General features: G+C 39.4%; 43 protein-coding genes and 1 pseudogene (2 of these 44 cut by a window edge). 32 read left to right on the forward strand and 12 right to left on the reverse strand.

The window, feature by feature from the left end; translation table 11 throughout:
- Positions 1 to 2,501, forward strand: the 3' portion of a protein-coding gene (locus tag HQN83_RS16590; protein ID WP_173091445.1) for an AsmA-like C-terminal region-containing protein. It extends 82 nt beyond the left edge of the window; only the last 2,501 of its 2,583 coding nucleotides appear in the window; its start codon lies off the left edge, out of view; it ends in the stop codon at positions 2,499 to 2,501.
- Between the two features lie 302 nt (positions 2,502 to 2,803).
- On the opposite strand, the gene HQN83_RS16595 is transcribed toward HQN83_RS16590, so the two are convergent.
- Entirely contained in the window at positions 2,804 to 3,901 is a 1,098-nt protein-coding gene (locus HQN83_RS16595; protein ID WP_173091446.1) for a mandelate racemase/muconate lactonizing enzyme family protein, read from the reverse strand.
- A gap of 51 nt (positions 3,902 to 3,952) precedes the next feature.
- Between HQN83_RS16595 and HQN83_RS16600 the strand changes: the two genes are divergently transcribed.
- Together HQN83_RS16600 and HQN83_RS16605 are read left to right on the forward strand one after the other, a co-directional pair.
- A complete protein-coding gene (locus HQN83_RS16600; RefSeq protein WP_173091447.1) occupies positions 3,953 to 5,977 on the forward strand; it encodes a thioredoxin domain-containing protein in 2,025 nt (674 codons plus the stop codon).
- Complete coding sequence (locus HQN83_RS16605; protein WP_173091448.1) at positions 5,977 to 6,477, forward strand: FKBP-type peptidyl-prolyl cis-trans isomerase; 501 nt, start codon at positions 5,977 to 5,979, stop codon at positions 6,475 to 6,477. Before HQN83_RS16600 ends, HQN83_RS16605 begins: the two co-directional genes overlap by 1 nt.
- A gap of 89 nt (positions 6,478 to 6,566) precedes the next feature.
- On the opposite strand, the gene HQN83_RS16610 is transcribed toward HQN83_RS16605, so the two are convergent.
- The 5 genes from HQN83_RS16610 to HQN83_RS16630 all read right to left on the reverse strand — a co-directional run bounded on the left by HQN83_RS16610 (position 6,567) and on the right by HQN83_RS16630 (position 9,901).
- The gene (locus HQN83_RS16610; RefSeq protein WP_173091449.1) at positions 6,567 to 6,992 is read right to left on the reverse strand and encodes a Fur family transcriptional regulator; all 426 of its coding nucleotides are present in this window, start codon (positions 6,990 to 6,992) and stop codon (positions 6,567 to 6,569) included.
- 11 nt (positions 6,993 to 7,003) lie between these two features.
- Complete coding sequence (locus tag HQN83_RS16615; protein ID WP_173091450.1) at positions 7,004 to 7,444, reverse strand: hypothetical protein; 441 nt, start codon at positions 7,442 to 7,444, stop codon at positions 7,004 to 7,006.
- Positions 7,445 to 7,455: 11 nt separating this feature from the next.
- A complete protein-coding gene (locus HQN83_RS16620; RefSeq protein ID WP_173091451.1) occupies positions 7,456 to 8,667 on the reverse strand; it encodes an ABC transporter permease in 1,212 nt (403 codons plus the stop codon).
- On the reverse strand, positions 8,664 to 9,293 hold the full coding sequence (locus tag HQN83_RS16625) for an ABC transporter ATP-binding protein (RefSeq protein WP_173091452.1): 630 nt from the start codon (positions 9,291 to 9,293) through the stop codon (positions 8,664 to 8,666). The genes HQN83_RS16620 and HQN83_RS16625 overlap by 4 nt, the downstream gene beginning before the upstream one ends.
- 227 nt (positions 9,294 to 9,520) lie before the next feature.
- Positions 9,521 to 9,901, reverse strand: a complete 381-nt coding sequence (locus HQN83_RS16630; protein WP_173091453.1) for a MerC domain-containing protein — start codon at positions 9,899 to 9,901, stop codon at positions 9,521 to 9,523.
- Positions 9,902 to 9,982: 81 nt separating this feature from the next.
- Between HQN83_RS16630 and HQN83_RS16635 the strand changes: the two genes are divergently transcribed.
- From HQN83_RS16635 to HQN83_RS16660, 6 genes are all read left to right on the forward strand, one after another.
- On the forward strand, positions 9,983 to 11,215 hold the full coding sequence (locus HQN83_RS16635) for a GTP-binding protein (RefSeq protein ID WP_246254530.1): 1,233 nt from the start codon (positions 9,983 to 9,985) through the stop codon (positions 11,213 to 11,215).
- Positions 11,216 to 11,224: 9 nt separating this feature from the next.
- Positions 11,225 to 12,229, forward strand: a complete 1,005-nt coding sequence (locus HQN83_RS16640) for a TonB-dependent receptor plug domain-containing protein (RefSeq protein WP_173091454.1) — start codon at positions 11,225 to 11,227, stop codon at positions 12,227 to 12,229.
- On the forward strand, positions 12,180 to 13,340 hold the full coding sequence (locus HQN83_RS16645) for a TonB-dependent receptor domain-containing protein (RefSeq protein WP_173091455.1): 1,161 nt from the start codon (positions 12,180 to 12,182) through the stop codon (positions 13,338 to 13,340). The genes HQN83_RS16640 and HQN83_RS16645 overlap by 50 nt, the downstream gene beginning before the upstream one ends.
- Before the next feature lie 40 nt (positions 13,341 to 13,380).
- Positions 13,381 to 14,019, forward strand: coding sequence for a hypothetical protein (locus HQN83_RS16650; protein WP_173091456.1), 639 nt, complete (start codon positions 13,381 to 13,383; stop codon positions 14,017 to 14,019).
- Positions 14,020 to 14,141: 122 nt separating this feature from the next.
- On the forward strand, positions 14,142 to 14,681 hold the full coding sequence (locus HQN83_RS16655; protein WP_173091457.1) for a Crp/Fnr family transcriptional regulator: 540 nt from the start codon (positions 14,142 to 14,144) through the stop codon (positions 14,679 to 14,681).
- Positions 14,682 to 14,739: 58 nt separating this feature from the next.
- Positions 14,740 to 15,288: a DinB family protein gene (locus tag HQN83_RS16660; protein ID WP_173091458.1), complete on the forward strand. Its 549-nt coding sequence runs from the start codon at positions 14,740 to 14,742 to the stop codon at positions 15,286 to 15,288.
- On the opposite strand, the gene HQN83_RS16665 is transcribed toward HQN83_RS16660, so the two are convergent.
- Positions 15,285 to 16,628 (reverse strand): sedoheptulokinase, encoded by a 1,344-nt coding sequence (locus HQN83_RS16665; protein WP_217277409.1) that lies wholly within the window; start codon positions 16,626 to 16,628, stop codon positions 15,285 to 15,287. The genes HQN83_RS16660 and HQN83_RS16665 overlap by 4 nt on opposite strands.
- A 445-nt stretch (positions 16,629 to 17,073) precedes the next feature.
- Between HQN83_RS16665 and HQN83_RS16670 the strand changes: the two genes are divergently transcribed.
- From HQN83_RS16670 to HQN83_RS16705, 8 genes are all read left to right on the forward strand, one after another.
- Positions 17,074 to 18,165 carry a GntR family transcriptional regulator gene (locus HQN83_RS16670; RefSeq protein ID WP_173091459.1) on the forward strand — a complete coding sequence of 364 codons (1,092 nt, stop codon included), beginning with the start codon at positions 17,074 to 17,076 and terminating at the stop codon, positions 18,163 to 18,165.
- A 74-nt stretch (positions 18,166 to 18,239) separates the two neighbouring features.
- Positions 18,240 to 20,309, forward strand: a complete 2,070-nt coding sequence (locus tag HQN83_RS16675; RefSeq protein ID WP_173091460.1) for a glycoside hydrolase family protein — start codon at positions 18,240 to 18,242, stop codon at positions 20,307 to 20,309.
- Positions 20,310 to 20,357: 48 nt separating this feature from the next.
- Positions 20,358 to 21,371 carry a LacI family DNA-binding transcriptional regulator gene (locus HQN83_RS16680; protein ID WP_173091461.1) on the forward strand — a complete coding sequence of 338 codons (1,014 nt, stop codon included), beginning with the start codon at positions 20,358 to 20,360 and terminating at the stop codon, positions 21,369 to 21,371.
- A gap of 270 nt (positions 21,372 to 21,641) precedes the next feature.
- Positions 21,642 to 24,725 carry a SusC/RagA family TonB-linked outer membrane protein gene (locus HQN83_RS16685; RefSeq protein WP_173091462.1) on the forward strand — a complete coding sequence of 1,028 codons (3,084 nt, stop codon included), beginning with the start codon at positions 21,642 to 21,644 and terminating at the stop codon, positions 24,723 to 24,725.
- Positions 24,726 to 24,752: 27 nt separating this feature from the next.
- A complete protein-coding gene (locus HQN83_RS16690) occupies positions 24,753 to 26,468 on the forward strand; it encodes a RagB/SusD family nutrient uptake outer membrane protein (protein WP_173091463.1) in 1,716 nt (571 codons plus the stop codon).
- A gap of 52 nt (positions 26,469 to 26,520) precedes the next feature.
- Positions 26,521 to 27,894, forward strand: a complete 1,374-nt coding sequence (locus tag HQN83_RS16695; RefSeq protein WP_173091464.1) for a sugar porter family MFS transporter — start codon at positions 26,521 to 26,523, stop codon at positions 27,892 to 27,894.
- 28 nt (positions 27,895 to 27,922) lie between these two features.
- Positions 27,923 to 29,407 (forward strand): glycoside hydrolase family protein, encoded by a 1,485-nt coding sequence (locus HQN83_RS16700; protein WP_173091465.1) that lies wholly within the window; start codon positions 27,923 to 27,925, stop codon positions 29,405 to 29,407.
- A 4-nt stretch (positions 29,408 to 29,411) separates the two neighbouring features.
- The gene (locus tag HQN83_RS16705; protein WP_173091466.1) at positions 29,412 to 30,389 is read left to right on the forward strand and encodes an ROK family protein; all 978 of its coding nucleotides are present in this window, start codon (positions 29,412 to 29,414) and stop codon (positions 30,387 to 30,389) included.
- A 38-nt stretch (positions 30,390 to 30,427) separates the two neighbouring features.
- On the opposite strand, the gene HQN83_RS16710 is transcribed toward HQN83_RS16705, so the two are convergent.
- A complete protein-coding gene (locus HQN83_RS16710; RefSeq protein ID WP_173091467.1) occupies positions 30,428 to 32,821 on the reverse strand; it encodes a glycoside hydrolase family 95 protein in 2,394 nt (797 codons plus the stop codon).
- 496 nt (positions 32,822 to 33,317) lie between these two features.
- Here HQN83_RS16710 and HQN83_RS16715 point away from each other — a divergent pair, with 496 nt between their 5' ends.
- Together HQN83_RS16715 and HQN83_RS16720 are read left to right on the forward strand one after the other, a co-directional pair.
- Positions 33,318 to 34,949 carry a two-component regulator propeller domain-containing protein gene (locus tag HQN83_RS16715; RefSeq protein WP_173091468.1) on the forward strand — a complete coding sequence of 544 codons (1,632 nt, stop codon included), beginning with the start codon at positions 33,318 to 33,320 and terminating at the stop codon, positions 34,947 to 34,949.
- A 90-nt stretch (positions 34,950 to 35,039) separates the two neighbouring features.
- A complete protein-coding gene (locus HQN83_RS16720) occupies positions 35,040 to 36,410 on the forward strand; it encodes a glycoside hydrolase 5 family protein (protein ID WP_173091469.1) in 1,371 nt (456 codons plus the stop codon).
- Between the two features lie 93 nt (positions 36,411 to 36,503).
- Here HQN83_RS16720 and HQN83_RS16725 read toward each other — a convergent pair whose 3' ends face one another.
- Entirely contained in the window at positions 36,504 to 36,938 is a 435-nt protein-coding gene (locus tag HQN83_RS16725; protein ID WP_173091470.1) for a GNAT family N-acetyltransferase, read from the reverse strand.
- 213 nt (positions 36,939 to 37,151) lie between these two features.
- On the reverse strand, positions 37,152 to 38,612 hold the full coding sequence (pdxR, locus tag HQN83_RS16730) for a MocR-like pyridoxine biosynthesis transcription factor PdxR (protein ID WP_173091471.1): 1,461 nt from the start codon (positions 38,610 to 38,612) through the stop codon (positions 37,152 to 37,154).
- Positions 38,613 to 39,073: 461 nt separating this feature from the next.
- Between pdxR and HQN83_RS16735 the strand changes: the two genes are divergently transcribed.
- On the forward strand, positions 39,074 to 40,459 hold the full coding sequence (locus tag HQN83_RS16735) for a S41 family peptidase (protein WP_173091472.1): 1,386 nt from the start codon (positions 39,074 to 39,076) through the stop codon (positions 40,457 to 40,459).
- 85 nt (positions 40,460 to 40,544) lie between these two features.
- Here HQN83_RS16735 and HQN83_RS16740 read toward each other — a convergent pair.
- Positions 40,545 to 40,727 (reverse strand): annotated as a pseudogene (locus HQN83_RS16740) (helix-turn-helix domain-containing protein); the annotation flags it as partial.
- 428 nt (positions 40,728 to 41,155) lie between these two features.
- Positions 41,156 to 42,355: a PQQ-dependent sugar dehydrogenase gene (locus HQN83_RS16745; protein WP_173091473.1), complete on the reverse strand. Its 1,200-nt coding sequence runs from the start codon at positions 42,353 to 42,355 to the stop codon at positions 41,156 to 41,158.
- Positions 42,356 to 42,580: 225 nt separating this feature from the next.
- Between HQN83_RS16745 and HQN83_RS16750 the strand changes: the two genes are divergently transcribed.
- From HQN83_RS16750 to HQN83_RS16805, 12 genes are all read left to right on the forward strand, one after another.
- Positions 42,581 to 43,348, forward strand: coding sequence for a peptidase associated/transthyretin-like domain-containing protein (locus tag HQN83_RS16750; RefSeq protein WP_173091474.1), 768 nt, complete (start codon positions 42,581 to 42,583; stop codon positions 43,346 to 43,348).
- A gap of 237 nt (positions 43,349 to 43,585) precedes the next feature.
- Positions 43,586 to 44,020 (forward strand): NAD(+)--rifampin ADP-ribosyltransferase, encoded by a 435-nt coding sequence (gene arr, locus HQN83_RS16755; RefSeq protein WP_173091475.1) that lies wholly within the window; start codon positions 43,586 to 43,588, stop codon positions 44,018 to 44,020.
- 102 nt (positions 44,021 to 44,122) lie between these two features.
- Positions 44,123 to 44,983 (forward strand): nuclear transport factor 2 family protein, encoded by an 861-nt coding sequence (locus HQN83_RS16760; RefSeq protein ID WP_173091476.1) that lies wholly within the window; start codon positions 44,123 to 44,125, stop codon positions 44,981 to 44,983.
- 103 nt (positions 44,984 to 45,086) lie between these two features.
- Positions 45,087 to 46,010, forward strand: a complete 924-nt coding sequence (locus tag HQN83_RS16765) for a Dyp-type peroxidase (RefSeq protein ID WP_173091477.1) — start codon at positions 45,087 to 45,089, stop codon at positions 46,008 to 46,010.
- A gap of 89 nt (positions 46,011 to 46,099) precedes the next feature.
- Positions 46,100 to 47,506, forward strand: a complete 1,407-nt coding sequence (locus HQN83_RS16770) for a sialate O-acetylesterase (protein WP_173091478.1) — start codon at positions 46,100 to 46,102, stop codon at positions 47,504 to 47,506.
- Positions 47,507 to 47,579: 73 nt separating this feature from the next.
- Positions 47,580 to 50,288 carry a carboxypeptidase-like regulatory domain-containing protein gene (locus HQN83_RS16775; protein ID WP_173091479.1) on the forward strand — a complete coding sequence of 903 codons (2,709 nt, stop codon included), beginning with the start codon at positions 47,580 to 47,582 and terminating at the stop codon, positions 50,286 to 50,288.
- An 8-nt stretch (positions 50,289 to 50,296) separates the two neighbouring features.
- Positions 50,297 to 51,091 carry a hypothetical protein gene (locus HQN83_RS16780; protein ID WP_173091480.1) on the forward strand — a complete coding sequence of 265 codons (795 nt, stop codon included), beginning with the start codon at positions 50,297 to 50,299 and terminating at the stop codon, positions 51,089 to 51,091.
- Between the two features lie 74 nt (positions 51,092 to 51,165).
- Positions 51,166 to 51,903 carry a hypothetical protein gene (locus tag HQN83_RS16785; RefSeq protein ID WP_173091481.1) on the forward strand — a complete coding sequence of 246 codons (738 nt, stop codon included), beginning with the start codon at positions 51,166 to 51,168 and terminating at the stop codon, positions 51,901 to 51,903.
- Between the two features lie 114 nt (positions 51,904 to 52,017).
- A complete protein-coding gene (locus tag HQN83_RS16790; protein ID WP_173091482.1) occupies positions 52,018 to 52,614 on the forward strand; it encodes a sigma-70 family RNA polymerase sigma factor in 597 nt (198 codons plus the stop codon).
- 126 nt (positions 52,615 to 52,740) lie between these two features.
- Positions 52,741 to 53,754: a FecR family protein gene (locus HQN83_RS16795; protein ID WP_173091483.1), complete on the forward strand. Its 1,014-nt coding sequence runs from the start codon at positions 52,741 to 52,743 to the stop codon at positions 53,752 to 53,754.
- Between the two features lie 239 nt (positions 53,755 to 53,993).
- Positions 53,994 to 57,293, forward strand: coding sequence for a TonB-dependent receptor (locus HQN83_RS16800; RefSeq protein WP_173091484.1), 3,300 nt, complete (start codon positions 53,994 to 53,996; stop codon positions 57,291 to 57,293).
- A 12-nt stretch (positions 57,294 to 57,305) separates the two neighbouring features.
- Positions 57,306 to 57,671, forward strand: partial view of a hypothetical protein gene (locus tag HQN83_RS16805; protein ID WP_173091486.1) — the beginning only. Its footprint extends 459 nt past the window's final position; only the first 366 of its 825 coding nucleotides appear in the window; the start codon lies at positions 57,306 to 57,308; its stop codon lies off the right edge, out of view.

The raw sequence follows: 57,671 nt of genomic DNA on the forward strand, positions 1-57,671 counted from the left end.
AAAAGGAGATTGATGCAAAGATTAAATCGTCAATTAACGAGAGCGTAAACGCTAAAGTAGATTTTAAGGATCTGGACTTAACCTTGATCAGTTCGTTCCCTAACATGGGAATAAAGATCAACAACCTAACTGTTTTAGGTATTGATAGTTTTGCTAAGGACACATTGGCAAACATTAAACAACTTCAATTGAATGTGAATTTAATGAGTGTGATTAAGGGAGAAACCTATGAAATAAAGTCAATTAACCTTGAAGAACCAAGAATTTTGGCAAAGGTCCTGAAAAGTGGGCAGGCTAACTGGGATATTGCAAAGAAAGATAGCATTGTTGCCGGAACTGATACTGCTAAAACGGCTTTTAAAGTAGCCTTGCAGAAATATGCAATTGAAAAAGGTAAGATTATTTATGATGATGCTTCTTTAGGTTTCTTCATGGAAATGGATAATTTAAACCATACTGGTACAGGGGATTTTACACAAGATTTGTTTACCCTTAAAACCCAGTCTGATATAGAAAAGTTAACAGTTAAATATGGAGGTATCCCGTATTTGAATAAAGTAAAGCTTGATGCTGATCTTCCTCTTGATATTGACATGAAGAATATGAAGTTCACTTTTGCTGAGAATAAAATTAAACTGAATGAATTGTTGTTGTCAGCAGTAGGGTATCTGGCAATGCCAAACGACAAGGATATTGTTATGGACTTTAAGTTTGATGCAAAGCAATCGGAGCTTAAAAACTTCCTTTCTTTGATCCCTGCAATCTATGCAAGCAACTTTAAGGACATGGATGCAACTGGTAAATTTGCAATGGACGGAAATGCAAAGGGTACTTATAATGAGAAGTCGTTACCTGCATTTAATGTTAATCTTTCTATAGAAAATGGTAAGATAAAATATCCTTCATTGCCATCTGCAATTAACAACATACAAGTTAAATCTCAGATCAGTAATCCTGATGGAGTAATGGATCATACCGTTGTAAATGTACCTGCATTTCACATGGAGTTTGGTCAGGCGCCTATTGATGGAAGGTTGTTGTTGAAAAATCCGACTACTGATCCTTTTGTGGATTTAGCACTTAAAGGAAAGCTTGATTTAAAACAACTAACTGCTATTTTCCCGATGAAGGATATGACATTAAGCGGGATTTTGGATGCAGATGTACAGGCTGCAGGTCGTAAGTCATCAATTGATAAAGGACAGTATGAGGCTTTTAAAGCTTCAGGACAAATGGTAGCAAGCAATTTCAATTATGCGGGTAAAAATGTGCCAATGCCAGTTAGTGTGCCTTCTGCAAAAATGACCTTTAGCCCTAAGAATATTAACCTAAGTAATCTGACGGCTAAAGTTGGCAAGAGTGATTTTACAGCCAATGGTACCGTTAATAATTACTTAAGCTATTTCTTTAAAAAGAATCAGGCATTACAGGGAACATTTAATGTTTCATCAAATTTAATTGATGTAAACGAGTTGATGGGGCCAAAAAGTGCTGCTGAAACAGAGAAAAAGAGCGATTCGAAATTGTCTGTATTTGAAGTGCCTGGTAATATCGATTTTGACATGACTGCAAAAGCAGGTCGTGTTTTGTATGATAATTACGACATTACTAATGCAAAGGGTGCTTTGGAAGTTAAAAATAAGACCATATACTTTAAAGATATGGGCATGAACATGCTTGATGGTACAGTAAAAATGAACGGTTCATACGCAACAATAGACCCAAAAAAACCAAAGGTTGATGTGGATTTTGGGATAGAGAAAATGGACATCCAAAAGGCTTTCACAGCCTTTAATACTGTAAAATTATTGGCACCGGTTGCCAAATTTGCTAAGGGAGTATTCTCTACTAATTTAAAATTCAATTCGGATCTTGATCAGAATATGATGCCTGTTTATTCTTCTATAAATGCTGAAGGATTAACTAATATTATTCAAGCAGTGCTTGATGGATTTGAGCCATTAAATAAACTGGCTTCTGCTTTAAGTTCTGATAAATTTAAAAAACTGGAGTTAAACAATGTATTAACCAAGTTTAAAATTAAAGATGGCCGTTTAAATGTTGCGCCTTTTGATATTAAAAAGGAAGGTGTTTTAATGAATGTTCAGGGTTCAAATGGTTTGGATCAGAGTATGGATTATCAATTGGGCTTAAATGTGCCTAGAGCTATGTTGGGTGCAAAGGCAAATGAAACTGCAAATGCTTTCATTGCAAAATTGAATAGTAAAGCAGGAACTAATGTGGCTATGAGTGAAACGATTAAGGTGAATGCGGTGTTGGGTGGAACGATTTTAAAACCTACCATTAGCCTTAAATATGGTGCAGGAGATACAAAAGCAGGCGCAAAAGATGCCGTTAATCAGGTTGTTGCGGAGAAGAAAGAAGAAATTAAAGCGGTTGCACAAGCTAAGGTTGATACGATAAAGGCACAAGCAACTGAAAAAGCTAAAAACGCTATTGCTGATAAGATTAATGGTCTTTTCAAGAAGAAAAGCCAATAAGATATGATATGTTCGTTGTCATTCTGAGAGCCTAGCATTAGAAAAAATACAAAAAAGTAGTAATGACAATTTTGTATACTCGGTCGTCATCCTGAATTTATTTCAGGACCTCGCAAGAGAAAGAAAACCTTACTAGTGTGAGATACCGCCCTTCGGCGGCATGACGAACGCATTAGCAGAGTGTTTAAAAAACAATCTGTCATTCTGAATTTATTTCAGAATCCCTCAAGAGAAAGAAAGCCTTACTTGTGCGAGATTTTGAAATAAATTCAGAATGACGATTTTAATCCAATTAGTTGTTTTTACACTACCCATTTTTCGCAGGTTTTCAGGAATTTAGGATCAGCATCTGCTCCGATTCCTGGAGTGTCTGGGACATCTACATGAAATCCATTGTAAGTGATACCCCCAATTACGGGATCAATGAGGTGACCAAGCAAGCAGGAATCCAGATCAAAGAATACTACATTCGGGCTTGCCAAGGCAAAATGCATATTTGCACTAATTCCTATTCTACTTTCCAACATCCCACCAATCATACATTTTGTGCCGGTTTGCAATGCTATTTCGTGAATTTTTTGCGCCTCGAGTATTCCTCCTGATTTGGAGAACTTTATGTTCAAATAATCTGTTGAACCGCTGTTTATAAGTTTGCGGGCATCGTGATGGTTGTAGCAACTTTCATCAGCCATTATCTTAATGGGAGAGTTTGCTTTTAGCTCTGATAATTTATCGTCAAACCAGGTGCGCATAGGTTGTTCGCAAAATTGGATGTCTAAATCCCCCATTGCATCAAGTGCAAATAAAGCATCATCAAAACTCCATCCTTGGTTTGCATCTAGTCTGAGTATTGTCTCGGTACCCACGGCTTGCCTGATTAACCTTACCCGGTCTATGTCGCTGTGCACATCTTTGCCAAGTTTTATCTTGATGATATTACAGCCTCTGGCTTTAAAGCCTATTGCAGCTGCAGCCATGTTTTCTGGTGAATCGATACCTATCGTCATGTCTGTTTCTACAGTCCGTTTCTCGCCACCCAGGAATTTATAGAGTGGTTGTTTGTCATGTTTGGCGGCAATGTCAAATAAAGCCATGTCAAATGCACTTTTGATGGTGCTGTTGTGAGCAGCATATCCCAAAAGTTCATTCATTCTATCGGGGATTTCCAGCGGGTTTTTACCTCTAAGTATCGTCGCAAATTCCTTTGCCATTGCAAGGCAGGTATCCTGACTTTCGCCAACAATCATTGGAAAGGCAGAGCATTCTCCAATTCCGCAGATATTGTTGCTTGTATATATTTTAATAAGTACATTCTGAGCGAAATACATAGTGCCTGTAGCAATTGTAAATGGCTCTGTTGGTATGCTGAAACGATAAATTTCGGTGTGAGTAATCTTCATGTTGTCAGAGGTATACTATAAAAGTACAACTTATCTTTTTACCTTTATAGTATGAACTTGGAACCCAATAATTTAATTAAAGCCTCATCACCTTACTTATTGCAGCATGCCTACAACCCCGTAAATTGGTACGAGTGGGGAGAGGAAGCTTTGCAAAAGGCTAAAAATGAAAATAAATTAATATTGGTTAGTATAGGCTATTCAGCATGCCACTGGTGTCATGTTATGGAGCGCGAGAGTTTTGAAAAACACGAAGTTGCCGAGGTAATGAATCAGCATTTTGTGTGCATAAAAGTGGATAGGGAAGAGCGCCCTGATATTGATCAGATTTACATGATGGCCATACAATTAATGACAGGTAGTGGTGGTTGGCCGTTAAACTGTATTTGTTTGCCAGATCAAAGACCAATTTATGGTGGCACCTATTTTAAAAAGGACGATTGGATTAGTGTTTTATTGAGCGTTGCTAATTTGTGGGCTCATGAACCGGAGAAGGCGCATCAATATGCTGATCGACTTACCGATGGAATCCGTAATTCAGAGAAGGTTATTCCTAATGTTAGGGTTGATGGATATACCAAAGCTCATTTAGCTGAAATTATAGAGCCCTGGAAAAGGCATTTTGATATGGCCGACGGTGGTTATAACCGTGCTCCAAAGTTTCCATTGCCAAATAACTGGCAGTTTATGCTAAGGTATAGTCGACTGATGCAAGACGACGCTACTCATGTATCTACCATGCTGACACTTGAAAAAATGGCACTTGGCGGTATTTATGATCATATTGGAGGAGGCTTTGCCAGATACTCAGTTGATGGAAGATGGCATGTTCCTCATTTTGAAAAAATGCTTTATGATAACGGTCAGCTGATAAGTCTATATGCCGAAGCCTATCAATACTCTAAGCACTTATTATTTAGAGATGTGGTAGTGGAGACGATCGAGTGGCTGGAAAGAGAAATGACCTCGCCGGAAGGCTTGTTTTACTCTGCTCTGGATGCCGATAGTGAGGGTGTAGAAGGTAAGTTTTATATATGGGATAAAGAAGAATTTGATGCTGTGGTAGGAGAGGGTGCACACTTACTGGCAAATTATTATAACGTTACAGAATCTGGAAACTGGGAGGACGAAGAAACCAACATCCTGTTGAGGAAATTTACGGAAGAAGAATATGCTGATGTAAAAGGAATAACTGTAATGGAGCTTCAGCAAAAAATAAAGGACGCAAAAGCGAAGTTATTGGAAGTTCGTAGCAAAAGAGTGCGACCAGGATTAGATGATAAATGCCTTACCTCCTGGAATGCAATGGCTATAAAAGGCTTAGCTGAAAGCTCAGGTATATTAGCTGTTCCACATTATTATGAATTGGCAAAAAGAGCAGCCGATTTTATTCTAACTAATTTACGTACTCTGGATGGAGGCTTGTACCGTAATTTTAAGAACGGAAAGGTAACTATTCCGGGCTTTTTAGATGATTATGCTTTGTTTATTGACGCCTTAATTGCACTTTATCAATGCGATTCTGATGAGCGCTGGCTTAATAAGGCTAAACAATTAGCTGATTATGTGCTTGCAAATTTTGAAGATCCGGATAGTCCGATGTTGTTTTATACCTCTGCAAGTGGCGAAGTTTTAATTGCCCGTAAGCACGAAATAATGGATAATGTTGTTCCATCCTCAAATTCAGTTATGGCACAAAATTTACATCTTTTAGGGCTGTTGTTTGATGAAGAACGATATATAGAGAAGGCTTCCGCAATGCTTACGTCTGTGCATCCGCAAATAAAAACATATGGTTCGGCATATTCAAACTGGGCAATTCAATTGCTTAATGAAGTGCATGGAATTAATGAGATTGCGATAACAGGCAGTAATGCAGCTGAGGTAAAAAAGGAGTTGAATACACATTACATCCCTAATAAAATTACATTGGCAGGAACAAATTCAACCTTACCTTTGTTAAAAGATAAGCAAAGCATTGAAACAAAAATCTATATTTGCCGAAATAAAGCATGCCAGTTGCCGGTAACTACCGTTGATGAAGCATTACAATTGATAACTAAAATAACATCATAATGAGTATTAAACCCAATACAGTAGTATCATTAACGTACGAATTGCATACGACTAATGAAGAAGGACAACAAGTTTTTGTAGAGAAAGCAGATGAGCAAAATGCATTAGTATTTCTTTATGGTACAGGAATGATGTTGCCAAAATTTGAAGAGCATTTAGATGGTCTAAATGTTGGAGATGAATATAGCTTTGAGCTTAGTGCTGCTGATGGTTACGGTGAATTAGATCCGGGTGCTTTTGCTGACTTGCCAAAAGATATGTTTAAAGATGTTGACTTACCTGCTGTAGGTGATGTTATTCCATTACAAGATAATCAAGGTAACCACTTCAGAGCTGGTGTTACTGGTGTTCATGAAGATATTATCACCGTTAATTTGAACCACCCAATGGCTGGTAAAAACTTAATCTTTGCTGGTAAAATTTTAACTGTACGTGAGGCAACCGAAGAAGAATTGAGTCATGGTCATGCACATGGTGCTGATGGTCATTCAGGTCATTAATAGCTAATAGCTTAAAAGCCCCTTACCTTATTTTTCTCCCTGGATTCAGAAATCGGATCCGGATGTCGAAAAATAAGGTAAGGGGTTTTTTAATGTATAGCGCTGCTGTTGCACTTTTCGCAAATACCGTAGGCCGTTGAGGTCACAGTAGTTGCAGTAAAGCCATTAGGCATTTTAATCCTTGGCACATTAACCTCTAAACAATAAATTTTAAAGCAGGTTGTACAGTTAAAGTGGACGTGTTCATCATGGTGGTGATGTTCCGTACAGGAAGCCGAGCAGATTGCATAATTAGCAGTCCCGTTCATATCCATTATCCTGTGAAGAATCCCCTTGTCTTCGTAAGTATTCAGTATCCTGTATAAGGTAACGCGATCTATCTCTTTACCCAGTTTTTTTTCAAGCTCAGGTTGCGAAATAGCAGCAGTATCCAAAGCAATTTCCTCTAGTACACGCACCCTTTGTTTGGTGTGTTTTAAATCATGTGTTCTTAATATGTTGGCCGGATCTATCATCTTTTGTCGATTTATATAGGTTTGGCAGCAGTTAATACAATTGGAGGATTATCCATTGCATTACCGGTATTCAATTTTAAAGTTCCTTTAACCGTTATGGTTTGGTACGTGAATTTTATTGGTTCTGTCAGCTCTACCAATACCATAATTGGAACTCCATTTTTTCCACAGAAATAGCACTGATTAATGGGTAAAGTAGATAGCATGAACCTGGTTTGTTTCATCCCGTCTTTAATAGGAACGATGTATCCTTCCAACTCAAATGGCTTATTCGCAAATTTCTTGATGTTGTTATTATAAATCGCAAACATCTCTGTGTCCTTAACGATTTTAAAATCCACACTACCAATAACATCCCAATTGTCGGACATCACCTGATCATCAGGATTGTGTTGTGCCTTAACCGCGAGACCAGTAAAAAGCAATAAGGCAAGAACAATGTTTTTTATCATGATATTGTGTTTTAATTCTTTGATAATATTTTAGAAATGTTCGATCTGTAAGCCTGTACAGCAGGTATGATAGCAGCAAATATACCAATAGCAAGTCCGGCAACAAATAAATATGCTTCTTCACCCAGAAAAATGAGTCCGGATAATCGGGCCTGACTGCTTTCTTGATTACTGCCTATAAATTGTAATGCCAAATGACCCAATACTATTCCAATTATTGTGCCCGCTAAAGTCAGCATAATGCCTTCTGCAATTACAATTAGAAACAACTTGCCTCTGGATGCACCCAGCGTACGCATAATGGCCAGGTCATAACTTCTTTCCTTTAATGAATTGTATAGATTCACAAATACACTTATCGCTGCAATAAACATAATAAGTACAGCAAACCATTGTAAAGTATCTACTCCAACACCTATTAAAGAAAATAACCTTGTGCTTTCCTGAGCTGGTGAAGCAGCCTGCATATTTGTAGATTCATTTACCATCCGTGGAAACATCACCACCGACATTGGCGAACGGTACTGAATTAGTAAAGAGGTGATTTCTTTGTTTTCAATTTCTGGAGCTTCACTTTTTTCATCATGATTATGCGCTTTCTCTTCTTCATGATCGTGCATTTTCCAAACGCTTGATATATTGGTTAATATCAGATTGTCTGTTACATTTCCTTGCGGTGCTAAAATACCTGCGACTTTGTAGGCATGCGTTTTATGAACATCAGTGCTGCCCGTAAGGCCATGTGCACCATAAAAAGTATCACCTATTTTAAGTTTTAGGTTTTCAGCAACTGAGGTTCCAATAGTGGTTTCAAAATCATTTTGCCAGAACTTACCCTCTTTAACTTTAAGCTTATAGATGCCAACAAAATTTCTATCGGTACCCACAATGCGAACCCCGTTGTAATTATCTCCTAATGCCAAAGGTACCGCCTTTTTAACAAAAGGGCTCCTGGCAAGTTCTTGAGCTTCTTTCAATGGGATATTGCCAGTAGGGAAATCGATGTAATAGATGCTGCTCAATATAAGCTGTAGGGGACTGCCTTTGGCTCCAACTACCAAATCTATGTCCTTCGAATTGTTTTCCAGCTTATCGCTAATTTGTGTTGAGGCAAGTAGTAATATGGTTAATATACCCGTTCCAAAGGCAATCAGCATAATGTTTAGTGCTGATGACAATGGTTTAGACCATATGCTTTTCCAGCTTATTTTTAAAGGACTCATGATAGTTCGTAAGTATTTGTAAATGCATCCTTAACTCTTTTGTCGTGCGTAGCCACAATAAGTGTAGCCTGATTAATGCCTGATTGATCTATTAAAAGCTCCAGCACTGCTGCAGCATTTTTATCATCCAGACTTGATGTTGGTTCATCAGCAATCAGTAGGGTAGGTCTGTTAATTACCGCCCTTGCAATAGATACGCGTTGTAATTGTCCATGACTCAATTCGCTTGGATAAGCATTCTTTTTATCGGCTATGCCTAAAGAGGTTAATACTTCCTTTACCCGATTTAAGTCGGTAGGAAGATTGGCAAAGCTTTGTGCCATAACCAGGTTTTCCTTTATGCTAAGGCTTTTTATCAGGTGAGGACGTTGGAAAATAATACCAATATTCCTGCCTCTAAACTGATCCAGATCTTTTGATGATAAATCATAAATAGAAGTGCCATCAATTATAACACTACCTTGCTGAGGCTTCAAAATGCCCGTTAAAATATGAAGCAATGTAGTTTTGCCGCTTCCGGACGCACCGAGCAGCAGCCATTGAGATCCATCATCAACCTGCCAGTCTTTAAAGCCAATCTTGTGGCCGTTCTGATAGTTATGAGATACTGCATTTAATGCAATCATACTTATTTCCTTATTTTAATGTGGCTTTTTAAATAGTTCATGTAAAGTTGTTTGCCATTTACTTTATCATGTTTGCAACCTGGGTTTATCATGCTTATAAAAAGCAGAAACGCACCAAATATCAGCTTTTTGTTCATCATCCGCGTCGTTTGTAAAGTTAGTAAATGCAATTTCATTGCAAAAAAGTATTCATGTAAAGTAATTGCTACTGCCCGTTAACCTCAATTTTACTTGTGGCTGCAAGTGCGACTGTATTTCCAGTTTATGTAATGCGCTCCGGCAATGGTAAAACCACCCATTGGGATCAATATGGCTTCTATACTTTCTATTAAATGATGTCCGATTGCTATCAATCCAAACCCTGTTGCTAATACCATTATGGGCAATAGTTTTTTGTGTTTAGGGTAGGAGGTACTCAATGAGTACACACCTATGATGAGCGATAAGCCTATCATAACAAGCTCTACCCAGCTATGGGCTAAAAAGTTTAGGCCAAATAGGGGGAGTGCGGTAAGCACGAAAGGCAAAACTGCACAATGAACTGCGCAGGCTAAGGAGGCTGTCATTCCTAGTTGATCTAATTTTTCGGATTTAATAAAGTGCTTCATGTTGTTTAAATGTATTGTTCTCTCAGTGTTTAAATCGTGCTTGCAAATATAAACGCAATTTAGTTGCATTTGTGATAAATAATGAAATATATTTGCAACATGATTGCATTTGAGAAACAAAGAAAATTACCAGTAACCGTTCTAAGTGGCTTTCTTGGTAGCGGTAAAACCACTTTATTAAATCATATCCTTAATAATAAAGAGGATTTAAAAGTCGCACTGATCGTAAATGATATGAGTGAGATTAATATCGATGCCAGAACTGTTCAGAACGAGCACAAGTTGTCGAGAACTGAAGAGCGGCTTGTGGAAATGAGTAATGGATGCATTTGCTGCACCTTAAGGGAGGACCTGATTGCTGAAGTGGAAAAACTAGCCAAAGAGGATCGCTTTGATTACCTGATTATTGAAAGCACAGGGATATCTGAGCCAATTCCGGTAGCTCAGACTTTTAATTATGTTGATGAAAATCTCGGTATAGATCTTAGTCAATTCAGCAGACTAGACACCATGGTGACTGTAGTGGATTGTCATAATTTTAAAAAGGACTTCGGTACTAATGAAATGTTGACGGATAGGGACTGGGTTGATGATCAGGCTGATGGACGGACTATAGTAAATCTGTTAACAGACCAGATAGAGTTTGCTAATGTGATTATCCTCAACAAAACTGACCTGGTTAGCGAAGAAGATCTGAAGCTGCTAAGGGCCGTGATCAGAAGGCTTAACCCCTCTGCAAAACAGATAGAAAGTACATATAGTAAAATAGACCTTAAGGAAATCCTCAATACCGGGTTGTTTGATTTTGAAGCAGCCTCGCAAGGGGCAGGCTGGATTAAGGAATTAAATGAGGGACATGAGTCTGAAACCGAGGAGTATGGAATTAGTAGTACGGTATTTCGTTCAGTCAGACCATTTCATCCCGAGCGTTTGTGGAACTATTTAAATGAAGATTTTCCTAATAACATTCTAAGAACAAAAGGTCTGTTCTGGATTGCTGCTTTACCTGATTATGCACTCAACTTTTCACAGGCCGGTGGTTCTCTTAAAATAGAAAATGCAGGCAATTGGTGGGCAAGTATGTCATTGCAGGAACGACTTACTTATACAGATTACCAGGAAAACCGAAAAGAGATTGAAAGCAGGTGGGATATGGGGTTCGGAGATCGCTTAAACGAGCTTGTTCTTATTGGGCAGGATATGGATAAAGATCGTCTAAACCATGAGCTGACTTCTTGCTTGTTGAATCATAAAGAACTAATCTGCTACTGGCAGGGAGAGAAATTCGAAAATCCATTTGAAAGTGTTCTTTAGTCGGCCTTTATGAAGAGAAGCATACTTTTATTGATTGCCCTTACTTTTTTATTGATCTCAAATGTTTATGCTCAGGAGGATTCTGTGAGGTTGGATAGCACTGTTAAAACGCAGGCTAAAACTATTAAACTAAAGGAAGTAGGTATTGTAGAGAAAGGAAAACCTGTTAGCCGGACCAGTATTTCTGTAACGTTATCAGAAAAGCAACTTCAGCAAACCAAAGGTTCCGGATTGGCAGAAACCATTAAAGAAATCCCAGGTGTAAGCATATTAAAAACCGGGTCCACCATTTCCAAACCTGTCATAGAAGGGATGCATGGCAACAGAATACTGATTCTCAATAATGGGATCAGGCTCGAGGCCCAACAATGGGGATTAGAGCATGCTCCGGAGATAGATCCTTTTCTCGCCAAAAGAATTCATGTAATCAAAGGAGCCGAGTCTGTAAGGTATGGTGCGGAGGCAATTGGAGGTGTTATTATTGTTGAACCACCTACTTTACCGACTTCTGGAGGTATTTCCGGAGGACTTAACTTTATCGGTGGATCAAACGGAAGATCAGGAGCTTCATCTGCTATGCTAAATGGCGGATTAAAATCATTACCGGGTTTTGGCTGGCGAATGCAAGGGACTCTTAAAAGGTTCGGTAATGTACATTCTGCTGATTATTATCTTGGAAATACCGGAGTCAGGGAGTTAAATTATTCCGCAGCGGCGGGATACCGTACCGGTAAAGCTAATTATGAAGTTTACTGTAGTCGCTTTGGTACTGAACTGGGTATTTTATATAGTGCACACGTAGGTACGAAGGAAGATATCGACGCCCGAATTGCAATTGGCAGGCCGTTGGAGAATTATGGATTTTCCTATGACATTACTGCGCCACGCCAAAAGGTTGTTCATGATTTGTTTAAAGTAAAAGCTCATTATGATTTCAGTAATCAACAGTCTTTAGCTATTACTTATGGTTTTCAAAAGAATCAGCGAAAAGAATATGATTTCAGAAGGGGGTGATAGGGAAGCACTTCCTATTACAGACCTGGTTTTGAATACCCATACACTGGATCTGGTTTTTGAAAAGCAAGAAACAAGCAGATCAAAGCGTCTGTATGGATTTAATGGGATTGTACAGGTGAATAATAATATCCCCGGAACGTTAGCCAATACTTTCATACCAAACTATGATGGCTTTACGGGAGGTGTTTTTTTTATACAGCGCTGGGTAAAAGATAACTTCGAGTTTGAGGGAGGACTGCGCTATGACTTCAAATTATTTGATGCTGCGGGATATAGATATGGTAGTGATGGGGAGCAGTATTATGGAGGACAGAGTAAGTTTCATAATGTTACTGGATCATTTGGGACGTTTTGGAAAATTGATAAACAATGGCAACTGGGAAGTAATTTGGGGTTAGCCTGGAGAGCACCTACAGCAAATGAACTGTTTAGCAATGGTCTCCATCATGGGGCTGGATTGTACGAAATAGGAGACCCAAATATTAAAACAGAGCAGGGGTATAAATGGGTTAACTCTTTAAAGTACTATAAACAGAAACTAAATTTTACGCTCGATGCTTACGCTCAATATATTAACAATTACATCTATTCTGAGCCGGATAAAACCTTTAAACAAACAGTAAGTGGTATCTATCCTATATTCAGGTATAAACAAACTAATGCTTCGTTTTTTGGGGCAGATTTCTTTGGGACTTATCACTTTTCTGAGGTGCTTTCCTATAAAATTAATGCCGCATTAATCAGAGCGCGAGACTTGGACAATCGTAAATACCTGCCTTATATCCCATCCGATAGGGTAGATCAGGGTATTCGCCTCGATTTTCAATTAAAAAATTTTGACGACACCTGGTTACAAGCGGGTCATAGTTTCGTCCGTCGGCAAACGCGTTATGAGCCGGAAAGTGACTATGCGGCTCCTCCCGGAGCTTATCACCTTTTTCAGCTTTCAGGTGGAACAGCGATGAAAATTGGGGGGCAGGAGCTGGTTTTCAGTCTCAGTGTCGACAACTTATTTAATAGCCTTTACAAAGAATACATGAATCGCTATAGGTATTACACACACGATATGGGGAGGAACATTACCATACGTCTGGCCTATAAATTTTAATCGAATTAATCTTATCAATTAACATATAATACTTTACAACATGAACAAATTACGCAATTACTCTTTAGTCGTTTTAGTAGGGCTTATCGCTATCACATTTAACGCCTGTAAGAAAGATCCAAAGCCAGAAGTGCCGGAAGAAGAGATTGGCAAGGCAGAACTCACTTTTCTTGAAGTTGAGCGGGAAGCCCACGGGGATCATTATCATTACAACCCTATTGCTGAAGCAAAGCCAACCAGTATTACTTTTGATAGTAAAGGATTACCGCCGGTAGGTACGCATCTTCATCTGATTGAAGGTAAAACTTACAAACTAACACTTAGGTCATTTGATTTTGCAAATCGCGAAATGCAGCAGGAATTCCTTGAAAAACACAATATCCATCAGGCGTTTATCTTAGGAGCCCCTGATGGCATTTTAACTTATGCTTATGCCGATAGGGATAAAGAAAATAAGAAAATAAATGTTGGTGTTACCGGATATTTAACGGTTGATGAGCATACAGAAACCGGGTTTACTTTTCGCTATGTGCTTCGTCATCTTAACCCTGGAGTAAAAGCCAGCGTAACGGCAGCAAACTGGAATGATGTAAATTTTGCTGCTAAGTTTGCCGGAGCAAATGATCTGGACTTGAAATTTGAGTTACACCCAGTACATGAGGGTGAGCACGAGCATTAAGAAATAATCGGATATTGAGTTGTTCAGGCATTGCATGGGCAATTCAATATCCGATTATTGCTTGTAAATCATTGTAGATATTCACTAATTTGTATCTTGGATTAGCTATTTGAATTGCCCTCATGACAAGTGAACAAACCTTTACTCTAAACTTAATTAATTCGTTAAAAACTGTCGGAAGTAAACGAACCTATTCTAAAGGTGATTTTATACTTAAAGAAGGAGAGGTAGAGAAGAACCTGTATTATGTAGAATCCGGGGCTATCCGAGTATTTCTACTATCAGAATATGAGGAGCAATCCATTCGTTTTGGCTTTGAAGGTTCAATAATCAATTCTCTGTCTTCCTATTTTAAGGCAAGTCCCTCTGAATTTTATGTGGAGGCGATTAGAAAAACTACATTGTTGGTGATATCTAAAGAAAAGGTGCAGGAGATAGTGAATCAGGATATTGAAAGCCTAATTGGATACAACCATCTACTCGAAACAGTAATTAGCCAGCAAATGGAAAGGGAGGTCGATTTGCTTACCGTATCGCCAACTGAGCGGTTAAAGCGCGTACTGGAAAGAAGCCCAAATCTGTTTCAGCATATTCCCCTAAAGTATATCGCTTCTTATTTAAGGATGACTCCTGAAACGCTTAGCAGAATTCGAAATTCTTGATTTCAATCAATTGCCAGAAAATACTTTGTTTTCATCTTTGTGTAAATTAGTAACAACAATGAAGGTAAAGAATAACCTGCTTATAGAAGAGCTGTTGGCAACAACAGCATGGTCAACTCGTACGGTTGAAAAACTTAAGGAACTTGGTGTTGACCAGTTAAATGTAAAAAGCAGCCCGGCAGAGTGGAGTGTATTGGAATGTGTTGAGCACTTAAACCTTTATGGTAATTTCTACCTTCCAGTTATAGAACAAGCAATTCTATCTTACAAACCAAATAAAACTCCGGCATCATTTAAAAGTGGTTTCATTGGGGGGTATTTTGTCAACATGATTAGGGTAAAACCAGGTAAAATGAAGAAAATGTCGACTACAAAGGATAAAAATCCATTAGGTTATGTATTAACATTGACCACAGTCGATCGTTTTTTAAAGCAACAACAACTGTTAAAAACCTTGCTTGAGCAAGCGAGGTATGTTGATATGACAAAATTGAAAACTCCAATTTCCATTACAAAAATGGTCAGGTTGAGACTGGGTGATACCTTACGTTTCGTGGTATACCATATCGAACGTCATGTAATTCAGGCAGAGCGGGCAAACATCTAATCATTGATCGATAAATCATATCCCCCGCCTATAATCGCATTCAAGCAAGCACCAAACGCTGCTTCTTCCTGGTAATTTGAACAGATTAGTTGGGTTTTAAACTGCTCTTCGAATGCACTACATAGCAACGGATTTCTTTTAAGAGCATTGCCGGAACCTATAATAATATGCTTTTCATTTTTGATTTCCGCCGGTAAATGCTGATAAAAATTAAAAAGTTCAAGGCTAATGCCTTTTAGAAACCCAAGAATAAGGTTCTCTGGAGTGAAATTATCAAATGAAATATTTTCGATATGACCTCTCTTCTGCGAATTAAAACGAGCACCATTAAAAAGGGTTTCAACGATGGGAAGATCATTCGAATTATCTTTATACTCAATATCAGTCATGATTTGATAAATATCTAAACCTAAGGGGATCTTTGCTGTAAACTTCTTCAATGTTTTCTCGAAAAAAGTCTTCAGCATTGCAAAAGCTTGTCCGCCGGATAAAGCTGCGCCAACTAGAAGGTATCCGCCGCCAGGGAAAGGACGCGTATCCAATGTCTGAACATTTAGAAAATGTTCAGAATACACTGAAATCTGGCTACTTGTGCCCACTGTAATATGAATGGATTTATGGAGATCTTTTACCGAGCCTAAAAACGCAGCCTGATTATCTCCAATAGCAGAGTAAATAGAAGTACTGTCTTCAAAATAGCCGCAGCAGGTGGTTGATTGAGTTAATTCTGGCAATAATGTACAATCGATGCCTGCCTTTTCTATCGCGGCGTGGTCAAATTCCAACTTTTCTAAATCGAAGAATCCTAGGCCTGCTCCATTTGAATAGTCAGTAAGGGGAGTCTTTTTGTTGGCAAGTTTCATGACTACATAATCCATAATTGTACAGATTTTTTTAGCCTCCCTAGGCACCAAGCTATTAATGCTATTAAAGAAGTGAGTCGTAAGTCCGTATCCTGAGGCCAAATCGTATCCTGTTAATTCAGAAAGAAAAGAAGCATAGGTTTTATCTTCTAAATAGGATTGGTTCCCTCTTCCGTCCTGCCAGGTATAAAGAGGACTGATAGCCTCCCCCTCATGGTTTACATAAAGTATTCCGTGCATTTGTCCTGTAAGGCCAATCCCTTTAATATTCGGATAACGCGCCGAAAAGTCCGCCAATATTTCCCGTACCTGTTCCATAATGCGGTCAGGAGCTTGTATTTTCTCCCAGCTTTTTGCTGAAGGAAGGTTGGAATCGTTATCTCTTGTTATTGATTCTACTTCTTTGTTTTCATAATCATAAGCTACACCACTGATTGAACTGGTGCCAATATCTATTCCAACAAAGTGCATATTCATACTTTTTATTCTCTACCTAATTTACTCTAAATTTCCACCAATCTTGTTTATCGGTCTACTGGCGCAAATGTATAAACTTAGTTTACGTTAGCAAACTTAAATGTGCTTTTTTTGTAATCATAAGTTTACATTTTTGTGTTGTAAAACTTACATATTATTGGTTTTATGCTGGTTTGTATGTTGATGTATTGTTTTAATGTACTGATTTATAGTTTTTTAAATTATATCATTGGATGATTTAAAGTCTTTGTTTGTAGTTTTTAAATGTAAACAATTGTTGTTTTTAGTGCTTAATAATAATGTTTTACGTCACTTAATCAAATAGTTTTAATTGCATTAAATATAATGTAGAACAAATTTGTTACATTTTTGTAAGTTTAAATGTAATGTATAGTAAATATAAATATTACATTTGAAAACGAACCATTATAAATTGCCTATAGATATGAAAGGTAAAATTAGTAGCAAGACTATTTACGATACAATAAAAGATCAAATTCATAAGGAGAGGTTTCCTCAGGGCTCAATGTTACCAGCCGAACTAACTTTGGCTCAAAAATATTTAGTTTCCAGACCTACTATTGCGAAAGTTTACAATCAGTTGCAGGATGAAGGCTTAGTTCAGAAAACCAAAGGTCTTGGAACAATCGTTACCCATCAACATTCAAATACCACTTACACCTTTGGGTTGTTATTGCCAGGTGCCGGCGAATCGGAGATATTCTCGATTATTAACGATCAGCTGTTGAGCCAGTCAGAAGCTGGAAGCTTTAATTGCTTATGGGAGGGGGCAACAGCAGGTAGTGCTGAGATTCGAAAGATGTTGATCGAAAGCTATTGTGAAAGTTACATCAACAAAAAAGTAGATGGAATCTTCTTTTCTCCTTTAGAAAGGGTCCAGGATGCAGATGAGTTGAACTTAAAGATTTGCACCGCAATACAAGATGCCGGCATCCCGCTCGTTCTGATAGATCGGAATATCCGAATTTCTCCGGAACGCTGTGCGTTCGATGTAGTGTCAGTTGATAATTTCAATGCCGGTTCTGTCATGGCTAAACACCTCCTTGATCAGGGATGTGAGGAACTACATTTTTTCTATCGCCCGGATTCTGCAAGTTCTATCGATTTACGTATTTCGGGAATTCGAGACATGGTAGAAAAGCAGGGACGTTTATTTACGGCCAATAATCTGTTTTGTGGCAATCCTGAAGATTTGGAGTTCGTTAAGAAAATGAAAATAACTTCAGGAAAGACGGGCATCATATGTGCAAATGATTCTACTGCTGCCGTTTTAATGTCCTCTTTAGATGCTTTAGGAGTGGAAATTTGTTCGGATGTTTTGATTTGTGGCTATGATGATATGAAATATTCTAAACACCTCAAACATTCATTAACATCCTTTAGGCAACCTTGTGAAGAAATTGCCAACATCAGCATTGAATTATTGATGCGAAGATTAAAGGACAATAACCGTTTTCCAATAACAATAAACTTAGCAGGAGAAATTGTCATTCGTGAGTCGAGCCAATTTCTATAAGAGCATATGCATGGTCTTTGCAGTGATGCTTTCGCTGTCAGAAGGCCTTAATTGTAAACTTTAATAATAAATCAATGAAAAAAATTTTACTTAATTCCTCTTTGGTAATATTGATGATCATCGGCAGTCTGCTCTTCCATGGCTGCGCGCCAAAGCGAGAGGCTGTTAAGCTTGTGTTGCGTTCCACACCCTGGCATTTTGCGGAAGGTTCAGCACTAAGTGCGCTTTCGCCGAAAAATATGAAAGGAACTTTTGCAGTACCGTCAGACAGTAGCAGTTTTACCATCAAAATGTTGGTTAACCTAAAAACGGAAAACTCCATCAAGGATCTACTTCAAATTCCAAATGTATTGACTGTAAAGACTTTTAAACATGATGCGAAGGAACGGAAACTGCAAAACTATCCTGCTTTTCCAATGCCTGATGGGTCTGTTCCTGTACTGGAAGCGGCCCTTCGACTGCATTCTCCTACGGAAGCTAAGGGGCCACGCGATATGCCTATAGGGATTCCTCTGGCGATGTTGAAAAACCCACGGGGAGCACATGAAGTGGTGCTTCATTTTTCGGGGGTTCGATGGACTTTGTATGTAGACAACGAGCTTCTTGATAACGATTTTGCCCTAGGCTATCCAAAATGGGGAAAACAAAGCACCTGGGAAATAGATCCTTCAATTGTTTCGAAGGCAGAAATCTTCTTCCCGGGAATTGAGCCACAAAAAGTAGCATTGCAGACACCGCGCACTTCAGCTGACATTCAGTATTGGACACCTTCAGGGCATAATACCTGGGTGGGTGATGTTGCTACTTTCTATCATAAAGGACGTTATCACTTATTTTACTTATTTGATCGTAGGGGGCATGCCAGCAAATTTGGAAAAGGAGCGCATTATTTCGAGCACCTCTCCACAACTGACTTCAAAACCTGGACTGAACACGATGCCGCGACCCCAATAGAGGAACAGTGGGAAACATTCGGAACCGGCACGCCTTTTATCTTTGATAATAAACTATGTATTAGTTACGGCCTGCACACGACAAGAATCTATCCGAAGGAACAAACTACCTTGCCATTACAATGGGATTACTACAATAAACACGGTGTTACGGGCTCTTTCCGCTATGATACTATTTCAGGCTATCCAGCCGGATCAACTTATTCCATCAGTGAAGATGGCATCAGTAATTTCAAGAAAACAAAAATATTATTCCATCCTTGTGAAAACCCAAGTGTTTATACTGATCCTGAAGGACGCTTACGCATGTTAGCGAATTATGGAGCGAAAGGAACCTGGGGATCAAATTCCATCGATGGAGGTTGGCGATCTATCAATCCTGATTTCCCTCCAGGCGGCGATTGCACATTCTTTTTCCGTTGGGGAAATTATGATTATGTTATCGGTGGTTTTACCGGCTTTTGGTCAAAGCCGGCAAAAGCATCGGAAGATAAATTTGTCGATGGTGTTAAAGCCGGGTTAGACTTTTACAATGGGATGAACGTACCGGCTGTGACAGAAATAAACGACGGCCGTTTCTTATTGGCCGGCTGGATTCCTATGGCGGGATGGGGTGGATCATTGACTATCCATGAAATGGTACAATCCCCTGATGGTAGAATTGGAACAAAATGGATGGAGGAAATAATTCCTGCGACCCAAAAAGAAAAATCATTGGCGAAAGAAATTAAAGAGACTTCTTCCTTTGCCACAGGATCTTCCTCTTTCCTGCTAACATTTGATGTAGAGCCGGGCACAGATTTAAATGGAAAATTAGGAGCTCTTTTTCTAGGTGCAGACGGAGAAAATCATGCCTGTGAAGTCCAAATTAGCCCAAAAGCAAGAAAAGCACAATATGGAAAAGGACAACTTCAGCATTTCTCAGCTTCGGAGAAATCATTGCGTGAAGGAGGTTCTCCAACCGGTGTTCGTAATTATGCTATTGAAAATTTGGCCAATACAGATAAACTGTTCACTGTTCGGATGATTGTTAAATATGAAGATAAGTTTGGCGGTTCACAGATCGACACTGAAATTGCAGGCCAACGCACTATGATCGCTTTCCGTCCGGACTTAAAGGTTGAAAAACTCTTGTTCAGATCGGATGAAACCGGAATCAAAAATGTCAAAATAGCGGCACTTAAAAATTAAGAAAATCTAAATCCATATATTGACCTGCTTTTTATACTAACCAAATAGATGAAAAAGGTAAACCTTAAAGACATTGCAGAATATGTTGGCGTTTCGACCGCATTGGTATCTTATGTACTCAATGGTCAGGCAGTGGAAAAGCAGGTCAATAAATCTACAGCTGAACGCATCTTAAAAGCTGCACAAAAATTTAACTACCAGACAAATCAAATAGCCAAAAGTTTAAAGACTCAAAAGACGCATACGATTGGCCTTGTTGTTGCAGATATAAATTTTAGGTTCAGTACCGGAATAACCAAATCAATTGAAGAAGAGGCCGAGAAAAATAACTATACAGTAATTTATGGCAGTTCCAATGAAGATGCCGAAAAATTTGCCAAGCTGATTAATGTTTTTGTTAACCGTCGGGTAGATGGATTGATTTTAGTTCCTACTGAAGGTTCTGAAAACGAGATCGAAGTGCTTCAGCGTTCCGGTATTCCATTTGTACTTGTTGATCGTCACTTTCCCGAAATACAGTGCAATTATATTTCATTAGATAATTACAAAGCCGCATATAACGCAACTCAATACCTGATTGATAAAGGACATCGCAGGATTGCTTTTGTAAATTATCGCACAACGCTTTTTCATCTGTTAGAGCGTAACAAGGGGTATGCTGATGCATTAAAGGAGAATAATGTCAATTTTGAGGAATTTTGGCTTCAGGAGATTGATAGCGTCGGAGATAATGACGTTACCACTTGCATCGAACTGCTCATGAAAGCGCCTATGCCATGTGATGCAATCTTTTTTGCTACCGATATACTGGCAATCAATGGGCTTAAATACCTCAGTAATAAAAAAATAAATGTGCCTGAACAAATTTCTGTGCTAAGTTTTGATGAATCAGAGTCATTTGATCTTTTCTACACTCCAATTACTTTCTCCCGTCAGCCGCTGATGGAAATGGGTTGTTTAGCAGTAAACAACCTGATGGAGTTGATGAATGGGAGTGATCATATCAAACAGATAAGCCTCGAAGCAAAGATCATTTCAGGTGCTTCATGCAGGGAGCAATAATTTTTTTATAGGAAAATTTAAACGATTAAAGTGATGCTATGACGATGTCTATTTTTTAAAACTGATAATTTAAACGATTAAAGTGAGTGCTTATGAGAGCACATTTTTTTAAACATAAAATTTAAACGATTAAAGTGGTGCAGCATACTTAAAAACAATTATCCAGGGGTCGTCTACCGAGCGGTTTTAGACCCTGCTGGATTCAAATCGGAAATCAGAAGTTATGAGCCTGATTAACGATTTAAGATTATAACCAAAAAACCAAATATTATGAAAAAAATCTTAATGATGATTTTATTGTTTTTTTGCGCGGGTGCATATGCTCAGCAAAAAACATTAACGGGTACCGTTTCCGACAAGGATCTCCGAGTTCCTATTTCAGGAGTAACGGTAAAATCCAGTCGGCAGACTGTAGTAACCGGTCAGGACGGGAAGTTCAGTATCAGCACTGCTGTTAATGAAACGATTACGCTATCCTACATCGGAATGAAACCTGTTTCTATTGTTGTTGGAGCAGAAAATGAAATTTCTGTTTCAATGGAATATGATGCAGGTAATCTAAATCAGGTGGTAGTTACAGGCTACTCGACCCAGAAAAAGGCAGACCTTACGGGTGCTGTCTCGGTAATTAAAACGGAGCAAATTAAGGATGTTCCGCTTGGTAACCCTATCAAAGCACTTCAGGGAAGAATCCCCGGAGTCTACATTACTACAGATGGTTCTCCAGGTGGAGGTGCAACAGTCCGGATCCGGGGAATCGGAACATTGGGGAATAACAATCCGCTTTATGTGATAGACGGGATTCCGACAGAAAGAGGGTTGAATGAGATCAACCAGGCTGATATCGAATCTATGCAGGTGTTAAAGGATGCGTCATCTGCCTCAATTTACGGATCAAGAGCTGCCAACGGGGTAATCATTGTAACCACTAAAAAAGGAAAACTGGGAACTACGAAAATCGATTTTAATTCTTCAATCTCAACCCAATCCTATGTAACGAAGGTCTCGGTGCTCAATGCCGAGGAACGCGGGAGGGCATATTGGCAAGCGGCAGTAAATGATGGCCCTGGCAATGATCCCAACATCAATCCGATTTATAAATATAACTGGAATGGGGATTTTAATAATCCAATACTGAATAACATCATCTATCCCGAATTTATTGATGCCGCAAAAACAATGAGGCCGGCAGATACCAGGTGGTTCGACGAGATTTCACAGACCTCTTTTATTAAAAGTAATGACCTTACCATTAGCAATGGGAGTGAAAAGGGTAGCTCGCTTTTTTCAGTAAGCCATTATGATAATTCAGGGATTATCAGAGGATCTTCTCTCAAAAGGACAACCATAAGGTCAAATTCGGATTATAAAATGTTTAATGACAGGTTGGTTATAGGCGAAAACCTCTCAGGAACCTACAGTGTAGGAACATCAGTTCCGGCAGGCTCTATTGTGGACTTATCTCTTTTAGCGCAGCCTATTGTTCCGGTGCATACGATTGATGGAGGGTGGGGCGGACCAGCTGCGGGAATGACTGACCGTCATAACCCTGTAAGACTAATTGAAGATAATATGCAGAACAAATCCAGGTTCTTCCGTGTTTTCGGAAATGCTTATGCGAGCCTTAAAATCATTCCTGAGCTAACTTTAAGATCTAGCATCGGCATTGATTATAGTGGAAATTATGATAGAACATTGAGGAAGTCCTATGTCTCCGGCTTTTTGGTAGATCCCTCAAACCAGGTCACAACCAGTCAAAGCTACAGTGGAAACTGGGTGTTGCAGAATACCCTGGATTTTAGGAAAACAATCGGATCGCATGATCTTCAGGTACAGGTAGGAAGTGAACAGATTAAATTCACCGCGCAAAATTTTTATGGATCGAGGCAGGGGTATGCACTGGAGAATATTGACTACGCCTATCTTGATGCTGGGTCTACTCTAAAAGATAATGGAGGCTCTGGCAGTGGCAATTCACTTTTGTCATTTTTTGGAAAGGCCAATTATAGTTTCAAAAATCGTTATCTGGCATCCTTTACCATGCGTAGAGATGGCTCATCAAAATTCGGATCTGAAAACAGGTATGCTTATTTTCCTGCATTCTCACTGGGATGGAGATTGAGTGAAGAAGAGTTCATTAAGGATTTAATTCCGGCACTGTCTGATTTTAAACTTCGCTATGGTTGGGGAAAGAATGGAAACCAGTCTATAGCCAACAATGCTATATATGATCTCTACTCTGCTATCTATGGTACAGACAATACTTTTAATAGAGATAAAGGAAGTGCTTACGACATCAATGGGGGTAATTCCGGTCAGCTGCCTTCAGGTTTTACTAAAACTCAAAGGGGGAACAGCGCATTAAAGTGGGAGACTACAGTTCAATCAAACTTCGGAGTAGATTTTGGTTTCTTTAACCAGAAACTTTCCGGTTCTGTTGATTATTTCATCAAAAATACAACTGATATTTTGCTGACTCCGCCAAGTTTGGCTGTGATTGGGGAGGGGGGAGATCCAACCGTAAATGGTGCTTCCATGAATAATAAAGGCCTGGAGTTTATGATCAATTATGATGGTAAGATAGGCGACGATTTCAATTTCTCACTATCAGCAAACCTATCCACCTACCGCAATAAGATCACTGAGCTTCCTGAAAACTCACTGACTGCCTTTCCTGGTAATGGAAATGACAAAGTTATCCTGGGGCGATCTGTTGGTAGTTATTATGGTTACGTTGCTGATGGATTGTTTCAGAATCAGGCGGAGGTGGATGCACATGCTACTCAGAACGGTAAAGGAATTGGAAGGATCCGCTATAAAGACGTTAATGGTGATGGTGTGGTGAACGGTTCAGACCGCGATTACATTGGCATAAGTGATCCGGATTTTACGTACGGGCTAAATGTAACTGCAAACTATAAAAAGTTTGATGTTAGCTTTCTGCTACAAGGGGTAAAAGGTGTAATGGTAAATAATGGAAGCAAGATCTATACTGATTTCTCTTCAATATGGCCAGGTACAAACTGGGGAAGCAGAACGCTTGATGCCTGGACACCACAAAACACAGGCTCATCAATTCCTGCACTAACGCTTGTGAACAGGAATGATGAAAGCAGATTCTCTACTTATTTTCTTGAGCCCGGTTCATATCTGCGCTTAAGAAATGCACAGATCGGCTATGACATTTCAAGTTTAGCTAATAAAATTCACATTAAGAGGGCACGTTTTTATCTTCAGGGGAGCAATCTGCTGACCATAAAAAACAAAAAATATACTGGCCCGGATCCTGAAGCACCAGGCAGTACATTCCCAATCCCGGCAATTTATACACTTGGATTAAACATCACCCTTTAATCAGATAAACAACCAGATAAAACAAATATGAAAAGGTTTAAATATTTAATACTTGGTATGGTTTTGCTTAGCTCTGCCTGCCAAAAGGCGCTCGATGAAACACCTCAGGGCGTAATCTCCGGAGCAGAACTTAATACTCCGGAAAACATAGATAAAATGGTTATTGCCGCTTATTCCGGTCTTGGAAATGATGATATACATACTTCGTTTTCGCTTTGGCCTTGGGGAAGCATGCGCAGCGGCGATGCCTATAAAGGCGGCGATAGCCCGGGAGACAATACCGATTGGCATAGCTACGAGCTTTTTTCAGCCAATCGCCCTGAGCTTGGAAATACCGATAAGATGTGGTATTTCCTGTATGTTGGCATTTCCCGTGCAAATGATGCACTCAGGAGGATAAACCAGATAGATGAAAGCACCTATCCTTTAAAGAAAGAAAGACAAGCCGAAGTACGGTTCATTAGGGGTCACTTTTATTTTATGCTCAAGATCCTTTATAAATATATGCCCTATATCGATGAAAATCTTCCTGAAAAAGAGTATGCAACAGTTTCAAACAGAACATTAACCAATGATGAACTGTGGAACAAGATCGGCGACGATTTTAACTTCGGTGTAGCCAATCTTCCGGTTTCTCAGGATCAGGTAGGTCGCGTAACTAAACAGGCAGCCATGGCTTACTTAGCAAAAGTCAGGCTTTATCAGGCCTATGTACAGGATGAGCAAAATAACGTAACCTCGGTTTCGAGCGTAAGACTTGAAGAGGTGATTTCTTTGGTTGACCAGGTTTCAGCTTCTGGCAGGTATGAGTTAAATCCGGATTATGCCAACAACTTTCTCACCCAGTTTGATAACAACAAGGAATCCGTATTTGCGGTTCAATTTTCAAAAGATGACGGTACGCCAAAAGGACGATTAAATATGGGCGTTGCACTTAACTATCCTATGAACAAGGAATTTGGGTGCTGCGGTTTCCATTTGCCTAGCCAGAATCTGGTCAATTCTTTTAAAACGGATAATACCGGGCTTCCACAGTTCACTACTTTCAATAATAGCGATGCAAAAGAGGGCGACGATTTTAAGAACAATACTTTTGATCCCAGACTTGATCATACAGTTGCTATTCCGGGACATCCCTATAAATACAGTTTAAATTTTGTTTATCAAAAAAGCTGGGCAAGGGCGCCGCAGATCTACGGATATTTCTCTACGCTGAAGGAAACCGTGGCTCCGGATGATCCTTCATTTCAGAAAATTCCGCCATTCATGTCCAGTTCAAAGAATTTTGACGTATTGCGTTACGACGATCTGATACTTTGGAAAGCGGAAGCACTGATAAAACTAAACAGGCACAATGAAGCATTGCCTTTAATTAATAGCATCAGACAAAGAGCGATTAATAGTACTTCAAAACTGAAATTAGCAGATGGTACATTTTTCTCTAATTATAAAATGGATGTATATAAGCCTGGTACAAACTGCAACTGGACACCGGAGTTTGCATGGCAGGCATTGGTATGGGAAAGAAGACTTGAATTTGCTATGGAAGGAAACAGATTTTTTGACCTGGTAAGATGGGGGATCGCCTCGGAATACCTGAACAAATATTTTAAGGAAGAATCATCGAAAAGAACTTACCTTAAGGAAGCTCAATTTAAGAAGAACCGTGATGAGTATCTTCCTATTCCGTTAGCCCAACTCAACTACAGCAGAGATGTTTATAAACAGAATTTCGGATGGTAGAAGGCTAATGTAATTGTGCATTAAAAATTTTTTATTTATTAAACCCACACAAATGAAACTAAAAGCAAATGTTCTTTTAATCGCCATCATTGCCGCCACAGGCGGGCTTTTATTTGGATTTGACACCGGAGTAATCTCCGGTGCACTTCCTTTCCTTAAACAACACTGGCAGCTCAGTGATTCCAGCGTAGAATGGATTACCACAACTGTGCTCATCGGTGCGGTTATCGGAGCCCTCGGCAGCGGTAAGTTATCAGATATTATCGGAAGAAAGCGGATGATCATCATCAATGCCGTAATTTTCGCTATTGGTGCAGTGGGATGTGCTTATGCACCAAATGTAACCACATTGATCGTTATGCGTATCCTTATTGGTGTGGCCATCGGTATTACTTCCTTTGTAGTACCGATGTATATTGCTGAAATTTCTCCTAAACGCTCAAGAGGAGCCTTGGTAACACTGAATCAGTTAATGATTACCATTGGTATTTTAGCCTCCTACATCACTGATTATGCATTGTCTGACGATAGCAACAGTGAATCATGGAGATGGATGTTTCTGGTAGGTCTGGTACCTGCAGTAATCCTTCTTGTCGGAATGTTTTTCCTTCCGGAGACACCCAGATGGTTAATCAGCAAGAACAGAGTGGAGGAGGGAAAACGAGTTTTGGAACAGGTAGAGGATCCTGAACTGATTTCTGCAACACTGATTGATATTGAGAATGAGGTTAAGCAAGAGTTGCAAAACAAAAGCTCTGCCATGGATATATTTAAGCCCTGGCTTAGAGTTCCTCTGATGATTACTATCGGGATATTTTTCTTTCAGCAGTTTTCCGGTGTCAATACGATTATCTATTATTCGCCTATTATCTTTAAAATGGCTGGGATTGTAAGTAATACCGAATCCATCATACCTGCAATTATCATCGGAACGGTAAATGTGATGGCCTGTTTTCTTTCCATTCTTTTATTGGATCGAATTGGCCGAAGAAAGCTCTATATCATTGGAATTTGGGGAATGATTCCTTCACTGATCCTTTTAGGTGCCTGCTTTCATTTTAAGGAAGCGCTTGGGGCAAGTCTACCTGTATTTGCGGTCCTTAGCATCGTTTGCTATATTATCTTTATCGCTATCAGTCTGGCTCCTTTAGGCTGGCTGCTCATATCAGAGATCTTTCCGCTAAACGTTAGAGGAATAGGAATGAGCATTGGCTCACTTGCACACTGGGCGTTTAATGCCATCATCGCATTTACTTTTTTAAAGCTGGTTAATGGGCTGGGCATCGACGTCACCTTTTGGTGTTACGCCGGAATATGTCTGATTGGTGCCATTTGGGGGTACTATTACATTCCTGAAACTAAAGGTAAATCACTAGAAGACATCGAGTCATTCTGGCGCAAAAACAAAGATCCAAGAAAACTTTAATTCACATTTAAGCTTTAATTTATATTTTATGAGACACTTCTTATTCGTTATTACATTGCTCTTCTTAAGCTCAGCGGTTTATGCACAGCTTGGTGTAAAATACGACCCCACCATTCAATCCACTGGAAACATGCAGTATTGGCGACCAAAGGGCGATTTATTTGTAGGCGATTGTATGCCTTATTTCCGTAACGGAAAGTATTCTTTTTACTGGCTTCTGGATTCCGCCCATCACGCCAGCCTTAAAGGGCTTGGTGGCCATCAATGGGCACTAAGTACGACCACAGATTTAAAAACATGGAAACAGGAACCTGTGGTACTTGGCATCGATGAAGAATGGGAAAAATCCATCTGCACAGGTTCAATAGCTTATCACAAGAATACTTATTATGCATTTTATGCCACAAGGTTAATTGATAAGGATGGAAAGGTAAATGAGCAACTAAGCTACGCTACCAGTAAGGATGGTATCCATTTTGATAAACAGAAACCAAATCCGTTTTACACGTCTGCCACAGGTTATAGTAAAAGGGATTTCCGCGATCCAAAAGTTTTTATTGATGAAAAGACTGGAGAATTTCACCTGTTTGTTTCCAGTTGGCAAGAAAACTCTACACTGAAACATGCCGGAGGGGCTTTGGTACACCTGGTTTCTAAAGACCTGAAAAAGTGGGACCTTAAAGAGCCGGTTTTGACAGGGCAGTCTGCTGTTCCGGAATGTCCGGATTATTTTCTGTGGAAGGGATGGTACTATTTGGTTTACGGACATGACGGGGATACGTATTACGTAAAATCTAAGAGCCCTTATGGTCCATGGGAAGAACCAAAATTTCAGGCATTTAACGAATCCTGGTCTAATGTGCTAAAAACAGCTTCTTTTAAAAATGACAGGCGGATAGCAGCATCCTGGGTTCCTTCAAGAAGAGATAATAAGGATAATAACAGTGAAATGTTTGGAGGCAATGCTCTTTTTAGGGAAGTAATACAGCGTCCTGACGGTACTCTTGAAACTAAGTTTCCGGAAGAAATGATACCTGCTCATGGTGCACCTATGAACATCGCATTTGTGAAGGATTCCTTTTCAAAAACTGAAGGAGAAAATACATTGCTTATTAATGCGCCCAATGGTATAGGAGCGGCCCATATTAAAAATGTTCCGTTGAATGCGAGGGTCACCCTGGAGGTTGAACCACTCGGCCCTAACACGGAATATGGTTTCTACCTGAGGTCAGATGAGCATGCAGATAAGGGCTACAAGACAACTTTTTCTGCTGTTAATCAAACGGTATGGTTGGGGAATACTGACATTAAAGCAGTTCAGGGTTTAGATAAGGCGATTAAAATTGATCTGATCATGACAGATGGTATCATAGATATGTCTATAGATGGTAAACGCTGTATTGTTAACCGTACTCTTGAACAAAAAGGGAATGTTTTATGGTTTTATGCCAAGCATGGAGCTGTAAAATTTAAATCAATAAAAGTTAGTCCCTTGTTAGAGCAAACCAGATAATAATATGCTTTTAGGTTTTGATATAGGTGGTACAAAATGTGCTGTTGTTATAGGGAATGAAGATCATCAGAAACAGATTCAAGTCTTAGATAAGCGCATTCTGGTTACTGATCAGCCGGTTTATGAAATGATTGCTTTGCTGTTTCTTACAGCAGAGCAATTGCTAACGGATAATTCAATAACGATCGAAGAAGTGACAGGTATTGGGATTAGTTGTGGCGGACCATTAAGCAGTAAGAAAGGGCTTATACTTTCGCCACCAAACCTCCCTGGTTGGGACAATGTCCCTATTGTTGAAATGGCAGAAAAAAGATTCGGTAAAAAGATCCTGCTTCAGAATGATGCCAATGCCGGAGCCGTTGCCGAATGGAAGTACGGTGCCGGAAGAGGCGTTAATAATATGATTTTTCTGACCTTTGGGACAGGAATGGGTGCGGGTCTGATTCTTGATGGAAAACTATATTCAGGTATTTCTGATCTTGCCGGAGAAGTAGGACACCTCAGGTTATCAGAAACTGGACCTGTGGGGTTTGGTAAGGCAGGATCATTCGAAGGTTGGTGTAGCGGAGGAGGAATAGCCCAGATTGGACAGATGCTGGCAAGGCAGCGTATACAGATGGGCGAAAAGGTGCTTTACTGCAAGAGCCTGGAAAATCTTACCAGCATTACTGCCAAAACCATTGCTGATGCGGCACTTATGGGCGATGCCACCGCAAAAGAGGTATATATTTTATGTGCACAATACCTGGGGAAAGGGTTAGCGTTACTTATTGATATTTTAAACCCTGAACTTATTGTGCTTGGCAGTATATTTGGCCGTGCCAGAATACTGCTTGAGGAGGAAATGACAAAGACAATCAAAGTCGAAGCATTCAGAGATTCCAATAATGTTTGCCAGATTGTATCGGCCGAACTGCAGGAGCAAATTGGCGACATTGCTGCGCTTTCTCTTGCCCTGATCGTTAGCGAAAACACAAAATAATTGCCAATTGTTATCTAGAAGGTTTTCAGCAACGAGATTTAGGGTGCAAAAACAACCCTGCTGTCTCCTTTCGCCAGATTTTCACCTTTGATTTTTACCTGAGGTAGCGGAGATCCTTTAGGAGATGTGATCTCCGCTTTCATAAGTTTACCATATTTCCATTCTATGTTCACGGTATAACCTTTTCGGGCAACCAGGCCTTCCACTTTGCCTTCCGGCCATTCAGTTGGTAAGGCGGGCAAAATATCTAAATAGCCATCTTGCGATTGTAACAGCATTTCAGCAAAAATGCCGCAGGTGGCCATAGTCGCATCCAGCATCATATTGCCCGATTGGTTAGACATCATATTTTCATACCCATTCTCCTTAATCATTGTATTGAATACTTTTACAGCCCTATCTCCGTCCTTTAAGCGGTTCCATAATGCACTTTTCCATGCCATCGACCAATTTCCACCGGCATGAGGCCAACGTGTTTCCTGCTTGCCTTCACCTCTCATCTCTAATGACTTTTTCGCTGCAAATGCAAAATCTTTTGTCTTATCCACTGAAATCATATTACCTGGGTAAAGCGCATACAGGTGAGACATATGGCGGTGATGATCTCGAGGATTATCCGCATCGATAACCCATTCCTGCAGCTGACCATACTTGCCAATTTTTAGTGGCATCAGTTTGTTGCGTGTTTCTGTTATTTGCTTACGTAAATCAGCATCTATACCCAATACTGTAGCAGCCTCAATTACATTTGTGTAAAGGTCATATACCATTTCTATATCCTGATAAGCAGGTACGGTTGATATTTTATTGGCATAAACTTCTCCGTTTACTGTAGAGTACTCTACTGGCTTTCCGTCTTTAGTTTCTATACCATGTTCGGCCGAAACGGTAGGTGCAATTACAAATTTTCCCTCATATTCTACCATGTTTTCCAGCCAGAACTGTGCGGCTTCTTTCATGATAGGGTAGGCGCGGTTTTTTAAATAAGTTTTATCTCCGGTAAAAAGATATTGCTCCCATAAATGACGGCTATGCCAGGCATTTGCAGATGGATAAATACCCCATAGGATATCAACTCCAGGGGCCGTGAAACCCCAGATATTACCCGTGGCATTGCTTACCCAGCCTTTGGTGCCATAATACATTTCTGCCGTTATGCGCCCTGGTTTCACTAATCCTTCTATCCATTCTATATACGATTCCTGACATTCTGGTAAGTTGGTTGAGCCACAGCCCCAATACATTTCTTGCAGATTTATGTTGCTTTGAAAGTTACCACTCCAGGGTGCAGACTCAAATGTATTCCATGCCCCTTGTAAAGTAGAAGGCAGTGTCCCTTTTCGCGAAGCACTTATAACCAGGTATCTGCTCAGGTTGAACCATAAAGCTTTGAGTGATGCATCATCGGTGTTTCCTTTTTTCAATTCGGCTATACGCTCATTTGTAGGCATTTTTTCTACGGCAATATCGCCTCTCAGCGTCAACTTAACACGATTGTATAAATTTTGATAATCGGCCAGATGGCTGGATCTTAGTTTATCATAGCCCTTACTTGTGGCGTCTTTAATTGTCTTTTGGGTGTTTTTATCCGGATCTTCGCCTTTAAAGGTTGGATACTCGTATTTATATTCTGTGTCTACAGCATAAAAAATGGATGCCTCATTTGCATTTTTTACCTGTATATAATCATCGCCAACGGTTACTGTGCCTCCATTTTGCACTACTTTCATCCGTATTGAATAGCGCAGCCCGTTAGCGGTGATGAGGCCTGAATAGATCAGCTCGTCTTTTTGTTTTATTATTTTATCCGCTTTGTATGTGAGTATATGGGAGAGTTTAAATTCTACTTTGTGCTGCTCATTGGCCGATAGGTGGAGTGCCAGTGTTTTGTCGGGATAGCTACATAGATACTCTCTGTTATAAGTTACGCCCTCATACTTGTATTTTACAAAGCCGGTTGAGTTAGATAGGTCGAGTCCCCTCACATAATCGGTAGCTTTTGTTTTGTCTTGATTAAAATCGATTTCAAGGTTTCCTACAGAGGAAAAGTAGCCATAGTTCTTAAAATCACCTATCATGTGGATGGCGGTTAATGAGTCGGCCGCTCTAAACTCATGATTTTTAATCTTTTCGCGAATTAGGTTTACTATCTCTTTTCCTCCCGGTCTGTTACCAAAATTATAATTGGGAGAGATGATAGGTCCACCTGCCCAAAATGTTTTTTCAGCAATGTCTAGTCGTTCCCTATCCACACCTCCATAAAAGGATGCGCCCATATATCCATTACCTAAGTGTAATGTTTGTTTAGACCAGTCGGTTGCCGGGTAGCGGAACCAAAGGGTTTGATCGGGGGTAATTGGGGTGGAAGCAAGTAATGGACTAGAATAGAGTAATACGCATATAATTGAAACTCTTCTTAGTAATGATTTCATTTTGTTAGGTTTTTTGTATGGTATAAAGCGACAATATTGGACACTAAAGTGCTCCTGGTTAGTTGAGCAATTTTGGATCAAACTTAAGATTATTTACTACAATTTTATGGTCTTCATTGAAACCCTTGCCTGTCTTGTGGTATAGGGGTTTGCATTTACACCTGTTAGATGAGGAGGAGGAGGAAAAATCAATAATGCCAAATATTTTAGATAGCAAATTTGAATTCTAATAAGATTGGTTTGCCTTTTGGGGATATTGAAAATCGTCGCTATCAGTCATCCTGAAAGCTATGCGGATTGCAGACACAAACAAAAGCAGTATTAGATGCAACGAGATACTTGTGTTTCCCAGAGAGGACGTTTAGGCTATTACGCATAATGTCAAGATTTTATTTACAAAATTTACATTTTTATTTACAATCCAAATTCGTCGCGTCGAAAAATATCAAAGTAGATTCGCTGAATCAATTCTAATAGGATCAATAAATAAAAAATTATGAAATACATACAAGTATATATTTTGCTCTTGATGTCCGTTTTTCTTGCTTCCTGTGGACAAAACCAAACAAACGTACCAAAAGATAACATCAAGTCCGAAATTAAAGACATAGGGCCTAACATAATGGTTCGTAATATAAAAAAAGGCAGAAATGGCACCATTTTGATTGCTGGCCCGAACAACTTATCATTTGGTGATGTTTTTCGATACGATGCCAGCCTGCAGGAGGGGCAGGGGAAATCTTTTACTAATCTTACAGGTAAGATAGGTTCACACCGATTCTGGGATGTCCTGGAAGATCGACGAGGAAATATTTGGTTCGCTACTACTGATTCAGGTGTTTATTATTACAACACGTCGGCTCCGTCTAGTGCAGGAGGGAAATCCATTCAACATTTCACTACCAAGGAGGGACTTGCCAATAATCGTGTTATGTCCATTTATGAAGATAAAACCGGTATTATTTGGTTCGGTACTGGAAGTGGAGTAAGTAGTTACGATGGGAAATCTTTTCGAAATTTTACCTCCCCGAACGCCCCGCTTTTTTATAAAGAAGGGCATTTGAATAATGATATTACTACAATCATTGAAGATAAAACAGGGAAATTGTGGATTGGCACAAGGGGCGACGCCTTTGTTTATGACGGGGGAAAATTTACCACTTTAAACCATAATGGCGAACCCTTTCTCGACGTCTGGGGTATAATGGAAGATAGAAAAGGCAATATTTGGCTCAGCGGTTTCAATGGTTTTAAAGTAAGCCAGACCGGTGGCCTCTGGCGCTATGATGGCAGTACCTTTACTAAGGTATCGGAGAGAGGTGCTTATGCTATAATCCAAGATAAAAATGGAAACATCTGGACTACTGGTTCAGTAAATCCTGCTAATCCGCGTATTCAGGCAGTTTCCCGTTATGATGCAAAGTCCCTGTATAGTGCGAAGCCCATTGTAACCGAAATTATGTCGGGAAAGGCTTTCTTTGGGATTTTAGAAGCTAACGATGGAAATATTTGGTTTGGAGATGCGACCGGAGTGTATCGTTATGATGGAAAGACCATCACGGACTTTTATAATAAAGCGGGGCAGAAAAAATATATCATAGATACGAAGCAAAGTGTTATAGTATGGAAAGGTTCTATGCTACTTGGTGGATGGGAAGGTACTAAGCTACTTAGTGATGGTACCATTACAGGGGACGTAAATATATTAAAAGGAGAATTGTTGATCGAAAACAGTCATCTAGTGGGCGGTGCAGTTGAAGTGGACATGAATACAATTGAACGAAAATTTGAGGATCAACGTCCACACAATAAATTTCCTGATTTTTTTGATGTCAAAAAATTCCCTGTTTCTACATTCACAATTACGAAGGTTAAAGCAGGGAATGATGGAAGTATAAAAGTTACAGGGAACCTGACAATTGAAGGTATCACGAAGGCGGTTACTTTTCCAGCCAAAATGGATTTTATGGACGGAATGGATGGAACTGTCGTGCTGAATGGCAAGCTGATCATTAATCGAACAGATTGGGGTAACGATTATAGATTAGAAAAGTTCTTTGATAAGTCTGGTGATCAAACTATTTCTGACGACGTTAAACTCTTTATGAAAATCATAGCAAAAAAATAAAGATTAGTTTAAACCAGATATTCCCGTTCCATTTTATCAAGATCAAAATAAGGGACGGATTCATTATATTGCGTGATAAAGAAAGAAATCATGAGTAGGAATCTCCTTGTTTTAGGCATAAGCTGTTTACTGACCGCAGGTTTAAGTGCGTCATCATCAGCGTCAGTAAATGCCAGGTATGTATACAAAATTGAAACAGATACTACAAAATTGATTCGTTCTGGATTGACCAAATATGCAAGTCCGCAAAGCAGCAAAGCAATAAAGGTTGAAATTAAGAAAACAGAGACTGGTTATACGTTCATCAGAAACGGAGAGCCTTATTTTGTAAAAGGGGCAGGTGGGACTTCAGAAGCCGAAGCCTTAAAAACCGCAGGCGGAAATTCTTTCCGTACCTGGGGTACCGAAGGTGGGGCGGCAAATCTGGAACAGGCAGAAAAGCTTGGGTTAACAGTTACAATGGGGCTGGATGTAGCACGTGAACGTCATGGTTTTGACTACAATGACGCAGTTGCGGTAAAAAAACAACTGGACCACCTGCGTAAAGAAGTGCAGAAGTATAAGGGCCATCCAGCTTTACTGGCCTGGGGTATCGGAAATGAACTGAATCTGGATTATAAAAACCCAAATGTCTGGAATGCGGTGAATGACATTGCTAAAATGATCCATCAGGAAGATCCAAACCACCCTGCTACTACCATGCTTGCAGGGATCAATCAAAGAGAAATAGACCACATCAAAGCTAAATGCCCAGACCTAGATTTCCTTTCGGTACAGGTATATGGCGGATTGGCCAAAGTCCCTGATCAGCTGCGGACTACAGGCTGGGATGGTCCTTACCTAGTCACTGAGTGGGGGCCCACAGGGCATTGGGAATGTCCGAAAACATCATGGGGCGCTCCGGTTGAAGAGACCAGCACAGAAAAAGCTGAAGTCTACAAAACACGATACGAATCATCCATCCTGAAAGATAAGAATTGTCTGGGTTCCTATGTATTTCTATGGGGGCAGAAACAGGAGCGTACACCTACATGGTATGGTTTGTTTACAGAAGCAGGAGAAACTTCTGAAGTATTTGACGTCATGCAATATGAATGGAGTGGCAAATGGCCTCAAAATCGGGCGCCTAATATCAGTTCATTCACCATAGACGGCAAAACTTCGCTCAGTTCTATTTATCTCAACCCCGAGGAAAAATATTTAGTAAAGATTTCTGTTTCAGATCCGGACAAAGACAAGCTAACGATCAGGTGGGAATTGTTGCCTGAAGCAACAGATCTTGGGCAGGGTGGTGACAGGGAAAGCAGGCCTATTGCGATCCCCAATATGGTGATGGCAAATTCGCTGACAAATGCATTGCTCAGCGTACCTACAAAGCTTGGCGCTTACCGTTTGTTTGTTTATGTAAGTGACGGTCATAATCATGTGGCTACTGCAAATATTCCTTTTATGGTACATTAAGCCATTCTTTTGCTGGCTATTAACGCTAGCCTACCCAAGCACTATTGCTAATCGCGCTTGAAATAACGTACCTGTGGTAACATAGGTACGTTATCAATGTGACCAGTCAGCATAGCTCATTTCAAATTTGATCTCTCCATTTGAATAACTACCAACCGGAGTCCAGCCTTGAAGGGTATAGAACTGCTCGGCGCGAGTATTCGGAGCTGTTCCTAAAACTACCTTATCTTTAGTTTGCTGAAAATACCAATCTAGCATTAATCTATGCAATTCCTTTCCAATTCCTTTTTCCGCAAAGTCTGGATCTACGAATAATGCCCATACACTCTTTTCTAATAGGTCTATAATGGAGAAGCCTACAATCTGGTCATCCACCTCACAAACCCAGCCTTTTCCTTTCTCGGATATGTAATATGCAACATCTTTATCAGGTACCAGATCTGGGTTGCTCAAGGTATTCTCTTTAACCAGATGTCTTACAACCTGTATCTGTTTGATATCTGAAAGTTCTGCAATTCTAAAAATCATATTTACAAACTTACCAATTGTTAAAATACATTAAACCTCATATAAAGAAAATTAGGATAAATTAAATTGATTAGCAGGCTGTTCTTTAAATTACAATATAAAATAAATGAGAATGCAGTTAAGCTATACAAGAAAGAACTGTTGGAATTACTTTTAGTGGTAACATTCTGCGTGATTTTGACAAGTTCCGTTGGGTAGCAGAATTATAGAATACTAAGGCGTTTTATTGAATTTTTGAAGCTGTATTTTTAGAAATTCAACAGTGTGTTCAAGTTCCTTTTCGTCCATAGAAGCAAACCCGAAACGAAAAGCATTTTGTTCTGCACTGATTCTTTTGATGTTTAGCCCGTGCATTTCTTTTAATTGACTGATAGGATATTGAGGCAGTAGCCTAATCCAAATTGCCATTCCGCCGGTAGGCAGCAAATAAGAGATGTATTTGCCGAGCTTCTCTTTCAATAGGGCATCCAGGAAATCCCGTCGATGATGATAGATTTTTTTCGCTTTTTTAAGATGTCTTTTTAATTCTCCATCTTTTATCATTATTGCCAGTGCATTTTGCATGTATCCGTCACCGCCTACATCAATTACATTCCGTAAAGCGGTGCATTGCGATATGAAATTCTTCGGAGCGACCATAAAGCCTATTCTTATGGCAGGGTCTAACATCTTGGAGAATGAACCGATATATATTACACTCCCCGTATGTCTGGCACTTGCTAAAGGTAGATAAGGAGATGAACTATAATGATAATCATAGTCATAATCATCTTCTATGATAGCGAAAGAAAACTGCTTCGAAAGCTCCAGTAACTTCATCCTTTTCTCTACGCTAAGAGTAACGGTTGTTGGATAATGGTGATGGGGAATAACATAAACGGCGGTGATTTTTTTCTTTTTGCATAATTTTTCGATGGCATCCACATCAATGCCATCATCATCAATATTTACCTCAATAATTTTTGTTCCTGTTTCCTCAAAAGCCCTATTGGCAATTGGATAATTGGGTTTGGCTACGACAATAGTGGTGGAGGTATCTAAAAGTAGTTGAGAAGACAGATAGATGCTCATTTGTGCCCCATGTGTAATCAACAGATTGTCCGGTGTTACATTTAACCCTCTAGTCTCCGATAAATATGCAACCAGTTCTTCTCTTAATTTCAATGTTCCCTGCGCAGTCCCAACATGAGCATCCTTTACAGTGTGCTTCCTCGAGGTGAGTGAGCGGTAAGTTTTTAATAAATTGTCAATCGGAGATAGGCCCACATCCGGATATCCGTCATCAATGAGAATATCTGAAGCGGATGTAGTCTCTTTTATAAATCCATTTCTCTCAATAATTCTAAATGGCAGGTCGAAACTATTTTTATAAGATACCGAAGGATCTGCCTGGCTCCAATCATGGGGTTTTAATAGCGGAATATGTTCTGACACGGCAACGTGCTTTCTTGGAATAATCACAATCCAATCCTGTGCATTCAATTCATCATAAGCTGCAATTACTGTTTTTCGGTGTACTCCCAAAGTTTTTGCAAGCTCCCGACTGCCAGGCAGAAGAGTTCCGGCTTTTAATACTCCGTTCCTGATTGCATTAGTGATTGATAAGGCTATTTGTCGATAAACCGGGATTTTATTGTTTTTGTCGACGAGAATAATACGGTCGTAAGGAAACATCTGGACTACTATATATATTAAAACTGGATTACAAAGGTAGTCCTTATTGAAAATAAATTTGCAGTATTAAATAAAACACTTTTAACAATATCGAATTTTCTACCGTCAACAGCCTGATTATGAAAAATGTAAGGCGTTTATCCCAAAATCGGTATGAGTCAATGGGAGCAGTGCTACATATTGGACAATGTAGAAGATTTGAAATAGCATAACTTAATGTTGGATTAATTCGGCTTCTATGATGAGCCCTTGTTCATAGTCGAACAATATTGTTCAGTAATGAACATTAACTAAGAGAAGTTTTATTTTAAGTGTCTTTAAGACAGTTGTTTAGTGTTTTTTGAGCCGTTGGCACTTAAGTTGATTAAAAACAAAAGTCAAGCCTACAAGCTATAGTTAACGATAATATGATTCCATGCCCAAAAAGGTTCTATACCGCAAGGCCACAATTTAAGTTATTTTTGTATTGTCTTAAATACTCCATAATTGGATTAATCCTATTAAGTACACCAGCATTTGGACAAACATCGACCATTAAAACTTTTGACAAGGAGATGCTTTTGGCCGACGCATTGCTGATGATCAATACTTTTGAAGAAGTGCAGGTTAATTCTTACTTACACATCTCCAAATCTGAATTGCAGCGAAAAAAGGACAGCATTTTTAATGCAATTCCTCTGCGAGTTGATGAAAAAAAAGCCTTTGTTGTTCTCAGCCAGATTGCAGCATTGGTTAAAGACGCTCATACCTATGTTGACAACTATGCCGCCATTGTGGAGTCATTTCAGAAATCGAGGGTTTTTCCTTTAGGTATACACTATAAAGCAAATTATAAGTCACTAAAAGTATTGAATAAGTTTAGTGAAACTAGCAGTGTCAAACTAGGGGCTACTCTGATTTCTATTAACGGTTACAATGCCCGACAACTTTTCCAAAAAGCAGCTAGTTTGCAGGGAGGTCTAGACGCCTATCGGTTCAATGAGGCAAAGAACAATTTTTCTTACCATTTGTATCTTCTAGGTATCCATGCGCCTTTCAAGATCACCTACAAAGAAGAAGGTAAAGCAATACAAAAGGAAACACTTGATGGCATAAGCTACCAAGATTATTTAGTCGCCAATCAAGTCACACCCATTGCTAATTTCAGTTTTAAGCTTTTGCCTAATCATATTGGCTATATCAATTTTAATGCAATGTCCGGTATGAAGAAATTCAAGACATTTCTTGATAGTACGTTCACTGCACTGAAAATGAACCAGGCTAAAGGACTAATTGTTGATCTTAGATACAATGGTGGTGGAAATTCTGACCTTGCAGAACTTCTTTTAAGTTACCTTACTGCGAAGCCTTATCGTCTATCTTCAGGCAGGAATTTTAAAGTAAGTGTGAAATATCAAATGTTCATGAAAGAAAATTACCCTGATCAAACCACAGCTCAGGTAATCACTTACCTCAATGCTAAGCCGGGAACGGTGCTTTACTTCCCTTATCAAGCAAAAAATTTTATGCCAAATAATCCGAATCGATACTTGCTTAAAACAGCTTTTTTGATCGGGCCTCAGAACCTGTCGAGTGCAACAATGCTTGCTGATGGTGCTCAGACCTATAAACTTGCCACATTAATTGGACAACCTACCGGGGCCCCGGCCAACGATGGAGGCGAGTCATACAACTTTAGACTTCCCAATACTGGTTTTGAAGTATACACCTCTAGCACGTTCGACATTCGGGCAAACTGCCGCAAAAAGGATGCTACGGCTATACTTCCCGATATTTCGGTTGTCGAAGATAAATCAGATTCAAAGGATGCCATTTTAGACTATGGAATTAGATGGATCTTAAAATAAAAATTTCTCTCTCAAACTATGAAGATGATGATTCTGGCTTCTGTTGCCCTTGCTGCTTACCTTTGGCAAGAACATAGAAAAACGATCACCTGTTCACATGAAGTTGATTGGGTGAGAACCCGTATTTCTTTTTAAAGATAAATGAAAAATGGGAGAGGTCTTCAAAACCGACTTCTAGATAAATCTCAGTCGGTTTTTTCTTTTTTTCGGCCAGATGGTAATAGGCCAGTTCCAACCTTTTATCCGTTAGCCACTTTTCGGGTGTGGTATTGAATTGTTTAACGTGTCAGCTTTTGTGCAGTAAATTGACATTGAACTATAAATTTGTTAAATTAGGATTCAATGTCGATTGAAATCGTAAATTAAATCATATTGCTTTAGTCTTGGATAGGAATGGGATTCTAAGTTTGACCAATTATATAGTCGGCCTTTGCACACACTTTAAAGGGACCTCGTTCGGCCTTCGTTCGACGAGCGCCGAATGAGGTCCTAACAAGATCCGTAGAAAAGCCGAAGCATTTTTAGGACCAAAAATTTTTTTAAAACCAAGATCTCAGAATGATTGTGAACATAATTTGAAAATTTCGCGATAGCTAATCGTTAGAAAGCAAAAAAAGAGGTGTCCTAACTAGGGCACCTCTTTTTTATTAATAGGAATTGTATCCTCGCACGCCATAAGGCTGTTTAATGATACAATTATTTCTTAGCCAGCTTGTATAATTTGCCGCTGTCTGTTGCTGCGTAAATGGCACCATCTTTACCTGTTGTTATGCAGCGCCAACGTTCATTCTTATCAGAAAGCAAACGTTCTTCACCCACAACTTTGTTGTTTTTTAGGACCAAACGAACGATGTGTTGTCCACTTAGTGCGCCTATAAATAGGTTGTTTTTCCACTCAGCTATGTTACCGGTATAAAACATCATGCAGCCTGGCGAGACAACGGGATCCCAATAGTAAACCGGCTGCACGGTACCTTCTTTTTGTTGTATACCTTCATAAACCTTCTCACCACTGTATTCAATGCCGTAAGTTACATAAGGCCAACCGTAGTTGCCACCCGGCTTAATTAAATTGATCTCATCGCCACCGCGAGGGCCAAACTCTGTTTCCCAAAGGTCGCCGTTAGTGGGGTTTATGGCTAGACCATCCGGGTTACGGAAGCCATAGGCATATATCTCTGGCTTAGCATCAGTCTGGCCTGTAAATGGATTACCTGCAACAGGTTTGCCATCCTTGGTAATATGAATAATTTTACCGGTGGTTGCGCTTAGGTCCTGCGCCTTCTCACGGATGTCGTTAGATTGGCGGTCACCAGAGCTAATAAAAATATTACCTTGTTTGTCAAACACTAAACGTGAACCAAATTGGCCGGCACCTTTAAAGCGAGGGGTGGCTTCAAATATAACGCTCACATTTTCCAGCTTTGTTTCATCAGCCGATAACTTACCTTTAGCTACGGCTAGGGTAGCTCCCTCGCCCGGTTGTGCGTAGGTCCAGTAAATCATACGGTTTTTGGTGAAATTGGGGTCAATATTTACATCCAGCAAACCACCTTGTCCCTGAAATTGTACTTCCGGGAAACCGGTAATGGTTTTATCAATTTTACCGGCAGTTGTCAATATTTGCATGGTTCCCGGCTTGCTGCTGATCAGTAAACGGCCGTCGGGTAAAGCATGCATACCCCACGGACCTTTTAGCTCAGTGCTGATGACTGTAGCGGTATACGGGGTTTGGGTTTTAACGCTGCCAATACGGGTTTGTCCTGCAAAAGCAGGTTTATAATCACTATTGGCCTTGTTTTTTTCAACCGGCTTACCGGTTTGGGCAATACTAGATGTATGTAATGATAGAAGGGCAATGCCTAGAGCTAAGGGTTTATAAATTTTTGAAAACATAATGCGATTTGGATTAATGTTGAGTAAGTTACAACCTTACAGGCTTTATGTTTCAATACAACATGTTTTTTACAATAATTAATTCTTGAGTTATACACAGCGACATTGATCTGGATGACGGATGCATTGGCAGACCTTAAGAAAATAGGTGATGTCGCATGATTTTTTCGAATCCAGGCTGCTCATCTTTGATTGATGAAAATGAACGCTTAAAACTTCAATACTATGAGAACCTACATGAAAAACTATGTAACCTGCTTGCTTATGCTGATTAGTACCTTAAATATCGCCTGCAAAAAGGACAGCAATAAAGAAGCAGAAGGAGCTCAGGATGGCTATGTAACCGGAAGGATAATTGATGCTCAAAACAATCCATTGGCAAACATTGAAGTTGTTTTTGAGAATATACTGGTAGGTAATCACAGTTATGTTGCGGGTGTGTCTAACGAAGAAGGCATGTACAAGATCAAACTACCAAAAGTAGGTACGTATCACGGTGCGGCTTATATTAAAAAGACCTTTAATGGTAAAACTTACGAAATGTCACTCCATCCTGATAATGATGAAGTTATTGGTAATACCGGTGCGGTTGTAAACTTTCAGTGGAAACTTTCTGGTTCCCGCCCCAACGGGCTTGACGGTTTCTATGGAGGCAGTGTGGAGATTCACAACCATCCTGGTAGGCCCATTGTTGACGAACAGAATATCGAATTTACATTTACCCCAATCGGAAAATTAATAGATGGCTCAGACGGTCAAACCATCAAACGCAAAAGTGGACTGCCCCAAACAATCTACTATGGTCGTCTTACCGACATTCCCATTGGCAGGTATCAGGTCTCAGCGGTTTATATCAATGGTGGGCAACGCATTCCGCTTGGACTTCGGGAACTGGACTCTGAAGATCCTTATTCAGCTAAGCATACCTTAAATTTTGAGCCTGCAACAATCGCAGGTGATAATATGGCCTTTATACAATATGATTATCAATAAGAGTCAAACTCCATATCCTCCTCCGCCAATACTACCACCCGAGTTACCATCATGGAGCACAAGGCTGAGGATGGTTAAGGGAATAACAAGAAAAGATAATTTCAAAATAAATTTATTGGGAATAATGTTGGCCATACAGTAATATAGATCTTTTTTGTTGGGAAAGTAAGACTTGTTTATCTTTATCCTTGTACAGGATATTCTGAAAATAAAGGAGTTACTCAAAAAAGTAAAGCGATGGACAAAACACATGAAACTGAAGCAGCTATTCAGGATGCTTTTAAACAAACTTTTTTTCATGGAACGAAAGCTAATTTGGTAATCGGGGATTTTATAGAAACAGGTTTTTCTTCAAATTTTGTGGAAAGGAAATTAAAGCACATTTATCTCACTGCAACACTTAACGCTGCTATTTGGGGAGCGGAGCTTGCCTCCGGGACGGGTAGAGAAAGAATATATCTGGTAGAAGCGACAGGCCCGGTACATGATGACCCTAATGTAACCGACAAAAAGTTTGCTGGAAATCCCACCATGTCGTATCGCTCCGAGCATCCATTTAAGGTTATTGGTGAGGTTACGGTATGGAAAAGTCATTCGTTAGAACAAATTAAAGCGATGAAAGATGGTTTGGAAAAGATGCAAAAGCAGGGTGGCGTGGTAATAGAGGAGTAAATTAAATCCTTGCCATGTCTGTAACATAGTTTTGAATTAGGCGTCAAAATACATATGTAACGTCAAATGAAAAAAACATTAACAATAGCTTCCCTACTAGTAGTGTTTTTCACCAGCACCTTTGCACAAAACACTTCAAGTACAGGAGACACCTACCTCAACCAAGAATTGGCGGCTAAAGATAGCCTCTTCTTTGATATCGCATTGAATAGCTGCAAAGTGCAGTTGTTACCTGATCTGTTTACAGCCGATTTCGTTTTCTTACATGATCAGGGACTTCATCACCAAACCTTTGCCCAATCTGGAGCAGATTTTTTTAAACGAATAGCGGCTACCTGCGGGAAAGTAAAATTACGCCGTGAGGTGGCTGACTTGCAAAGTTTTCAGTTAAATGATGTGGCTGCTATTCAAACCGGAGTGCAGCGTTTTTATGTGGATAACAAACCGGTCGAAGAATCGAAGTTTACCCGTCACTGGCGCAAAGAAGAAGGGATTTGGAAAATGGCAGATGAGACCGACTACATGGTTAACAATCAGCCTAGTGCGGATGTTGGTAAGCGCTATGTGCCTGGTGCTTATGTGCCCGCATCATCGGAATTGTATAAAACTATTGTTAAAATGGATAGTGTTTATTTTGATACATATAACCATTGTAAGATTGGTAAAATGGATTCACTTACAGCAGATGACATTGAATTTTATCATGACCGCGGGGGCTTTTCACACTCAAAAAAGGAGCTTCTGGCGTCTATTCAGAAAAATATATGCGGTAAGGTTACGCGTATCCTCACACCGGGTAGCATAGAAGTTTACGAAATACCGGGCTATGGTGCGGTCCAATTCGGCTACCATAGCTTCCGTAATATCAATGAGACCGGAGAAAGTCGTCCGAGCAAGTTTGTTACCCTGTGGCGACTAAAAGATACCCATTGGCAGATCGCACGGGTAATCAGCTTGCATTGATAATGTTTGAACATTCTGTATTCATTGAGATCATTTCCGTAATTATTCGTAAGTTACCTTCGAATATTTAATTAAATTTTGAGGAAATATAGTTATAGTTTTTATGAGCATCAATTCGCAAAATGTATTAGATTATCCTAATAACAATACCATTTTTATGGTATGGAATTTTACCCAAAAAGATGCCATAAAAGATTCGTTCAAGAGGCTTTGTGCACTGATTGGCAATCTTAACAATTCAGCCAATACTCGATTTCCAAATTCTAAAGCCAGTATAGTTTTGGGTATTGGCTATGAGGCATGGCAATTATTGAATTTACCTGTACCACTTCCCAAAGAATTTGAAGCCTTTGTCCCAATAGCTGGTACCAAACATACAGCAGTGGCCACAAAAGGCGACTTACATTTGCATATTCGCTCTGATACATACAGCTTTTGTATAGATGCAGCTTCTACGATCTCAGAAATTTTAACCGATGTGGCAGAAAGTGTTGAAGAAATTCACGGATTTAGATACTGGGATAGTCGCAGTATTTTAGGTTTTGTGGATGGAACTGAGAATCCGCAGGGTGAAGACAGACAATATTTTGGGATTATCGGAGATGAAGACCCTTATTATAAAGGCGGCAGCTATCTTTTTGTACAGAAATATATTCATGACATGAGGGCATGGAAATCTTTGAAGGTGGATGAACAGGAAAAGGTAATTGGAAGGTCTAAAGCTGATGATATCGAAATGCCCGATGAAGTGAAGCCCTCTAATTCTCATTCAGCTCTTGCGAACGTGGGAGACGAATTAAAAATAGTTCGGGATAATATGCCTTTCGGAAATGTTTCAACTAATCAAATGGGTACCTATTTTATCGCCTATGCAAGCTCATTTAATACTGTAAAAAAAATGCTGACCAATATGTTTATAGGTTCGCCAATAGGAAACTATGATAGGATCTTAGACTTTAGTACTCCCCATACGGGAAGTTTGTTTTTTGTTCCAACTTTCGAGATGTTGGATAGTTTTGGAAGTTAAATTTTTGTATTACCAATTTAGATGTGATATTTATTATTGGAGCGATGTAAAACACAGGCCACTACTTTAAAATCGGTAATAGATAGATTATGAAAAAAACACTTTTTACCCTTGTACTTTTTCTTGCGACGTTATCGCTATATGCCAATATTCGTTTGCCCAATATATTAGGTAGCAACATGGTATTGCAACAGAAATCAACTTCTAAGCTTTGGGGTTGGGGTTCACCTGGTGAAAAGATCAAAATTACTACATCATGGGACAAGAAAATTGTTGAGGCATTAACAGATGGAAATGCACATTGGCAAATTAGTATTGAAACGCCACAAGCAGGCGGGCCATATACTATTGTTTTTGAAGGCGAAAATAAAATCACACTTGAGAATATATTTATTGGTGAGGTATGGGTGTGCGGTGGACAATCTAATATGGAGTGGAGCCACAATAATGGACTGACTAGTATTAAGGAGGAGTTTTTGCAACTTAGCAAGTTAAATATCAAACTATTTAAAGTACCTAAAACAACTTCAAAAACACCCCAAGATAATACTGAAGGTAGCTGGGTGGTTTGCGATAGCAATACCTTAAAGGCGTTTAGTGCCGTGGGTTATTATTTTGGGAAAGAGCTGAATAAAGATTTAAATGTACCGATAGGATTGATTAGTAGTAATTGGGGTGGCACACCTGCCGAAGTTTGGACACCCGAAAATTTAGTGGAGGGTAATGCGGGTCTAAAAGAGGCAGCAGCCCAAAAAACACCTGCTCCGTGGTGGCCCATCTCCCCGGGTTATGGTTATAATTCAATGATTGCACCCCTTGTTAATTATAATATAGCAGGTGTAATCTGGTATCAGGGAGAAAGTAATACGGCAACTGCATCAAGCTATACTGAATTAATGAATACCATGATAAGTGCGTGGCGTAAGGCCTGGGATAATAATTTTCCATTTTATTATGTACAAATAGCCCCTTATAAGTATGATAGTAATAACATCGGGGCATTATTGAGAGAAGCACAGACGAAGAACCTTTCTACAGAAAAGACAGGAATGGTGGTGGTTTCGGATTTGGTTAGCGATACGCTAAACATCCATCCAACCAATAAGAAAGATGTAGGCTTGCGTCTAGCTAACCTCGCTTTAGCAGAAACCTACGGTTTGAAAAAAGGTCCATATAAAAGTCCAATTTTTAAATCTTTAAATGTCAATGGCATTAATGCAGAGGTAGATTTTGATTACGCAGAAACAGGGTTAATACTTAAAGGTGATAAGCCAAAGGAAATTTATATTGCCGGAGCGGACAAAGTATTTTACCCCGCAACCGTTAAAATCAAAGGGAATAAAATCATTGTTTCAAATAAGCTAGTAAAAATACCGATGGCAGTCCGCTACCAATTTAGCAATGCAGGATTGGGTAATCTTTTTAGTAAAGCTGGTTTGCCAATAGCACCTTTTAGAACTGATAATTGGGAGGTTGATACAAATAAGCTGAAATAAACTTGGTAATAGTAAGTAAATGAATTTATCAATGGTTTGATCATCAGTTGATTAATTTATATATTAGCTAGGTATGATAACAAAAAACGCTCGGTTATTATTTCTGCTTAATACTGTAATGCTTTTCACCTCATTTATGTCTGGAGCAGTAGCACAGATTGTTGAACAAGAAAAGGTATATATTCACACCAACAAGCCTAATTATAACCTTGGAGATACGCTTTGGTTTAAAGCATACATAACCCAGGGATCAAGAAATGTTTTATCAGCATTAAGCGGGTCTGTGTATGTTGATTTAATCAATGAAAAAGATTCTATGTATAGATCGGTAAGACTCCCTGTTGCGGACGGTGTTGCTAGTGGGGACTTGATATTAGGTGATGATTGCCTGGCTGGAATTTATCGAATTAGAGCCTACACACAATGGATGAGAAACAAGTCTCCCGATTATTTTTTTGATAAGAGTTTTGCTGTAAGCAACACATATGTGAACGAAGCTAAGGTCGTTACCTCTACCAGATATGAAAAAATCAACGGTGAAACTCATATTACAACTAAAATTAACTATACGGATACTGAAGGCAAACCTATCTCAGGGAAAGTTGTGAAGTACAAGGTTGTTTCAGAATACAATACCATCAACAATAAATCGATTAAAACAGATGGGGAGGGTAGTATAGAAATCCTAGTGGTTAATGATGAGCGCATTTTAGCTAAAAAGGTTTATGTTGAAGCCTACTTGAGGCTTAATGCAAATAATGAAATCACTAAGATTGTTCCATTAAATGTAGAACACATTGACACTGATGTTCAGTTTTTCCCGGAGGGGGGGAACTTAATTAATGGAGTCACTTCAAGAATTGGATTTAAGGCAGTAGGTGTCAATGGAGCTGGGGTTAAGATAAATGGAGAAATAATAGATGATGAAGGGAAGGCTTTGATCAGTTTTTCGAGCGTCTATGCAGGAATGGGTAGTTTTGAGTTTAAACCGCAATTGGGTAAAGTTTATAAGGCTAAGGTTGTATTTTCGGATCAATCTGAACGAACAATCAATTTTCCTGTTGCAGTTAATGATAATTTTGCACTTTCCGTATCTCAGCCCGCGGACGATTTTATTGCGATCAAAGTTAAAGCCCCTGCATCACTTACTTCAATACCTTCAGGGTTAAATTTATTGGTGCAATCCGGAGGAGAGCAGATTTTCTCATCTTCTGTATCGGCTGATCAGTTGAATTCGGAAATAAAAGTCAAGCGAAGTCTTTTTCCTCCAGGGATTGCCACTGTTACACTTTATGAAAAATTGGACACTCCACTAAGCGAAAGGGTCTTCTTTGTGAAGAAAGAGAGTCCGCTAAAGCTTGAAATTACATCTGACAAGCTGACTTATAAATACAGATCACTGGTACAGATGCAGGTTGCTCCTGCAAATATTGTTGGTAAATTGGTAAAAGGTAGCTTTTCTGTCTCGGTAGTGAGTGAAGCAGTGGTGCCTGATACGGGAGATAAAGAAAGCACCATCTTATCTAATCTATTACTCTCCTCGGACCTGAAAGGGTACATTGAAAATCCGAACTATTATTTTAACAGAAGCGGAACTGAAATTGATGGCCAATTGGATAATTTAATGCTGACTCAGGGCTATAGAAAGTTTATATTAAATGACTTCTATCATCCATTACCTCCAAAATATCCTGCCGAGAGAATTGGTGTAAATGTTGCCGGGGTGGTGAAAACACTTGGAGGTAAGCCTGTTTCGGGTTCCAGGGTTACTCTAATTGCATTAAATTCTGGGATTATGGAAGATGCTCGTACTGACCAGAACGGGAGGTTTAAAGTTGAAGGGATGATGATTAACGAGGGTGTTAGATTTAATGTTCAGGCCAAAAGCCCAAAGGGTGGAGATAGGGTAGAAGTGTCAATTGATCGACCGGTTTTTCCTGAAATTAGTATCAACAAAAACGGACCCGACTTTAATGATCATCAAAATCAAATCATCCAAGTTCAAAATGATCCATTAACGCTTAAAGCAGACCGCTCCAGGAGATTGAGGGAAATAATCATCCGGGCAAAAAAGTTAGAGAGTATAAAATTTACACCTCAAGGTTCTGCCCAAATTCCTGAGGGGCACGCAGATCAGACTTTTGTATTGACTAATCCTGAAAGTTGCGCGACACTTGGTATTTGTTTGCAAGGAAAGATTCACGGAGTGACATTTATGAAACTAGAAAATAAAAATGTTATTAATTATCCTCATTGCAGACAGATGGATATTCATACTAATGCGCAAATGTTGGTGCCAATGGATGTTTATGTTGACGGGCGTAAAATAGTAGATACGGTTGAAATGGCAGAGATTTTTGACGGCAATAGTATTGACCCTTCGAATATTGGTAAAATTGAAGTTGTTAGGACAAACATTGCTTTAATTAATAGCCTTGTTAGGGATTCCGAAAATGGAGTCAAATCGGCTCTGCTAATTATAACCAAACGGCATGATAAACGAGATCAGGTATATACTCCCAATATTGCTAAATTCATGCCACAAGGATTTAGCAAGTCCAGAGAGTTCTATTCGCCTAAATATGAAGTGGCAACTAATGAACGTTATTCTGATTTAAGGTCTGCTGTATATTGGAATCCGGACCTAATTCCTAATGAAAACGAACCCATGAACTTCAATTTTTATACCTCAGATATGAAAGGTAATTACCGTGTGACTGTAGAAGGTATTGATGAAGAAGGAAATATTGGAAGGCAAGTATTTAGATTCAAAGTTGAATGATCCAGTATATGAAAGTCGGATTTTTTCTAATTATGTTGCTTATAGTTCCATCTGTATTGTACGGTCAGTATCCTGTATTTGGAGATGAGCGAAGGCCAAAGGGAAACATTAAATCCTTTATGGAAAGTTGTTATGATACCTCTCAGGGGATAAAGATGTTAGTTAGTAAGAATAAATTTATTTATGATCAAAAGGGTGTGTTGATAGAAAGAATAGTTTATGATACTATTGACAGTAATAAGGTTAGTCAGAAGGTCTCTTATATTTATGAGGATGATGAACTTTTTGAGGAATTAGGAGAAACCTACAGAATAAGGCATGTATACGATGATAAGGGAAAGAAACTTGCTGAAAAATATACTTCAGTAAACTCAGATTATCTGAAGCGGTATGATTATAGTATTGATGGTGAGCTTGTTAGGATGACTAGTTATAACTCTAAAGGGAAATTACTGTATTCTGAATCATTTAAGTATGATGATCAGAAAGCATTGCTAAAATTGATTCATATCGTACCTGACTCATCTGATAAGAGCTTTCAGGCTATTTATACGTCGGATATTAAAGGGAGGCATTTGAGTACGCGGGTATATGCAACCAATGGTTATATACTTTATACAAATAAATTTAATTATGATTTTGAAGGTCAGTTGAATGAGGAGATTCGTTATAATTATAGCGGTGCCTTTCTCTTTAAAAAGCGCTTTAAGTATGTTTATGACAAAGCAGGTAACTGGACTTTGCTAGCTAACAAAAATAAAACAAGCTCTTATCTTACTATAAGAGAAATTCAATATAATTAACCTAGGTATTTCGGAATGATATTGATGGCCAGAAACTAAAGCGTTATCTTTATAAGCTTAGAATTTGTTATACCATGAAAAGATATCTTCTGCTACTTTTATTATTCGCGACAGTGTCGGGGTATGCTCAAAACACGATTAACAACTACAAATACGTACTGGTGCCGGAGCAATATAGCTTTTTTAAAGAGGTGAACCAGTATGGTCTAAACAGCCTAAGTAAAAAACTGCTGGAGGAAAAGGGCTTTACGGTTTATTTTGATAATAAAGACTTACCAACTGAGATAGCAAATAATAAATGTAAGACGATGACCGCCGATCTTATAGAGAAAAAAGGGATGTTTACAACCACACTTACGCTGATATTAAAAGACTGCCAAGGTAATGTGGTTTTTAAAGGCAAAGAATGTAAAAGCAGAGAAAAGGAATTTGGTACGGCTTATAATGATGCTTTAAAAAACACTTTTGCTTCTTTAAATGAGCTTCCTTATGCTTTTGCCGGTGAAGTAGCAAAGGTTGAAAGCGTAAAAGCACCGGAAGTTGCTGTCGTACCCGCAAATCAACAGACAGTAGCAGTTGAAAGTACCGAGCCCTCAGGAACATTATATGCCCAGGTAACTGCAAATGGTTTTCAGTTGATAGATACTACCCCCAAAAAAGTACTGACTCTATTTAAAACCTCTATACCGGATTGTTTTATTGCAGAGAATGGCAAATACAAAGGAATCGTACTGAAAAAAGACGGAAAATGGTTTTTTGAATATTACAATAATGATAAACTGATTTCCGAAGAGTTACTGATTAAGTTTTAGTGTTGATAAATTAACATTCATATTCCTGGATTAAACCTAACAAACAGTTAACATACATTTAACCTATCGTTATTTACTTGTGCCGTACTTTTGGTAGAAATAAAACTGGTAGAGATGCCCTCAAACCCGATAGACGAACGTGAATTGATTAGCCTTTGGAAAAACGGGGATGAAAGCGTATTCAACCAATTATTTAAACTTCATTTTCATAAACTGCTCAGATTTGCGTCCCGTTACACTCCTGATTCGGAACTGGCAAAGGAAATGGCAATGGACGTAATGTTTAAGGCCTGGCAGAAAAAAGATACTTTAGCTAATAACAGTCAAAGTCTGGAACCATTCCTTTTTCATTTACTGAAAGCTGCGATTGTTGATCAGTTCAGAAAGAAAAGCCTTCTTTTTCTACCCATCGAGAAGATGGTCACTGAGCCTATGTCGGTTGAACAAACTGATGACCGGATCAACTATCGTGAACTAAATACATTATATCAGGAAAGCTTAGATTGTCTTAGTCCTCAAAGAAGACTGGTCTTTGAAATGCGTCAGCAGCAAGGGATGAGCTATCAGGAAATAGGAGATGAATTAGGTATCTCTCCAAAAACAGTAAACCGTCATCTTACAGATTCTTTTTGTACGGTAAGAAACTTCCTTCGAAAAAATGGGGAGATCGCCATTTTTTTTCTAGCCACTATTGAGATTTTAAGTTTTTAATAAATTTTTTCGTTTCATTATCAGTGTTTTATGGCTTTATTGAATAATAATCTCAGTTCCTATTGGGTATAAAAGCCATTTCTTACGGTATGTATAGATAGAGCACCTTGCTCTCATACCATAAGCATGAAGAAAGAAATTGACAAGAAACTTTTAATTCGCTACATCAATGACAGATGCACGCCTGAGGATATGATCCAGGTAAAGCAGTTTCTTCAAGATCCAGAATGGCAGCAAGCATTGGAAAAGTTACTTGAAGTTGACTTTTCTGCTATGGAAAATGAGCAGCCCGATGAAACAGCTGTGGAAGAATGGAATCAGCAGTTCCGTGACAAATATTTCAGAAAAAAATCCGTCAGATTCTGGTCTACACAGTGGACAGGCTATGCTGCTGCTTGTTTGGTGCTATTGGGTATTGGTGGGTATTTTCTTGCAGGGCCGTTGGGAGTGACCAGGCAAGCCACTACAACAGTGAATGCTATGATAGAGAAAACGAATCCAAGGGGTATTCGTTCTAGGATTATGCTGCCAGACAGCTCGGTGGTTTATCTGGGCGCGGGTAGTAGTATTAGTTTTCCAGAGCGATTTGCCGTGAAAGAACGAATGCTAACACTTACCGGGGAAGCTTTTTTTGAAGTATCAAAAAATCCAGAGCGACCTTTTGTGATCTATACAGATAAAATACGGACCACAGTATTGGGTACCTCATTCAAAATCACCGCATTTAAAGGAGATCCGCTATCTGTTGAAGTAGCTACTGGCAAGGTGAGGGTGTCAAGAATGGAAAGAGGAAAAGGCGCCACTGAACTTGCAGTACTGATTCCGGGAGAAGGCATAAGGTGGGATGGAAAGAGTGAAAAGGCCGTGGCAATATCTGCCGACATCCGTGCGGTTAAAGGTTGGGCAACAGGAGAAATATCTTTCAGAAATCGTTCGCTGGCACAAATTGCAGCTGAACTGGAAAACTGGTATGATGTAGATATCAGTTTCGCTAAATCGGTAAGGGGAAACAAACGCCTCTCTTTGAGCGTAGACGGGAGGTTGGCCCTTTCGGATGTTCTCGACATTATCTGTAATACAGCCCATCTGGAGTACTACTTTAATGGAAGGCAGAAAGTCGTTATATCTGGGAGCAAATAAGACAAAAAAGGAAAGGAGAAAAATGAACGGTTAATCTTTACTAAAACAAAAAATCCGTTCCCGGTAATCCGGAAACGGAAGATGTGATCACATGCAGTAACATGTTTACCAAGACGCTGTACTGCAGGTGAAATGCTCCAGGCCAGGCCCGGATACAATTAAAGTGCTTTTATCAAACAACATTAACATTCAAAAATATGCATAATGTAGGAAAACTACGCCCAACAATTCCATTTATCATGAAATTATCCCTGATTATTGCGGCCCTGCAGCTCACCTTCATAGGTGTCATGCTTGCCAGTGATGTACGGGGCCAAAATCTCGATCAGCTAAAGATTGAGATTAAACTTAACCACGCTTCTGTAGAGGAAGGGCTCATTACACTTTCGCAGAAAAGCGGCATCAGGATTTCCTATGAAGGTGACATGCTCGAAAAGGAAAGAAAAAAGATCACGTTAAACAGCAATAATATTACAGCAGCAGCTGTTTTAAGAAGCATTCTGGAGAAAACCAATCTCAAATATCGGCTCTTTAAAAATTACATTATTATTGACGCAAAGTCGGTTCCGCAACAGCCCGGACGTATTAAGGGCAAAGTAGTGGACGACAGGGGCGAAGTGATGCCCAGCACCAGTATTAAGATTGTAGAAACCGGTCAGACTGTGCAAACTATGGTAGATGGAAAGTATAGTATAAGCCTTAAGTCAGGGACTTACACCATGGAGGTCAGTTATATCTCTTATCAAAAACAACGCATAACCGATGTTGTGGTGAGGTCTGGGGAAAACACGGCGCTGGATATTTCCATGAAACCGGATTCAAAAGGCTTATCCGAGGTAACGATCACATCCAGTTACAAAAAAGCATCGGTAGTGGGTTTATATGCGCAGCAGAAAAACATGTCCAATCTTTCAGATGGAATCTCTGCAGAACAAATCAGTGCAACGCCGGATAAACACGTAGGAGAAACCCTGAAACGGATCACCGGGGTATCTACCAACGAAAATAGGAAAGTAGTTATCCGTGGTATTGCCGAGCGTTATAATGTGTCGTTGCTGAACGGAAGCGCATTGCCGAGTACAGATGTGCAAGAGCGTGACTTCGAATTTAACCTGATCCCAACGAATCTGGTTGACAATATTGTGGTTGCCAAATCCATCACAGCTGACATGCCTTATGGATTTGCCGGTGGTTTGGTTCAGATTACTACTAAATCTGTACCTGAAAGCAATTTTCTTTCCGTAAGTGCAGGTACCTCTTTTAACAGCCGTACCACCGGGAAAGATTTTCTGGGTTATGGTCGCAGCAAGTATGACTACCTGGGTTTTGATGATGGAAGCAGAGATCATTTCCCGAATGGATTGCTGAACCTTGTGGGCAAATTTGACCCAACAAAGGATGAAAGTCAGAACGAAATCAAAGCTACACAGGTAGCTGAGGAGAACAAACGTATAGGAGGAACAGAGCGCTTAGGTGCACGTCTTTTTCAATCAATGCCATCACAAAATTACCAACTGAGTTTGGGCAGAGTGTATTCGCCTAGCAAGACCAAAGAACATAAAATTGGTTTTGTGGGTTCGTTGAGCTATCGCAACACGCAAAGCAATGATTACGTTTCTTCCATGCGCAGGGGAGATTGGTCTCATGAACCTACACGCGGAGATGATCCTACGGATGTAAATACCGGGAATATATATGGGTTTAATACCACCTTAGGATTATTGCTAAATGGTGGTTTTAAAACAGAAAGCCACCAGATCAATACCTATAATTTATATACAAGGATATTCGATAATAGGTTTAGTCGTTATACCGGATGGTCTTTTGAAAATCCAAAAAATGAAACGGACATGAAATATGGGGGTATACTGGAAGATGACAGGCCTAAATTTACAGATTTGCTGCAAAACAAAGTAAGTGGTATCCATCGTTTTAATTCAATAAAGATTGAATGGGGTTTAGCCAGAACTTCTTTGAAATCGGAGGAACGGGATGCAATTTCGGCCTCGATGGGCGCCAGAGAAATCGGAAACAGAGTACTGTACACTTATCAGCCAGGTACCGTAAGCGACCCCGGCCCTGGTGCGCTGCACCGTGATGAATACCTCTACAAGGAAAATAATATTGATGGTGTAATTAGTGCCGCATACGATTTTAAACTCGGCAAAACCAGCCATATCTTTAAAACCGGTGTTAACTATTTAAAAAAACATGCATTTTATGACTGGCAGGTGCTTCCGATAGTAAAAGGGACAAATTCAACGGTTCCGGTAGAACTGATTCCTATTCAGGACTGGGGCAATTATATGAGTATGGAGAATGCGGAAAACAGTTTGTTCTACTTCAAGAAAGATTACACTTCAAATAAATTTGAAGCTAAAAGCATAAATAAAGGCGGATTTGTGATGTTGGATCATAAATTGCTACCAAGCCTTCGGGTGGTTTGGGGTGCCCGGGCCGAATACTTTAAACTGGATACCATAGTTAACTCTGCCAGTTTGCTGAGAGACAAGAATGTTAAGATCTTTTTTGAAGAAAAGAAGGATTGGTATTTTCTGCCTTCGGCAAATATCACTTACTCACCTTTAAAAGACCTGAACCTGCGTGCATCCTATGCCAAGTCGGCCGTTCGTCCGGGGCTGATGGAAAATTCGAGATTCTCGCGTTACAACCCCAACTACGGATCGGTTGTAAGGAGCAATGGGGTTAGCAGTACTCTTATTGATAATTACGATGCCAAGATAGAACTGTTTCCCGGCGCAGGCGAACTTTTGTCGGTGGCCTATTTTTATAAGTATTTTGATAAACCAGCCGAATATTACAGGATAGATAATGAAAATAATGGGCGTGGCTACATAACAATTTCCAATTCCGACTGGGCAAAAGTAAGAGGATGGGAATTTGAGCTTCGTAAAAGTTTAGGTTTTGTGTATGACGGACTTCCTTTTCTAAAGGATGTATACGTTAGTGGTAACCTTACTCTTCAAAAATCAGAGGTAAGGGCACGGGAGATACAGTTTGAAACGACGCCCGCTGGTGTCGATACGGTGTATTATAAATACCTGAAATATCCACGTGCTTTATATGGACAAGTTCCATTGCTATACAATGCAGGAATACAATATGCCGGTAAAAAACTAGGGCTAAACGTTACCTATAACCACGCAGGGTACAAAACATTCATTACAGGGATTGACCCTAGTCTGGTAGAGTATGAAAGACCGCGATCCCAAATGGATGCGCAGATTAGTTATAGATTTCTTAAAGGAAAACTAGAAACCAAATTAAATATGAGCAACCTGCTTGATGCTCCTTTCCGCTATTTCATCAATGATCCAACAACTTACGACCTAAAACCCGGAAATGAGGGTAAAACGAACTTGGAATGGAACGACAAATACGAATATAAATTTGGTTTCTCGGAGAAATTTGAAAAAGGGTATAAGGATAAGGCTACGAACAGGCAGGTTGGCGACCGGCAAACATCCACCCGTTATACAGGCCGTACGTTCAGTCTTTCTTTATCCTATAACTTTTAATTTTTGTAAACCATGATCAAAACATTTAAAATAATTTATCTGGTAGCTATCCTGCCTATATTTTTATTCAGTGCCTGCGAAAAAGACGGGAACCATATAATGCCAAAAATAAAAGCTATTAACAAAGATTTCAACATAAGTGGTTTTGTTATGGGTGATACTGTTGAACAATATTTTGACGGTGTTAAAATGCGTGAGTATTATGGACAAGTTAGGACCGTATATCCTTTGGATCAGCTTGCCTTTGAAAAAGACGAGATCAACATGGAATTGAGAAGAAAAAGCAATGGAGAGACCATCTATCGTCAAACATTTAATATTAATGACAAGCAAAATACCGTTCCTCGTTTTTATTTCGACGGATCGAATTTCAACAAA

Origin of the sequence: Pedobacter foliorum, assembly GCF_013266735.1 — a bacterium.
Lineage (GTDB): Bacteria > Bacteroidota > Bacteroidia > Sphingobacteriales > Sphingobacteriaceae > Pedobacter > Pedobacter foliorum.

Bases quoted from the DNA above. Each gene is read 5' to 3' on its own strand.
- HQN83_RS16660 (WP_173091458.1), top strand. From the start codon at position 14,740: ATGAAGGTAAAGAATAACCTGCTTATAGAAGAGCTGTTGGCAACAACA.
- HQN83_RS16605 (WP_173091448.1), top strand. From the start codon at position 5,977: ATGAGTATTAAACCCAATACAGTAGTATCATTAACGTACGAATTGCAT.
- HQN83_RS16800 (WP_173091484.1), top strand. From the start codon at position 53,994: ATGAAATTATCCCTGATTATTGCGGCCCTGCAGCTCACCTTCATAGGT.
- HQN83_RS16700 (WP_173091465.1), top strand. From the start codon at position 27,923: ATGAGACACTTCTTATTCGTTATTACATTGCTCTTCTTAAGCTCAGCG.
- HQN83_RS16680 (WP_173091461.1), top strand. From the start codon at position 20,358: ATGAAAAAGGTAAACCTTAAAGACATTGCAGAATATGTTGGCGTTTCG.
- HQN83_RS16790 (WP_173091482.1), top strand. From the start codon at position 52,018: ATGCCCTCAAACCCGATAGACGAACGTGAATTGATTAGCCTTTGGAAA.
- HQN83_RS16595 (WP_173091446.1), bottom strand. From the start codon at position 3,901: ATGAAGATTACTCACACCGAAATTTATCGTTTCAGCATACCAACAGAG.
- HQN83_RS16715 (WP_173091468.1), top strand. From the start codon at position 33,318: ATGAAATACATACAAGTATATATTTTGCTCTTGATGTCCGTTTTTCTT.
- HQN83_RS16665 (WP_217277409.1), bottom strand. From the start codon at position 16,628: ATGAATATGCACTTTGTTGGAATAGATATTGGCACCAGTTCAATCAGT.
- HQN83_RS16705 (WP_173091466.1), top strand. From the start codon at position 29,412: ATGCTTTTAGGTTTTGATATAGGTGGTACAAAATGTGCTGTTGTTATA.
- HQN83_RS16695 (WP_173091464.1), top strand. From the start codon at position 26,521: ATGAAACTAAAAGCAAATGTTCTTTTAATCGCCATCATTGCCGCCACA.
- HQN83_RS16610 (WP_173091449.1), bottom strand. From the start codon at position 6,992: ATGATAGATCCGGCCAACATATTAAGAACACATGATTTAAAACACACC.
- HQN83_RS16615 (WP_173091450.1), bottom strand. From the start codon at position 7,444: ATGATAAAAAACATTGTTCTTGCCTTATTGCTTTTTACTGGTCTCGCG.
- HQN83_RS16785 (WP_173091481.1), top strand. From the start codon at position 51,166: ATGAAAAGATATCTTCTGCTACTTTTATTATTCGCGACAGTGTCGGGG.
- HQN83_RS16795 (WP_173091483.1), top strand. From the start codon at position 52,741: ATGAAGAAAGAAATTGACAAGAAACTTTTAATTCGCTACATCAATGAC.
- HQN83_RS16675 (WP_173091460.1), top strand. From the start codon at position 18,240: ATGAAAAAAATTTTACTTAATTCCTCTTTGGTAATATTGATGATCATC.
- HQN83_RS16645 (WP_173091455.1), top strand. From the start codon at position 12,180: ATGGTTTTCAAAAGAATCAGCGAAAAGAATATGATTTCAGAAGGGGGT.
- HQN83_RS16670 (WP_173091459.1), top strand. From the start codon at position 17,074: ATGAAAGGTAAAATTAGTAGCAAGACTATTTACGATACAATAAAAGAT.
- HQN83_RS16690 (WP_173091463.1), top strand. From the start codon at position 24,753: ATGAAAAGGTTTAAATATTTAATACTTGGTATGGTTTTGCTTAGCTCT.
- HQN83_RS16745 (WP_173091473.1), bottom strand. From the start codon at position 42,355: ATGTTTTCAAAAATTTATAAACCCTTAGCTCTAGGCATTGCCCTTCTA.
- HQN83_RS16765 (WP_173091477.1), top strand. From the start codon at position 45,087: ATGAGCATCAATTCGCAAAATGTATTAGATTATCCTAATAACAATACC.
- HQN83_RS16725 (WP_173091470.1), bottom strand. From the start codon at position 36,938: ATGATTTTTAGAATTGCAGAACTTTCAGATATCAAACAGATACAGGTT.
- HQN83_RS16780 (WP_173091480.1), top strand. From the start codon at position 50,297: ATGAAAGTCGGATTTTTTCTAATTATGTTGCTTATAGTTCCATCTGTA.
- HQN83_RS16625 (WP_173091452.1), bottom strand. From the start codon at position 9,293: ATGATTGCATTAAATGCAGTATCTCATAACTATCAGAACGGCCACAAG.
- HQN83_RS16640 (WP_173091454.1), top strand. From the start codon at position 11,225: ATGAAGAGAAGCATACTTTTATTGATTGCCCTTACTTTTTTATTGATC.
- HQN83_RS16750 (WP_173091474.1), top strand. From the start codon at position 42,581: ATGAGAACCTACATGAAAAACTATGTAACCTGCTTGCTTATGCTGATT.
- HQN83_RS16630 (WP_173091453.1), bottom strand. From the start codon at position 9,901: ATGAAGCACTTTATTAAATCCGAAAAATTAGATCAACTAGGAATGACA.
- HQN83_RS16685 (WP_173091462.1), top strand. From the start codon at position 21,642: ATGAAAAAAATCTTAATGATGATTTTATTGTTTTTTTGCGCGGGTGCA.
- HQN83_RS16710 (WP_173091467.1), bottom strand. From the start codon at position 32,821: ATGAAATCATTACTAAGAAGAGTTTCAATTATATGCGTATTACTCTAT.
- HQN83_RS16650 (WP_173091456.1), top strand. From the start codon at position 13,381: ATGAACAAATTACGCAATTACTCTTTAGTCGTTTTAGTAGGGCTTATC.
- arr (WP_173091475.1), top strand. From the start codon at position 43,586: ATGGACAAAACACATGAAACTGAAGCAGCTATTCAGGATGCTTTTAAA.
- HQN83_RS16655 (WP_173091457.1), top strand. From the start codon at position 14,142: ATGACAAGTGAACAAACCTTTACTCTAAACTTAATTAATTCGTTAAAA.
- HQN83_RS16600 (WP_173091447.1), top strand. From the start codon at position 3,953: ATGAACTTGGAACCCAATAATTTAATTAAAGCCTCATCACCTTACTTA.
- HQN83_RS16775 (WP_173091479.1), top strand. From the start codon at position 47,580: ATGATAACAAAAAACGCTCGGTTATTATTTCTGCTTAATACTGTAATG.
- pdxR (WP_173091471.1), bottom strand. From the start codon at position 38,612: ATGTTTCCTTACGACCGTATTATTCTCGTCGACAAAAACAATAAAATC.
- HQN83_RS16635 (WP_246254530.1), top strand. From the start codon at position 9,983: ATGAAATATATTTGCAACATGATTGCATTTGAGAAACAAAGAAAATTA.
- HQN83_RS16770 (WP_173091478.1), top strand. From the start codon at position 46,100: ATGAAAAAAACACTTTTTACCCTTGTACTTTTTCTTGCGACGTTATCG.
- HQN83_RS16620 (WP_173091451.1), bottom strand. From the start codon at position 8,667: ATGAGTCCTTTAAAAATAAGCTGGAAAAGCATATGGTCTAAACCATTG.
- HQN83_RS16720 (WP_173091469.1), top strand. From the start codon at position 35,040: ATGAGTAGGAATCTCCTTGTTTTAGGCATAAGCTGTTTACTGACCGCA.